Here is a 44,626-nt window from a genome sequence, read left to right as displayed (position 1 = left end):
GAATTAAGGTTTTGGGAGTTTTGTCAGTCAACCAGACTTTACACACTGCTACGCAGAAGCTAACGCAACAGCACTGTCTTCCCACTCGGAACTCGGAACGTTGCACTCTTTTCCCCCCACCTCCCCATCTCCCCCTCCCCTCATCCTCTTATCTACTCAGCACTCACTGTAGCCACCGCTTCTTGCTTCGGTTGCTGTAGCAGTGCGGTTAAGCGGCGAACGCGTTCTTCGGTGGGGGGATGCGTCCGAAATAGAGATTGCAAACCGCCAGCCGTGATGGGGTTAACAATCAGTAGGGGTGACATGGCGGGGTTGCCATTCATGGGGATTTGGCGACCGATTTCTTCAAGCTTTTGCAAGGCGTTGACTAAGCCTAGGGGGTTTCCGGTGATTTCTGCGGCCCCGGCGTCGGCGGCATATTCGCGAGTGCGAGAAATGGCCATTTGAATCAGCATGGCGGAAATCGGGGCCAGAATGATTAGGGCTAAGACGCCTAGAGGGTTGCCACCTTGACGGTTATCGCGGGTGACGGGGCCGTACATTGCACCAAAGGTTAGCATCCGTCCGACGAAGGTGATGGCACCTGCTAGGGTGGCGGCGACGGCTTGGGTGAGGGTGTCGCGGTTGCGAATGTGGGTGAGTTCGTGGGCGAGAACGCCTTCAAGTTCTTCTGGGGTTAAGGCTTCTAGAATCCCCTGGGTGACGGCGACGGCGGAGTTTTCGGGGTTGCGTCCGGTGGCGAAGGCGTTGGGGGTTCGCGTGGGAACGATAAACAGTTTGGGCATGGGTAAGCCCGCTTTGTTACTTAAACGCGCGACGCTATCGTAAAGTTGGGGGGCTTCTTCTCGCTGGAGGGGTTGGGCGCGATAGGCGGCTAAGGCGGCTTGGTCTGAAAAGTACCAGGAACCAAAGCTACTAATAGCCGCAAAGATTAAGCCGAGATATAAACCTTGTTCGTTCCCTACGAGATAGTAGCCCGCGAGTACGAGTAATCCGCTTAAAAGTCCTAATAGACCGACTGTTTTTAATTGATTGCCAAGCATTTTTACGTTATAACCATTTATTTTGAAGGTATTTTTAACGTCTCATACTTTATTGACTCAGCAATCTACCCAGTGAGATAAAGGGTTATCTGTCAATCGATAGGGGATGTCAGGGGGTATCGGGGTTGTTTTTGTTGGCACCAAATAGCAAGATTTGGACTAGGGAAAGGATGCCCCACCCTAGTCCAAAAATCAGGAGCAATATCATTAAAGGGGCAAGTCCGGCAAAGGGGGCAAGGATAGCTAGCAGCAATAAGCTGATGAACAAAATTCGGGTAATAGCGCGATTCATGGCGGTTATCTGAAAGTCATTGCTTACACGATAGCGATCGCGCTTCCGAAGTGCCTATTACCCTAGAGCTAAATTTAACTTAAAGGATTGGCGATCGCGTTGCCAAGTCAAACTTATACCCATCGGGCAAAACATGCAGTTTCACGTCGCACAGGGCTAAGTTCTCATCTCTGAGTAAGGTATCGATGTTACTGTGGGAACTTCCCTTTAAATCGACAATCGTACAAGAGGCTTCGCCAATCACTTCTAACTGGTGGTTAGAAACGACTACGGCGGTATTTTCATCAATGCCTAATCCTAACAGGTGCGGTTTGCGAGCGACGGCTGCTAGAAGGCGTCCAATTCTTCCCCGCTGAGAAAAGTGTTGGTCAATTACCACTTCCGGTAAGAAACTCATCCCTTCATCGGTTTCGACAATTTCTAAACGGGGATGGGTTTCTGAATCTCCCTCTACAATCATGGTTGCAGACATCATACTCGCCCCGGCGCTGGTTCCGCCCACCGTAATGCCATCGCGATAGCGTTTTAATAGGGCTTTATGAATTTCTGTGCCTTTTAGGGTATCTGTGATTCTAGCTTGGTCGCCTCCGGTAAAAAAGACGCCTGTTGCTTTATCAATAGATTCTAAAATGGTTGAAGAACGCGCGTCTTCTCGGTCTGTGGTATCGGCAATTCGGACATCTTTCACGCCCAAACGTTCAAATACGCGAATATAATTATCGCCGACTTCTCTAGGGAGTTCTGTGGCTACCGTCATTACAACAATTTTGGCATCTAATCCGCCCGAAAGCCGGACAAATTCGCGCAAGATTTTGCAGTCGCCGTCTTTATCTTCTGCCCCGCCAATAATAACGAGTTGTCCTTGGGCTTGTTTTGCTGGATTTGCGGTAGCATCTCCATTAACAGAGTCGGCTTGCGTTTCTTGAACCTGATTTACCATAAAGCCTCCAAGAGTGAATTGGGTTCAAATCACCTTCTCCTGTTTCTGCTGGCTTGCGTTAGGGGCTATCAGTCAACAGTTTTTCCCTCCAACTACGATCGCGCTGGGGGGAAGCTTTGCAACTATTTGACAAGCGTAAATTAACTAAGATAGCTTTACCAACAAGGTGTAGAATTTTCTCGGCTGCTAAAAAGATTCATCTTTTACGGGGCAAGTCAAAAATTCTACTGAGCGATCGCGAACGAGGAGATTGGGACGGGGATTTGTTATCTGAAAAGGTTGATACTTTTAGTAAACTCTAATCTTTGGGGTTTGTGGATTTGCCATTTGGTAGATTCTATAACAGATTTTCTTTCACTCTTGAGGTATAGGGAAAGGACAAAGTGAAGACACTGCAAGCTTCTGGCGATTTTGAGCCGTTGCTCGCTTTCTATTCAAACTCTAAGCGCAAACGAGAAACTGAGGTGCGCGGATAATAATTTTGGAGAATTTGCTCGTAGGTATACCCTTGTTCGGCTAAACTGAGCGCGCCGAGTTGGCTCATTCCTTTACCCTGAAAAGCTTCCGCGACAATTTCATCAGATGCAGCATACAGCGACTCAACGATTCCACCTTTATAGCTGACAAACTCGCCTGCGGTTTCGTCTACGGCTTGGGAGGTGCGTTCGGCTTCTCGGTCAATGCCGCTATAGACTTGATAATACTCGTCTGAACCGAGATGATAAAACGAACTGACAGGTTTAAAGTAATAGGTTAAGGCATAGGAACGCGCCGCGATCGCCTGAGCTTTCAGCGCCTCCGTTTTCCAGCTTGGCGAGACTTCGCTAGCAACGACGCTATACAGATATTGGCGCAAATTAATATAGTTAACGGCCCATAATACACCCCCATCAGCCACAAACAAAAATCGCCCGCGATAGGTTCGATTTCCAATGGTGGTTAAGCCTTGGTGAGATGCATCTAAGAACACCACCGCCGGGAGGCTTTGGGTATTTAAACTCATTCCCGATGCTGATGCAGATAAGGTATAGGTTTCGTGGGGGGCAAGTTGGGCGAGCAGTTGGCCGCTTTGGTCGTAAACTTGAGCTTGGATAGAGGAACTCAGCGTTAAAGTAGGCACTTTCGTTGCGATCGCCACATGCATTTCAATGGTTGAATCTACAGAAGGTAAAGAGGCCACATATCGGGCTTTAGCCGCTTCATTCAAAGCCTTTTCAGCTTCTGTGAGTTCGGGTGATGTCGGGTTTTGCGGGGGTTGGGGAGAAGGAGAAGCCTCCGGGGTTGGTGCTGGCGGTACAGAGGGTTCAACGCTAGGTGTAGGAAGCGGTGTGGGGGTAGGTTCTACAACCGGAGAAGGTTTGATGCTTTGAATCACTGAAGGAGCAGTTGAAGCTGAGTTAAAATCGCTCTTAGCAATTGCTAGCATCGCGGGTAATGGCAAAAAGCCCAGGAATAGCAGCCACCAAGGCTGTTCTTGAAAGAATTTGCGAATTTGCTCTTGGGTCATTACTGGGGAATTAAAAAATCTAGAGATTGCTTAAAGGGCGATCGCTGAGGAGTTCCGGAACAAAAAAATTGGGAATTCGGGTTTGAGAATAGGTAGTTGGGAAATTGTATAGCCGTTTCTAGTTTTACACCTTAACAATGAACGCAATACTACAGTTTGGCGAATGGAACCCACAAGCGGTTCGCGAATTTAAAGGACGCTTAAAAGGTCGTAACATCACGATCGCGATCGCAGCTTCTATCGTAACTCAGGCATTGCTGATGCTTGTCTGCATCAGCGAGCTTCCCACCCTGGGGAGCAACAGCTATAGTACCTATTGCATCCAGAATCCAGAAGGATATTGTAGCGCCATTGACTGGGCAAAATGGTGGTTGAGTTTATTTCAATTCCTCTGTTGGCTTTTACCCCTAGGATTAGTAATTGGTAGCGTTTACCTGCTCATTGAGGACTTATCCAAAGAAGAACGGCGGGGAACCCTCAACTTTATTCGTCTAACACCGCAGTCGAGTCAAAGTATTTTGCTCGGTAAAATTCTAGGGGTACCGATTCTCGTTTATCTAGCGGCTGCTTTATATTTACCCTTGTTTGCGATCGCAGGCATTAGCGCCGGGATGAACTTGCTGTGGATCGTCGGCTATATTCTATTTCTAGGTGTTGTTAGCTTCTTCTTTTCAAGCGCTGCGCTACTGATGGCATTTCTCAAAGCCGAACAACCGTGGTTAGGGAGTTTTTGCGCTGCGTATTTCGTATCGGGCTTGCTGAGTAGTTATTTCTTGTTTTTTGAGGCCAACCAAACCAGTAGAAATGCGACTGAGTTCAAATGGTTTATCTTACCTTTAGGTCAGAGTTACTGGGTGTATCAAAGCTTTGTCTTAACCACGCTTGGGGTCGGATGTTACTGGATTTGGCAAGCGTTAAACCGTCGCTTTCGCAACCCCAATGCCACGATTTTAAGTAAAGCACAGAGTTATGGGTTAGTGACGAGCGTGCAACTGTGGATACTGGGGTTTATTGTTCCGCTTTCCGAGCATGAAGTCGCGCTAGCAGTCGTCACCAGCTTAAACCTATTCGGCTTCTTGGCGATTGTCTCTGCGATTACGCCCCATTGTCAAACCTGTCTAGACTGGGCGCGCTATCGGCATACCATGCCCCATCGCCGCTCCTTGTGGCAAGATTTAGTTTGGGGTGAAAAAAGTCCGGCAATTGTGGCGATCGCAATTAACCTGGGCATTATGCTAGCAATCTGGGGAACTTGGGTGCTAACCTGGCCGAGTCACGCCCCCAAATGGCAAAGCCTAGCCATTTTGATCGTCAGTGCTAATCTGATTTTGGTCTATAGCGCGATCGCTCAAGCCATGCTGATGAACAAATCCCCCAAACGCGTCCTCTGGACGGGGTTAACCCTTTCAACCGCCGTAGCACTTCCCCCTACTTTACTCTATCTCTTGGCCGGCCCCCTCGGCACAGGAACCCTCACCTCTCCAATTCTGACAACCCTGTGGTTCGCTTCCACCTTTAGCGCCCCTTGGTTTGTGGTGGAAAGCGTTAGCGGACTTAGCGTTGGTTTAGCGATATTGGCTCAGTGGAGTCTTTTTGGACTCTTCGCGCTTCAACTTTCTCGCAAGTTCCAACAAGTCGGCGCTTCTGCGGCTAAAACCTTAACGGGAACCTCACCCATTACCGCCCAACCTAAAGCATAGAATATTGAATTCAAGAATTCGATTGGGACAGGGGAAGTTCTCCTGTCCTAATTTTTTGCACATCAACCTTAAATTTCCCGCAAACAATCAATACAACTTGCGGCGTCTGCTCAATAACTTGCCTAAAATCGGTTTGGACTCAGATCTTGCACCAGTGCCAGAAACCGGGTTTCTTGCCAATTGTTCAAGCTGAAACCCTTTATTCTTCAAGGATGGTGCAAGATGTCAGTTTGGATGGATTTGCAACTTTTTTCTGTAGATTTTTACGCTCATGAAGAAAATTCTGTCACGCCTGAAACCGTATCTGCGCTGGGTGATTCTGGGCGGAACGCTATTTTTTCTAGCAAAAGCTTTAAAAGATAATTGGCGAGAAGTTGCAGCCATTCGCATCGAACCCGCCGGATGGGCCGCTTTAACCTTAGCCTTGGGCGTCACCCTCCTGGCTCATATTTGGTCGGGATGGGTATGGGGTTGGATTTTGCAAACCTTTAAACAACCCGTTTCTAATGTTTGGGCGGTTATGGTTTACCTGAAAACCAATATCGCCAAATATTTACCCGGTAATGTTTGGCACTTCTACGGGCGAATTAAAGCCGTTACGGGTCTGGGGGCTTCTTTAGGAGTCGCAACCCTCAGCGTACTATTAGAGCCGTTATTAATGGCCGCTGCGGCTTTGTTGATTGCCCTAATGGGTAGCCAGCAACTCAACTGGGGGTTGCAACTGTTGGCGCTAGTGGCGGTACTCGGCGGCATTCATCCCCGCGTTTTGAACCCAATTTTAGATTATCTCAAGCGCGTCAAAGGCAAGGTTAGTCAATCGACCCGCTCAGAAACGGCTGACCCTTCCGTCACTGAAGCCCCCCCTGAGAACGCTCAGGAAGCTAGCTATCAACTCAAACGCTATCCTCTGGTTCCCTTATTGGGAGAAGTGGGGTTTGTTGGGTTACGCGGGGTTGGCTTTGTGCTGACGTTTCTCCCCTTTGTAAACCTAAGCGCCGACCAAGTTCCCTCAATTATGAGCGCGTTTAGTCTTGCTTGGCTGTTGGGTTTAGTGATTCCGGGGGCCCCTGGTGGTATTGGCGTGTTTGAAGCGACGGCTTTGGCGCTGTTAGATGGTCAATTTTCGTCAGCGATTTTGTTGAGTGCTGTGGCGCTATACCGTTTGATTAGCGTGATTGCAGAGGCGGCGGGCGCGGGTTTGGTTTGGCTAGACGAACGGCGTTGATTAACCGCAAAACTTGGAATTGTCCAGGGTAGAGTCACGGGTTTCACGAACTCTTTTTGGAATCATCTGGCGGATAAAGATTCTGTAAATTCTCAAAGGCGATCGCGCACCTTGGCAAGGCAAGATCGATCGGTCAGAAACTTCGGAAGCGAAGTATTAATCGATCGTAAGGAATGGACTTTATGGTTGTTCCTGTGCAAAGTCATGCTCGGCTTATTGTTGCGTCTGTCACTGTTTTAGCGGCGACACTGGGTACAAATGCGATCGCTCAGGCGGGAACTATCCGCCACGATCGCGCGGATGCTGAATATCTCGATTTAGCCACGCTGTTTCCGAGTGTCGGATATTTGCGGGCGAGAAATGACGGGGGCGGTTGGACCTGTTCGGGTACGCTGATTGATGCCTCCTATGTCCTCACGGCTGCCCATTGCGTTGAATCTCCAGAGGGCTATCTGACGCAAGGCAGCTTTTCTGTAGGCGGCAGCCGCTATGGTATTGCGGGCGTGACGGCCCATGAAGGTTGGTTTTCGAGCAACCGCCAGTTACTATCCGGTACGGATATCGCAATTTTACTCCTCGATCGAGCAGTCGCGAATGTGAATCCGGCGGAACTCTTTAGGGGAACCAACGAACACCTACAACTGGGAACCTATGTAGGGTATGGTTTAACGGGTAACGGTTTGACGGGTTCAATTCCCGGTTCGGGGGGAACGAAACGCGCCGGACAGAATATGATTGCGGTGGGCGGTCAGTTATCCCGCTATGGCTATAACGACAAACTGCTGGTTTCCAACTTTAGCGATCCGAGGCGTGCCGGACAAAATCCCTTCAATACCGCCCAGCCTTTAGAATATCAACTCTCATCGGGGGATAGTGGCGGGGGATTATTTATCAATAATCAGGTGGCGGGGGTGCATTCGTTTATTAGCGATCGCTCTGGTGGGAAAATTGACTCCAACTATGGAGAATTCTCGGCTTCAGTTCGCGTCTCTGACCATCTCAACTGGATTCGCAACCAAATTACCAATCTAGCAATTCGCTTCAATCGACCGGCTTCTGAGCGGATTACAAGTCTAGGTCAAAGCACGGCTGTTTCCGATCCCTCAAGCACTGACGATCGCTTTGCCCGTTCCTCAGTGCAAGATTGGGATAACTTACCAGAACAACCGGAATCGGTACCCGAACCTAACCTTGTTTGGGGACTCTGCGGTTTAGGGCTTTTCGGCTGGTTAGGGCGGCGCAAGTTGAAAAACGCTCCAACCGCACCCAAGCGTTAAACCCCTTTAACCGCCGAAACCGCAAACGTGAGAACGGTTTCATCCACCCCTTTGAGCTTTAGGGGACTGCATTTAGTAATTTCGTCTTCTGCCAAATAATCGGCGACAGCCGCAGAGACAAGGATCGTACTGGGTTCGGCGGCTTGCTGCAAGCGGGAAGCAATGTTAACCGCCGGCCCAATTGCCGTATAATCGGCACGTTCGGCACTGCCAAACATGCCAACGACGGCCGTTCCTTGGTGAATGCCGCAGCGAAAACGGACTTGGGGAATACCGGCCGTTTCCCAGCGATCGTTGAGGACTTCTAAACGGGCTTGCATTTGCCTTGCAGTCGCGATCGCTCTTTTGACCTGTTCGTTCGGGCTTAAATCTTCCGGCGCGCCAAAAATCGCTAATACCGCATCGCCCATAAACTTATCCACCGTACCGCCATTTTCAAAGACTGCGTGGCTCATTTCCTCCAGGTATTCATTGAGGACTTCCGCCACTCGGCGCGATCGCAATGTATTAGAAATCTGGGTAAACCCGACAATATCGCTAAATAAAATCGTAATCAGGCGCGGTTCTGGACGCAAAGACAGCGAGAGCGTCCCCTCTGCGGCTTTTTGCACCATCACGGGCGGTAAAAAGCGGCGCAGCACCGACTCAGTTAAATAGGTATTCAACTCAGAAACCCGGCGTTCGTTAGCTTTGAGGGCTAATAAGTTGCGAACCTCAGCCAATAACTCTCGATCGTTAAACGGCTTTGATAAATAGGCATCAGCACCGCGTTCCGCCCCTTCAATGCGCGTATCTTCATCCACCTTTGCCGTCAGCAGAACAATGGGCGTCCCTTTAATCTCGTCGCAGTTGCGAATAGAGACAATCATCTCCAAACCCGACACCACAGGCATCATCAAATCCGTCACAATTAAATCGGGGCGTTGGGCTTGAGCAACTTCAAACCCTTGCGCGCCATTGCGGGCGAGCAGAACGCGATAGCCGCTATTGGCGAGAATGCTAGAGACATAGGTTCGCAGATCGGCATTATCGTCTACCACCAGGATCGTTGCACCCCCTGCCTCTGCGGAATTGTTGTTCGGCAGACTTTCCTCTGAACCTGCTGCCCCAGTCGTCATTAACTCTTCGACTTCAATATCGGCAAACTCTACAGAAGCGCGTCGGCTTTGTAACTCTGTGGGGACTTCAATCACCTGTTCTGCGGGCAAGTGAGCGCTGCCGATTTGCAACCACACCGAGAAGGTTGAGCCTTCCCCATAGATCGATTCTACAGAAATTTGCCCGCCGTGCAGTTCCACCAATTCGCGAACGAGGGCCAATCCTAACCCCGTTCCTTCGTAGGAACGATTGACGGAGCCTTCCGCTTGTCGAAAACGCTCAAACAGATGGGGAATCTGATCGGCGCGAATGCCAATCCCGCTATCTTGCACTTGCAGGAGGCAATGATCCCCCGCTTTCTGCAAAATCACCGTAATCTGTCCGTTCACGTTGGTGAACTTCATAGCATTAGACAGCAGGTTATACAGCACCTTATCAAACCGCTCGACATCTAGGTAAATCGGCGGGACGGGCGCTAACTGAGTTACCAGCTCAATCCCTTTCTTCTCGCAATAAGACCCAAAAGCATCTACAATTTGGTTGACTAACTCGCCGAGGTTGCAGGGTCGGAAACTGGGCTGCATTCGTCCGGCGTCTAGGCGCTGCAAGTCTAGCAATTGGTTGACGAGGCGTAACAGGCGACGCTGGTTGCGAAGGGCGATCGCGCTTTGTTCGTAAGATAAGCCCTGTCCCGATGCGACGGCCGACTCTAGCGGACCGATGGTGAGGGTGAGGGGGGTGCGGAATTCGTGGGAGATATTTTGGAAGAATTCCGTTTTTTGGCGGTCTAACTCCAGCAGTTGCTCGGCTTGCTGGCGGTTTTTGGTAGAGGCGAGACTGCTGAACGGCGATCGCAGCCTGAGCGGCGACGGCTTGAGCCAGTTCAATCTCTGCGTTGGTCCATTTACGGGGAGATTGGGTTTGGCGCAAAGAAATGCTGCCAATAATTTGCCCATCCGAGAGCAAGGGAACGACTAAAAGCGCCCTAGCACGTTCTCGCAGGGGTAAATCGAGCAAGCGTTCTTGTTCGTGGGTTCGCAAGTCGTGGATTGCAACGTGCTGTTTGGTTTCTAAAAGTTTTACTAAAACCGGGTTCCCCGTAATCGGCACCACAGACTGGGGGAGGGAAACCGAACGGGGACGAAGGTTCTGAGCATCATTGGCGATCGCAGGCGGCGAGAACGACAGATCGGAGGAGAGGGGATCTTGGGGATCGGTGGAGCGTACCCCCAAGGCCCGATCGTATAATCCCACGCATTGAACGTACTCGTCTTCTCCCGTCCACAACGATAAAGCACACCCATCGACTTGCAACGCTTGTCCGAGTTGTTGGGTAATAGCAGCAAAAATATCTTGGGGATCGAGACTCGAACGGATAGCGGCGGTAATGGTATTGACTAAGCTTTCGCGCTTGGCAAGTTCGCGCACCTGTTCGTAGGCGCGGGCTTGGGAAACGGCTAACCCAGCTTGATCGGCCACCATCACCACCAGTTGCACCTCATCATCTTGCCAGTTACGCGGTTCTTGGCACTGATGCAGCGCCAGCACGGCCATCAGTTCTTGCTGGCAGATGAGGGGAACCACCAAGCTAGAGCAAATATTCGCTTGTTCAAAGGCGAGATAGCGCTGTTGGAGGGCCAGTTGTTCGACGGGGTTTTCGAGTTGTTCGAGGTTCTGGAAGCGTTCGTCGGTGGCGACTTCGTAAATGACTTGAATGTCTTGGGTTTCCCAGACGGTTTGCGCTAAAAGGGCGTGCAGGGGGTTGGTGGGGGGTTCGCCGTTGCTGTTTTGGCGATAGGTTCCCTCGCTAGAACGCGCTTTGAGTTGGGCTTCGGTTGCATCGTAGACGAACCACTCGTTTTGCATTTCTCCCTCTTGGAAGGGGCGCAAAATGCACAAATCCACCTCAAACATATGGCCGACGGTATCGACGATAGTTTGCAGGATTTGGCGGTAGTCTAAGGCACTGCGGATGGTGTTGGTGACGGCATTGAGCAGCGATTCTTGGCGCAGGGTGCGGCACAGTTCGCGGGTGCGTGCTTTGAGGACGTTATGGGTATCGACGCCTTGCTGGACGACGGCTCGCAGTTCGGTTTCTTCCCAGGGTTTGGTGACATATTTAAAGACTTTACCGGCGTTAATGGCTTCTACGAGGTCTTCAACATCGGTATAGCCGGTGAGGATAATCCGGATGATTTCCGGATATTGGGTGGCGGTTAAGCTGAGAAACTCAGTCCCGCTCATCAACGGCATTCGTTGATCGGAGATGATCACCGCAACATCGCCTTCGGTGGCCAAAATATCCAACGCCACTGGCCCGGATTCGGCTCTGAGTACCTGGTAATCGCGGCGGAACGTGCGATACAGCAAATCGAGGTTATCGGGTTCGTCATCGACAACCAATATTTTCGGCTTACTTTTGTGGGGGGATTTCATGCACCGCTCTCCTGTTGCAAGGGCCGTTGACTGAAATATCGCCGACTCCCTGCGCGCTGATTCAGGCGATCGCCTGTTTTGCACCGTGATTGTCCTCTGAGTGTCCCTGGCTGTTGCATTGCTGTAAATCGACCAATTAATTGCAAGGAATGACTGGCGTAAACGTTTTAATTGGTTTGACGTGCTATGGTAGCATCAAGCCCAAATGTCAACCCAGTATGCACCCCTGCTGTTGGGTTCTTGGACCTAAAACACATGAAAGCGCGAGCCTTGGTTGATGTTCGCGTAGCGTGCTTTCGGAAATTGCTCTTGAGTCGAGCCAGGGATGAGATCCGCTCTCGCAATCCGCCTTGGCGGAATCGCGCCCCATTGCCACAAAGCCAATAACCTGAGAAGCATTACCTCGGTTAACCTTTTCTATCCGGATCGATCGCAGTTGAACGCGGGTAGAGCGAGTTGGGTTGGCACTTTCATGGGTTGATGCTGTCCTTGTACAATCCTAATATAGTCTTTAATGCTGGTTGTTTAGAGTGTTCCCCGCTCTACGGCATTGCTAACAGCCTAGCAGGACTAGCGCAGGAGTTTGTCGCATCTGTTGGCTCGTTAATGCTGGGTAGTGGTGAGCGTTGTGAATTCCGATTACAGTCATTCAACCTATTGCGAGCCAGATTCTGAGGGCGATTGTACCACTCATTTTCCCTATACGGTTCGAGTCTCTCGTTTAGAAGATGTCGAACAAAGTGCAGAAATTTTAGCGGAAAGCTTTCATTCGCGCTCTGGGCCGATGGGTTATATCTATCCTTTATTGCGCCTGGGAATTTCTGAAGATTTACGCAACCGCGTGCGATCGCCCTCGCCTCATTATGTCTGTCTGGTGGCCGTTGAAACCAGCAATTCCAGCAATCCCCTGAAGGTGGCGGGAACGGTGGAGATGGGCGTTCGCTTCCGTCCGGGTGGGGTCGGCTCGTCCGATCGTTCGATCTCCACGAGTCCTAGAAGCCACCAACAGCTTTATATCTCGAATTTGGCGGTCAAAGCCATTTATCGCCGCCAAGGGATTGCTAGCGCTCTGTTGCAGTCGTGCGAGCAGATGGCGCTGCGCTGGGGATGCCCGCATTTGTACTTGCATGTTTTAGAAAATAACCATCAGGCTCGCCGCCTCTACTACCGTTTGGGGTATCGCTTGCACCGCATTGATTGGAGTTGGGAGTGCTGGCTGTTTTCTAAGCCTCGCAAACTTTTGCTCTACAAGCACTTGTCGGCTCAACCTCGCGCTGAAGTGTCGGCTCAAGAACGCGATCGCTCTTGAGGCGTTCCCCAAAGACTCGCACTTGCTCAATTGAGTAGTGTAGGCTGGTACACAAGCTACCATTATTGAGACGTAAGGGTTGGTGCTAGTGGAGGTCGAAACTAAGGTTAGTCGTTTAGAGTCAATTGTGGAAAAAATGGGCGAAGCCGTCATCGCGACGACTGAAACGGTGGAGCGTCTCTCCGATCGCGTTGATGCTCTCGCGATCAGCGTGCAGCAGCAAGGCTATCAAATTTTTGCCTTAAGCGATGCCATTCAAACGTTAGCGGAAAATCAGGATGCTTCTTTGAAAGAACTCAAGCAGCTTTCACAAACGCTTCAACGTCTTGTGGTTTTACTTGAGGAAGTTGAGGATTCTCAATAAGGACTGGGGTGTTTTGTGCAAGTCTGTAGCGCCAAACGCGCTAAACTATCATGATGCAGTGGGTTGAACATCTGGCTGGGGTGGAAATTGACTCAGGGGCGTTTTGAGAAATGCCGCCTTGGGATTCCATTTTCACGCAGCCTGCTAACTCCAAAGCGGGAATGTCTGGTAAAGTGTCGGGATGTGAGGCTCACAACCCATGAGTGAGGTAGATCAATTCGCGTCGTTCTGGCGATCGCAACTGGAAAAAGAATGTGGCGATCGCGATTCGGAAACTCGTCAAAGTATTATTGAGTGGCTTTTGGGGGAAGATCGAGACCGCCTAGAAACCCTAGACTCGCAACAGTTGGCGATCGCTCACCAGGCGATGGATTACCGCTATCGCATTTTACGCCAGCGTTACCTAGGGGTATCGCCCGAAAAAGCCTATAGCCGCTTGATGCAGCGCTTGGCCAGTCTATTTCTGATTCGCAATAAGATTCGGACTTGGGTGGCCCTCAGTCGCGATCGCCAGCGTTCGGTGGTGGATGTCCTGCAAGAGGTGGTTCAGGAGTTATTGCAAAGCGATCGCTATCTTCAGCAGCAAATGAGCTGGATTGCTCAATGTACCGCTAATCCTCGCTTGCGAAACCAACTGATGCTGGCAAGTACCGAAGAATATTGTCTGCGACCGATTCGCAACCAACCCCTATTACTCTATCGGTTTGTCAATTATCTGCGCCGCACCCAACGCGGCGGGATGACTCAGGTTCCAACGGGAGACTTGGTGCGTCTGGTGTCCGAAGAACTGGTTCCCGATGATGCCGATAGTCCGGTGAGTTTGCTCGATACCCAAGCAATCGTTGAATATCAAGAAAATCAGGCTTGGGAAGAACAGCAACGCCAGCGCCAAGCCGTCCAACAGCAGTTTGAAGATTACCTCAAAGAACAGCTTGACGACCAGGCTGCCCAATGGTTGCAATTATACTTGCAAGGTCGCACCCAAGAGGCGATCGCCCAAGAACTGAACGTACCGATTAAACAGGTCTATCGCCTGCGCGAGAAAATTAGCTATCATGCGACGCGGATTTTTGCCCTCAAACACCAACCCGAACTGGTGGCGAGTTGGTTAGAAACCTCCTTACAGGAGCATAACCTGGGTTTAACGCCTAGCCAGTGGAATCAGTATTGGCAAAGCTTAACCCCCGATCGGCAGCAACTGTTAGAAGCCTTGAAATCCGGTCAAAGCATTGAAGCGATCGCCTCTGAGTTGAACTGGAAGACCAATCAAGTCATGGGAGAATGGAGTAAGCTTTATTTAGCAGCTCAGGCGCTGCGAAGTGCCTCCTAAGCCGATAGCGTCAAGTTCAGTTGACAAATTTTTCGGGGTGCAACTGGTCGTGCGAGATAGGAAGAGATCGTTGCTTTACCCATGATTAGTGGCTAGTTTTTTTCTCGTTGGGCGAGCAATGGTGATGCCTATCATCCCTTAAAATCGGCGGATATTGGGGGAAATCCTCTGAAAAAGAAAACTAACCCACCCTTAAATCCATGCCGGCTTCATCAGATGACCCCACCATGCATAAGATAACTGGCTCTCGTCAACCCTCCCCGTTGACTCCCGATGGTCGTTCGGATGCAGTGCATCTGGATCGGGAGCAAATGTTTCATCTCATTGATGGCGTCTTACCTTTTGAAGCCTGTCTCTATCATCAAGTGCTACCGCTTTCTTTGGAAGGAAGCGTCTTGAATTTGGGGATGGTGGATCGCGAAGATCATGGGGCCCTCGATTATGTGCGGCGCATATTGGCTTATCTCAATTATTCCCTGGTTCCGCGTCCCATTACCTCTGAGTTGCATCAATCGATGCTGACGGCTTATTTAAATCAAGCTGGATCGCAACAATCTCGCAACTCCAATCATTTACCTCCGGCTTGGAAGCCGCAAAAACCTAAACTCGAAGAACGGCAAAATCAACCCACTTTAATTGTTGATAGTCCAGATGAGATTGATACGGTTTCTGCGGAGAGCGATCGCCCCGAACCCGCGATTGAGTCAGATCTCGTGCCGGAACCCCCACCGCCACCTGTGGCTGATCTCCCGCCTGTAGCGCCGGTTAAAAATGCTTTACCCGCATTAGATGCCAAAGCCCAATACCTGTCGAGTCCGGTTGAGTTTTTAGCCACCCTACCGCCTCAAGAACTGCTGCGAGAACTCCTCGGACGGGTGATGGTTGGGGGAATTGGACGGTTGTATTTTGAACGCCATCAAGATTGGGGACGCATTTTATGGAGTTTGAACGGGGTGTTGCAGTCGGTGTTGGATGGACTGCCGCCGACTTTGTTTCAAGGGGTGATTAATGAGTTAAAATTGCTGACTCATTTACCGTTAATTACGGTTCAGCAACCCAAACAGGTGGAGATCGAACGCCGACACGACCAAACGCGCCTGTTGTTGCGCCTGCGGGTGATGCCGGGGAAGTATGGCGAGGAGGCGACGCTGCAAGTGTTGCGAGGGGCGGCGTTGAAGTTCTACCAGCAGCAGCAGTTGGCAAACTTGGGACGCGATGCGCTGACGATCGCGCAGCAGTTGCAACAAAAACTCAATGAGATTCGCGATCGCACTCGCGCCAATCCGAGTTTATCGGGAAATCAGTTGGAAGCGTTACCGGGTTTGAATCAAATGCTGAAAAACCTCGAACGGCAAATTCGCGATTTAGAAGAAATTCAAGGGAGATCCGAAGAACAAGACTAATGCGGCCTCCCAGCATTCAGCCCGGTTGAAGGTCTATCCTGGATAAAGAGGCATAGAAAGAAGGCGCTGAATGAGTAAAAAAGCGATCGCAATTGCTGTGGTGGGCGATATCCACGATCGATGGGATGCCACGGATGGAGAGATTCTCAAGGCGTTGGGGATTGATTTAGTCTTGTTTGTTGGGGATTTTGGTAATGAGTCGATCCCGGTTGTCAGCGCGATCGCCGATCTCAAGCTTCCCAAAGCGGCTATTACTGGCAATCATGATTGTTGGTATACCGCCTCGCCTTGGGGTCAGCGTCAATGTCCCTACGACCGGAATGTAGAGGATCGAGTGCAGCAACAACTCGATTTACTGGGCGAAACCCATGTGGGTTATAACAAGCTGGATTTTCCTGAGTTTAATTTAACAGTGGTGGGCAGTCGCCCGTTTAGTTGGGGCGGCCCGGACTGGAAGAATGCGGCATTTTATCGCGATCGCTTTGGGGTGGAGGATTTTCAACAGTCCACAGAGCGGATTGTAGCGGCCGTTAAACAGGCGAAGTACGACACGGTTCTGTTTTTAGGTCATTGCGGCCCAACCGGGCTAGGAGACAAAGCTGAAGACCCCTGCGGCAAGGATTGGAATCCCTTGGGGGGCGATTTTGGCGACCCGGATTTTGCCGAGGCGATCGCCCAAACCCGCCGTTTAGGTAAAACGATCCCCCTCGTCGCCTTTGGCCACATGCACCACAACCTGCGCCACACCCAAACCCAACTGAGGAAATCTCTAGCCGTCAGTCCTGAAGGCACAGTTTACCTCAACGCCGCCCGCGTTCCCCGGATCGTTACAACCCAAAGCCAAGAACAACGTAACTTTTCCCTCGTCACCCTCGAAAAAGGTCAAGTTACCCAAGCCTCTCTGATCTGGGCTAATCTAAACGGCGAAATCGTTTCCCAAGAAAATCTCTATCAACTTTCCCCTCAAGTCGTACAACCCGCCTAAAGAATGCGATATGATAGAAATCGCTATCCTTTTGGAGAGGTGGCAGAGTGGTCGATCGCGCTCGACTTGAAATCGAGTGTACCGAAAGGTACCGTGGGTTCAAATCCCACCCTCTCCGTTTTTAATAGTGCTGAGTGCTGAGTGCTGAGTGCTAAAGAACTATAGTAGGTTGGGTTGACGTAGGAAACCCAACATCTAGCCAGGGAGTTAAGTCCCCGGCGGGTAACACAACCGATGCAAGAGGTGAATCTACTTCAGATCTTGCACCATCCTGAGTAAGGTCTGAGAAACCGGGTTTCTTGCCAATTACTCAAGCTGAAACCCTTATTTTTCGTCGAGAAACCCGGTTTCTGGCACCAATAAAGATGTCAGTCTACCTAACTTCTGCGTAACTTTTGAGAATAGAAGGAAGCAGACTCTTCACCTCTGGCGCATTCTTGGGTAAATTTAATTAAATGATGGGCGACTAAACCGACGTGAATCACCTGTTCAATTTTGCCTTTCTTTAAAGCCGGTTTTGCCATTTGCCAGAAAGTTTGGCGATAGTTGCTAAAAACGCCGACCCTGAGTAAGATTTTACCTAACATGGTTAAGCCTTTTTGGATATTCTTCTTCGAGACGCGCGCCGGACTATTGGGAACCTTAATTCGGTTAGGATAGGTATGCTCGCACTGATAGGCAAAACGCTGATATAAAAAGTCTGGATCGTAGGCTTCCGTAATGCAGCGCTGCCACATTTTCACAACTTCTTCGTAAGGCATTAAAAAGTCTACATTGGATTCCCGGCTTTCATCTAAAATTAGCCTTCCTTCTGTTTCCAAACGCCGCCATAGGGGAGTTCTTGGCAATGCATAAAGTAGGTTAATTGTCAACATTGGAATATTGGACAAGCGAATAAATTCTAAGATATTATCGGCAGTTTCTGGCGTGTCGGTATCGAGTCCGATAATAATTCCAGAAACGACCTCCATTCCGTATTTATTGAGAGTTTTAACCGCATCTAAAATTGGTAAACTGAGGTTTTGGTCTTTAGAAATTGCTTTCAGCGCTTGCGGTTCCGGCGTTTCAATCCCACAGAAGACTGTACAGAAATAAGCTTCTCGCATCATTTCTAATAGCTTGGGACTTTGCGCCAAATTCAATGTCGCTTCGCAAGCAAATTGCAGCGGATAGCCATTACTTTTTTGCCAATCGATTAAATGAGGTAAGAGTTCGGCGACGGCGCGGCGATTTCCAACAAAATTGTCATCAACAAAATAGACTGCACCTGGATTTCCCGCTTCTAGCATTGCATCGAGTTCTTGAAGCACTTGTTGCGGCGTTTTCATCCGGGGATTTTGCCCGTAAAGTTCGGGAATATCGCAGAATTCGCAACGATAGGGACAGCCACTAGAAAATTGAATATTAGCCAGAAAATAGCGGTCTAACGCCAGTTTATGATAGGCAGGCGTGGGAAATTCAGTTAAGGGTAAGCGTTCTTGAGTTTCAAAGCGAACTTGTTGAGAGGGGCGTTCGGTATGACAATCGATATATTCAATCATTGCATCCGTCGCATCGCCCAATTCACCGATGTGAACAATGTCAAAATCGGGGTAATATTCTGGACAACCGGAAACCGAAGGACCGCCAACGATAGTTATTTTTCCGGCTTGGTGTGCGAGTTCGTTAATCTCATTAATTTGCGGGCGTTGGATGTGCATTCCGCTGACAATCACAATATCCGCCCATTGGTAATCGGCTTTTGTTGCCGAACGCACATTTTCATCAATAAACCGGATATCCCATTGTTGGGGTAAGTAGGCGGCGACTATCAGCAACCCTTGGGGAGGCATAAAGGCGCGAACATTCCGCATCAGGGGATAGGCGTGATGAAACGTGCCAAAAGAACGGCTGTATTTGGGGAAGACACAGAGAATGCGGCGCAGGTTGCGGGGAGTATAGCGGGTTTGGGGTGTGGTGACTGGGTTAGGGGGGGGTTAAGGTACCTGTCATTAGGACAATTCCTCACGCAGTTAAAGGCCCTACAGAGTTTGGGGTAAGATGCAATCTACCCTCTTAACCGCACATGATAGCGGGTAACGTCTAAATGCAGTTGATTGTTTTTCTGTTGCGGTCGTCTTGGGGTATGCTGGCGATCGCAATTGGTACCGGGTTCGTGAGTGGCATCAGCAGTGCCAGTCTCATTGCCATTATCAGTTTAGCGGTGAGTCAGGGTTCGGCGGAATCTTTGCGGCTGGCGGCTTGGGGGTTTGCTGGCATTGCGTTTATTGCTTTAATCACCAGTATCATCTCGCAAATGACGCTAATTCGGTTAGCGCAGCAGGCCATTTTTCAATTGCGCCTCACCCTATCTCAGCAAATACTGGGTTCTGAGTTGACTCACTTGGAAGGGTTAGGAATACCCCGACTGATGGCGACGCTAACCGATGACGTACAGGCGGTAACGGATGCGGTTCGGTTGGTTCCCTTTCTCTGCATTGACTTAGCCACGGTTGCGGGTTGTTTGGCTTATATTAACTGGCTATCGTTTCGGGTGTTTGTGCTGGTTTGTCTGCTGACGGTGGTGGCTTTAGGTAGCTGTCGCTGGTTGTTGCGGCGGGGAAAGCGACTGTTAGCCAAGGCGAGGGAACAGCAGGATATCCTATTCGCGAATTTTCGCACCGTCACCGAAGGAACCAAGGAACTGAAGCTGCATTATTGGCGCAGACAAGCCTTTTTACAAGAAGACTTACAACCCACCGCCGGGAGGTTTCGCCGTTATAGCGTTGATGGCTTAACCCTATTCGCCGTGACTTCGAGTTGGGGAAAACTCATCTTTTTCTTTGCGGTGGGGTTTGTATTGTTTGCTTTACCCCAGTTTATGCAACTGCCAGCGGAAACACTATCGGGATATGTTCTCACGTTTACCTATTTGATGTTACCGATGGAACGGCTGGTGAATCAACTGCCGATTCTTAGCCGCGCTAGTATTGCGTTAGAGAAAATTCAGTCTTTGGGGTTATCGCTAGCCAACTCCGCCGAACAGGTTTCGGTTCCCACTGATATTCATTACACTTGGCAAGCGTTATCCTTACAAGGGGTGACGCATCGCTATCGGGGGGAAAGCGAGGACAGCCATTTTACCCTCGGCCCGGTAGATTTAAAGTTACAACCGGGAGAACTGGTGTTTATTGTCGGGGGAAATGGTAGCGGTAAGTCTACCCTAGCAAAGTTGATTGCTGGGTTATACATTCCCGAAGCCGGAGAGATTTATTTAGACGGAAAACGCATTACTTCAGAAAACCGGGAATGGTATCGCCAGCATTTCTCGGCTATTTTCGCAGATTTCTATTTATTCGATCGGTTTTTGGGAATAGATACGCCAAATTTGGAGGCGCAGGCGCAGGCTTATCTCCAGCAACTGCGTTTAGACCATAAGGTGAGGTTAGAAGCGGGGAAGCTTTCAACAACGGCGCTATCCCAAGGTCAACGCAAGCGGTTAGCTCTACTGACAGCATACCTGGAAGATCGCCCAATTTATCTATTTGACGAATGGGCTGCCGATCAAGACCCAGTATTTAAGGAGTTATTCTACACCGAGTTATTGGGCAAATTGCGCGATCGCGGTAAGGCTATCCTAGTCATTAGTCACGATGACCATTACTTTCACCTCGCCGACCGCATCATTAAGCTAGACTACGGTCAGGTGGAATATGACAAACCCCAAGGTTGATTGTTCTAGCGCGTCAGAACTTCCCGCCACAAGTGTAAATGTTTGCAACTTATCTTTTTGTCCGGAATAGATCCGGCACAATAGGGGGAATTTTTAAATAAAGCTAAAAATTAACCCAAAGGAGACAACTTATGCATTCCGTAACGATCCTAGGGGCGGGTAAGATTGGGGCAACGATCGCCAAACTCTTGCATTACAGTGGAGACTATAGCGTTTGCGTGGGAGATACGAATGCTGAGGCGTTGGATCGGTTAGCCGCAACGTTACCCATCAAAACGGTATTGCTGGATGTCAGCGATGAGGCGATGCTGGTTAAATATCTCCAAGGACAACAGAGTGTTGTATCTGCTTGTCCCTATTGGGTTAATCCTGGCATTGCGCGCGCTGCTTTGCAAGCAGGAATTAGCTATTTTGATGTTACCGAAGATTTGGCGACGACGAGTGCTGTTAGAGCGATCGCCCAAAACGCGACAGCCAAGCAAGTGTTTGTACCTCAATGCGGTTTAGCGCCAGGTTTCATCAGCATTCTGGCGTATCACCTCTGTCACGGCTTTGAAAAGCTAGAGGAGGTGAAAATGCGGGTGGGGGCTTTACCCCTGTATCCGTCTAATATGTTGATGTATAACCTCACTTGGTCTACAGAAGGGTTGATTAACCAATACTGTAACCCCTGCGATGCCATTCGCAACGGACGACGGGTGGAGGTGATGCCGTTAGAAGAGATAGAATATTTTTCCCTGGATGGGGTAGAGTATGAGGCGTTTAATACCTCTGGTGGGTTGGGAACCCTCGCAGACACGCTAGAAGGGAAGGTGAGGAACCTGGGTTATAAGACAATTCGCCATAAAGGACATCGCTATCTGATGTCGTTTTTGATTCAGGAATTGGGTTTAGGCGATCGCCGGGAGATCCTCAAGGATATTTTAGAGCAAGCGATTCCCACTACGCAACAGGATGTCGTCCTCATTGGCGCGACGGTTAGCGGCTGGAAAAATGGTCAATATGTTCAAGTCAGCGACGCCAGAAAGATATATCACGGCGAATTCTATGGCGAACATTGGGGTTCCATTCAAATTACCACCGCCGCCTCTTTGTGTGCGGTTCTCGATTTGCACGTTCGCGGAGATTTACCCGAAAAGGGGATAATTAAACAGGAACAAATTCCCTTTGAGGCGTTTATCAATAACCGCTTTGGGCAATATTTCTATTCTACCCGATAAACTGGGTTGAAAAACGGGCAATTCGCTATTGTCAGATGACACAAAAGGGGGTTAAGCGTAATGACTAAAACTGGGAGCGATCGCCCTCAAAAGGATACCCTACAAACGGGGTGCATTACTTTACATGAAATTTCCTGGGAGAAGTTCAGCGTCATTGACTCTACTCTGGCAGATATCTCAGCAATTCGCTCAATTTACTTGGATGGGGTTCTAGAGATTATGACGCCGCTTTCTGAAGAACACGAATACCTCAAAAGTACAATTGGCTTACTGCTAGAAGCGTATTTGCGAGAGAAAAATATCCGTTTCTATGTTCGTGGAAGTGCAACGTTAGGAAGCCAAGCGTTAGGTGGCAGAAAAGAACCCGATGAGTCTTACAATTTAGAAACGAGAAAGACGATTCCTGACCTGGTTATCGAAGTTATCATTACGAGTGGTAGTATTGACATTCTGGAAATTTACAGGCGTTTAAGGGTTCCGGAAGTTTGGATTTGGCGAGGCGGAAATTTAGAGGTTTATAGCCTTGGAGAAAGTCAATACCAACCCGGCGAAAATAGCCGCCTTCTCCCCGATCTAGACTTGAAATTATTCACAGAATGTGTTAGGCGCAACGATCAATATGATGCGGTGAATGCTTTTATTCAGGCGATTCGACAACAAAATTGATAAAATTCTGAAACAATGATGTTAGACCTACAAGCATTAGGCTTTAATTCTCTTCAGCAACCCCAACCGGGAGTTTGGATTGGCAAGTCTGCGGAGATGGGTTTAGGTGAGAAAATAGAGGTAGTTTCGCCGATTGATGGGAGTGCGATCGCTTCTATCCAGCTTGCCACACCTGCCCAAGTCAATCAAGCCGTGGAAGCGGCTAGCCAAGCGTTTCGCCACTGGCGTACTGTACCCGCACCGCAACGGGGAGAACTCGTTCGCCGCATCGCCGAACAGGTGAGGCAGCATAAAATTATTTTAGCCGAATTGATTACCCTAGAAGCGGGCAAGATTCCCCAGGAAGCCTTGGGGGAGGTGCAAGAATGGATTGATATCTGCGATTTTGCAGTAGGTTTATCGCGTCAGTTATATGGGTTGACAATTGCCAGCGAACGCCCGGATCATCGTTTAATGGAACAATGGCTACCTTTAGGCCCTGTGGGAGTCATTACCGCCTTTAATTTCCCGGTGGCAGTGTGGGCATGGAATGCGATGATTGGATTAGTCTGCGGCGATCCAATAGTTTGGAAGCCTTCGGAGAAAACGCCATTATGTGCCTTAGCTTGTCAGCATTTAGTACAGCGCGCTATAGCAACCTTACCCGATGTTCCCCCGGAAGTCTGTAGCGTCGTTATCGGGAAAGCGGATGTGGGACAAACACTAGCCTCCCACCCTAGTTTACCGTTAATTTCGGCAACGGGTTCTATCCCGATGGGTCGGGCGGTGGCGACTACCGTCGCTCAACGGTTGGGGAGAAGTCTGCTAGAGTTAGGCGGGAATAATGGGATGATTGTCGCACCTTCGGCTAATTTAGAATTAGCGATAAGAGCGATCGCCTTTGCAGCCGTCGGAACCTGCGGACAGCGTTGCACTACTTTACGCCGTTTAATCGTTCACAACCGTATTGCAGATAACCTAGTGGAACGCTTACAGAAAGTTTATCGTTCCCTACCCATTGGCGATCCCAATCAAGAGGGCGTCTTAGTCGGCCCCTTAATTGATAGCGCCTCTGGGGAGAAGATGCAAGCGGCCCTAGAGACAGCCCGCCAGCAAGGGGGTAAAATCTTTGGAGGCGATCGCATTACTGAAGGCGTACCTAAAGGTGGGGTATACGTGCAACCGGCGATTGTGGAAATTAGTCCCGATGCGGCTATTGTACAAGAGGAGACATTCGCGCCGATCCTCTACGTCATGCGTTATGAGACCTTAGAAGAGGCGATCGCAATTCATAATAACGTCCCCCAAGGTCTATCTTCTGCGATCTTTACCGAAAATTTCCGCGAAGCCGAATATTTCCTTTCACCCGCAGGTTCAGATTGTGGCATCGTCAATGTTAACATCGGGACTTCTGGTGCAGAAATTGGCGGCGCATTCGGCGGCGAGAAAGAAACGGGTGGCGGAAGAGAGTCAGGAAGCGACTCGTGGAAAGCCTATATGCGGCGCGTTACCAACACCGTTAATTATGGTACCGCGTTACCCCTCGCTCAGGGAATTCGATTTTTGGATAATTGATCTGCAATTGGCTTTCTTTTATTCTGCTAAAACAGTTCTATGTTGTTGTAGGAACAGCAGTATGGGTTGTGTTGGGTTTCGTACCTCAACCCAACCTACGCGACTACGGTACCTTTTAGGGTAACTGAACGTATCAAAGTTTAGCACTCAGCACTCAGCACTCAGCACTCAGCACTCCAGCTATGCTAACTCGCCTCTACCCGCGACTTCGGTTGCAAATTGGCTTTGCGGATCTGATTTTTAGTCTATTTTCCGGTATCCTCAAACAGAATTCTCAACCACCCCCTATCCTGAAGCAGTTTCAACAGGGAGATAAGCAAGTTTTAGTGAAACTTTCTGTGAGAACTGCGTTTGATTTGCTGTTACAAGCGCTAAATTTACCGCCAGGAAGCGAAGTGTTAATGAGTGCGGTGAATATTCGAGATATGGGGGAGATTGTTCGGCGACATGGGTTAGTCTTAGTCCCCGTTGAGATTGATTTTGATACCCTTAAACCCGATATTCAGCAATTAGAAGCTTTGATTTCGCCCCAAAGTAAAATCTTATTAGTTGCTCATTTATTTGGGGCAGTTATTGATATCCAACCGCTGATTGAAGTTTGTCAAAAACATCAAATTTTGGTAGTTGAAGATTGCGCGCAGGCTTTTTGCGGGGAGTCCTATTGCGGCGATCCGCAAGCTGATGTCAGCTTGTTCAGTTTTGGTTCAATCAAGTCCTGTAGTGCATTAGGGGGTGCGATCGCATCTATCAAAGATTCTACTCTAGCCGAGCAGATAAGGCAAATTGAGGCTAGCTATCCCCAGCGTAGCGAACTTTGGTTTTATCGACGAGTCTTGAAATATTGTGGGTTAAAATTTCTGTCGCTACCCGTTATTTATCAACAGCTTATTGCAATTTTATTAAAATTAAAACTCGATCCAGATTCCACAATCAATGCTCTAACCAGAGGCTTCAGTGGAGGAGACTTAATGACTAAAATCAGATATCGTCCTCCCCAAGGGATGCGCCAACTCTTGTGGCATAGATTGCGAAGTTTTGATAATCTTTGGTTCAAAATTCGGGAAGCTAAAGCACGCCTCTTAATTGCCAATCTTTCTCCAGAGATTGTTTACCCTGGAAATCAAACCGATTTTCATTCCTTTTGGGTATTTCCAATTCTGGCAGATAACCCAGACTGGCTGATTCAAAACCTCCGAGAAAATGGCTTTGATGCCACGCGGGGGAATACTAGCTTAACCCACTTCCATCCTCACTTCGAGAATTCAGGCAATTATTTAACGCCAGAACATTTAAGCGAAAAAATAGTTTATCTACCGCTATCGGAAGCGTTACCTGATGAAGAGATTGTTCGTCTTGCTCAAATAGTGAATAGCTTTTTATGCAAGCCTATCCCAGCCTGAGCATGAATGTAGCGCGGATCGGGGTGGATCGCAAGCGCCCGTTGATAGGATTCTACCGCATTGCCATAGGCCTGCATATCGTTAAATAACAAGCCTCGGTTAAACCAAGCTTGATGGTATTGGGGGTTTAAGGCGACAGCTTTGTCATAGGAAGCCAAGGCTTGAGGATACCGCTTTAAAGCACTCAAGGCATTACCCCGATGGTTCCAAGCTGGGGGATAATTGGGGTTAAGCGCGATCGCTCTATCGAAAGCTGCGATCGCGTCTTCATAGGCTTCAGTCTGGCATAACCGACAACCCCGGTTTTCCCAAAATTCAGGCGTTTGTTCAGAGTCATTCATGTTATTGTCCGATCGCAATAGTTCTATTATCGCGATCGCACTCCCATTTATGCCTCTACCCAAACGGAAACTGAACCCCCTTTACACCGAAACTCCGCCCAACCATATTCGTTGGTAACGATCGCTTCTGGGATATGCTCGGTAATATCGATAAATCGCGTATTGGGTTTACCCACTTCCATCCACTTCAACCCATCGGAACCATTAGTCAGGATAACTGCGATCGCATGAGGATGCTGTTCGTTCCCTAAGCGAGTCCAGCCGATCGTATTGGGATGGTCAAAATAATCGTACTGCGGGCCGTAGGCAAAGTTGCGCCGAACGTAGAGAAACTTATCAATCAGCCAGCGATGGGAGGGTAGAATAATTCGGTAGCGGTTGCGATCGCGTCCCCAATCCTCGTAATCTGCCCCATAATAGTCTGCATGGAAAACGCAAGGATAGCCTTCCCGTCGCAACAGAATTAAGGCATAGGCTAGGGGTTTAAACCACGCTTCTACGACCGATTCTAGCGCCTGCAAGGGCTGAGAATCGTGATTTTCGACAAAAGTGACCGCATGAGTCGGCCGCTGCTGCATCAGCGTATTATCCAAGATCCGCCGCAGATCGTAATGATTTCCCGACTTACTGGCGACGTGGAAATTGTAATGCAGGGGAACGTCAAACACCGACATGCAGCCGCGTACTGCGTCGATATACCAGTTTAAGGTCTGAATATCGGGATACCAGTATTCCCCCAGCAGAAACAAGTCTTTACCCGCATGACGTTCTAAGGCTTCCAACCATTGGGGAAAGAACCAGGCGGAAATATGCTTAATAGCATCTAAGCGAAACCCATCGACTTGGGTGGTATCGAGATACCATTTCCCCCAGTACGTTATCTCGCCGCGTACCGACTCATGCTGAAAGTCTAAGTCGCATCCCATCAAATAGGCAAAGTTACCGTTTTCTAGGGCAACATAGTCATCAAACTGCTTGCCTTCAATTAGGTAAACCGTATCGCGATCGCCAGAATTATACGCGTTATAATCCACCGCATCAAAATGCCACCAATGCCACTCAAAGCTAGAGTATTTTCCTTGGCGTCCGGGAAAGTTAAACCCAGTATAGCTTTGAATTTCGTGCAATTCCCCTTTGGGCCACAAGCGATTATTCTGGGGAAAGGGAAGCGCCCGAAACGTTTCCGGAGCGTCGCCTCCCATCATATGATTGAGGACAGCATCGCCATAAACTTGGATGCCGACAGAATGGAGAGTTGCGATCGCGCTAAGATATTGTTCGCGAGTGCCATACTTAGTACGAATAGACCCTTTTTGATCGAATTCCCCTAAGTCAAAGAGATCGTAAACCCCATACCCTACATCGCTTTTACCTGCCATTCCCTTGTAAGCAGGGGGAAGCCACAATGCGGTAAAGCCTGCCTTTGCCAGTTCTGGGGCTAAATGCTGAGTCTTATCCCATAAGGTACCATCATCCGGGATGTACCAGTGGAAATATTGCATCATCGTTCCATTGAGTTCAGCCATGCTGTCTCCTATGCTTAGAGCGATCGCAGTTTCTGTCTGTTGCAACGTTAACCGTTGAAAATCCGGTTCAATTATGGACTTTAGTCGTAACATTTAGACAGAAGGCTGGGAACCTGCATGGGTGAGATACAACACCTGATTGACTGACACTCACTGCTAAAAGTCTTATGAGTCGCGTAGGTTAGTAACCCAACAGCAGCTAGGGTTGTGTTGGGTTTCGTACCTCAACCCAACCTACGCTACGCGACTATCGACGCGCTTACTCTTGCGGGGTGCTATCCGGATCGGTAATATCGGTAAGATCGCGATCTTGCGCGTCTTCGAGATCGGTAACAACCTCCCCTTGTATTTGTTCGGGAACCGTCGGTTCGTAAAACGTGGCAATATCCCAATCATTGGTCAGCCAAGCGGCACCAAAGGGGAGAAGATAGAATAAGGCTGCAATGTAGGCGATCGCAGTAATGCGATTAGCCGTTATCCAGCTTACCGATTTTTGGGCTAACCAGACCGGAATTTCCCGCACTTTCTTGAGGGGAAACAGAAGTGCGATCGCTAGAATATCAAAAACCATGTGAACTAGCGCCACCAGCAACGATGCAATTCCTTCCGCATCACCATTTCCCGCCAGCGAAAGCGCTGCAATTAAAGCCGTGGTGGAGGTGCCAATATTTGCCCCTAAAAAGTAAGGAAGTGCCTGTAATGCGGCAACCACCGCTAAGGCAATTAACGGGATAATGACAGAAGTGGTAATGCTAGAACTTTGGACAGCAATAGTAATCAAAAGTCCAAATAACATCGCTTGCCACCAAGAACCAAATAGGTATTTTTTAATTTTCCCTTCCAAGTCTTCATTGAGCAAGGCTTTCAACAGTTTAACCAAACTTCTGAGCGCAAAATACAATAAAGCAAAGGCAATGATTAATACTAACCAACCTGTCTCCTGAGTCAAACCCACAATTAACCCGGCTAGCGGTTCAACCACAACATCAATCGGACTAAAAAGTTCAATCGCACCAATGCCAACAATTAAATTTGTAACCTGAGTAGCGGGCCAAGAAAGAACATTAAAAAACAACTCTAAAGGCAAGAAAATCGCGACGGCGATAATATTGAAAAAGTCGAGAACCAATGCCCCCGTAAAGGCTTTTCTAAACTCATCTCGGTTGTGAAAGTGACCTAACGCAACAATCGTATTGGTAACGCTAGTCCCAATATTAGCCCCCAACATAATTGGAATTGCGCCCGCCACTCCAAGCGTACCTGATGCAACCAAGGCAACAGTTAAAGAAGTTGAAGTGGAAGAACTTTGTACCAGAGTTGTAGCTAAAATACCGACAAATACGCCAGCAATCGGATTAGCTGTTGTTGCCAATAAAAACTCTGCTGCATCTTCTCCCATTAACTCAAAGGCATCTCCTAATAATTCGAGACTCGTAAAGAAAATGAGTAAAGCCAGCAGCAATCCCATGAATTTCCAAATTTGCCCTTGAGGAAGGACTTGACTGATTCGTTTCATCAATTTTCCTCTTAAAATTCCAAAAAACTGCGTTTGCAGAAATCTCTTCTGCAAAAAGAATTTTCACCTTAAGGGCTTGCTGGATGTTGACTTTAGTAAGCTTTATGCTTTCACTTTATGGATGAGGTTAAAGAGAAAGGATAAGTTAGGGTTAAAATTGAATTAAAATCCGTAAATTCTCCTAAAAGCCTCCCCCAAGACTGAAATTACCTCACTCTTGAGAAAGAATTTGAGGCGATTCTTAAGATGACGCCAACAAACCGATTTTTAGGGTAAAGTTGCGTCAGTCTTGAGAGTCACTTAAGCTAGCAACAAGCTATTCAAAAACCAATGAGCAATTGCTTCGATCGACTCACCGGAATTGGCAACCGAATCGCCCTACAGCAATGCATGACAGATTTGATCGAGGAGGCGGAAGCTTTTGCGATCGTTTTCATTGATATCGATAGTTTCGCTTACTTCAACGATCGCTACGGACATGACCAAGGGGATACTCTGCTTGGGCAACTTGCCGTTTTAATTCTCCAACAGCTTCCGGCTGAAGCGCAACTCTTTCGCACTGGAGGCGATGAATTTCTCGTATTACTCCCGAATACACCGCTAGCGGATGCGATAACTTTTGGCGATCGCATCCGGATGGCGATCGCGCAGCATTGCTGTCATTTTCCCATGCAGCGCTTAGAATTTGCACCCGATGGCCGCTCCAAAGAGATAGAATTTTTACCCACAGTATCCTGTAGTGTTGGTCTCTACCCAGAACACGGTCAAGATTGGATGAGCTTAATGCAAGCTGTAGACGAAGCCATGTACAAGCACAGAACTCAGTTTGGCAGAAATCAAGTTGCAGTGGTAGAGGGTTGAAGAGGTAGGGGTATAGGTAAGCGTCGGCGAATTTTGGCTTCTCCCATTGGCGGACGGGCGATGATGTTGGATATGTTAGCGATCGCCGAGGTCATCGAACGGGTAAGATCCAACCCAGTTCGCGATCGCGCCGTCCTTGAGATGAGAAATTAGGCGTAAAATGATGGTTGGGGGAATTCTCCATGTAAGACCCAATTGCCTAAGTCGCGAATTTTATAGTCAATTAGGCTGGATTGCGCGGATATACGGAACTTTGCTAATGCTGATTCCCAACGCAGAAAACGCCGTTGTTGATATTCGCAAATTGCGTGATTACTGCCTCAACCCGGAACATGATGATGGTAAGCATAAAGCTCGGCTTTTTTCATCAATTCTTGGTATGACGGCTGACAATGCCGAAGAACTGCGTCAAATCCTGCTTGAAGTTGTCAAAACTCACAAAGCTCGATTAGGAAGACAGGATGAGTTCGGGCAGCGTTATACTTTAGACTTCACAATTGAATGGTAGAATAGAAGTGCCGCCCTTCGGAGTGGCTGGATCATTGAGCATGGTTCGGAGATTCCAAAATTAACGACTTGTTACCCTCTGTAATCAGTGGAGGTACAAAGCATGACAACCAACACAATCAAGTTGCTAGATGTTGTCGCCCTGACTGTTGACCTTCCTCAGTACAATCTGTGGCGTGGGCAGGTTGGAACGATCGTTGAGACACTAGCCGAGGGTGCTGCATTTGAAGTTGAATTTAGCGATCGCAATGGGCGTACATACGAATCTTTAGGGTTACGTCCAGAGCAAATTATGGTTCTGCATTTTGAGCCAATACTGCCTGATGCAAGCACTGAAATGGTTACAGCATAAGCAGTACAACAACTCCAATGCATGCGGACGGTTGAAAGTTGCCGGTCTAAGCTAGAAGCCATAATTCTAAGAGCTACTGAGCCTCCTTATAATGCCCAGATCCCAAGCGAAAGGTGATGCTATGCAAGCCAAACTTCAAGAGCAACTTTCCCATGCTGATGCTGAAGTAATTCTAGAGCGGTTGCCCGATCGGATTCGTGCAGCCTTACTCGCTCGTGCTGCTGAGATAGAGTACCCAGTTGAGGCAGTAGTTGAAATGGCGATCGCAAGTTTCCTCGATAGTGAGGCGCTGGGCTTTGCAGATTGTAAGCCAGGGCGTGGGCAATAAGAAACTGCCTAACAACCCCAATGCACCCGACCGTCGAGAAGTTATCGGTGGGATCTTAAAGCTGTATGCGCGGGTAAGGTAGCCAGAAAAAAGACGCAACGGATCGGTTGTAGGGAACTGAGTCGGTAAACTCTTGATTTGGGCGTTGGAAAGGTCTGTACGCTCAAGTTGTCTAGTTGCAATCGCTTCTGTTAATTGAGACTCTTTACGGGGCGCAAGCGGTCGAGGCGGAGTTGGTGATTGGGGCTAAATAGGGAGAAAAAGGCGAGTAGAATAATGGAGATGGTGGTCAGGGCGGTTCCGGCCGCGATCGCAAACAAAATCACAATCTGGTATCGTACCGCATCGGTAGGGGTCGCTCCAGCTAAAATTTGTCCCGTCATCATCCCCGGTAAACTGACAATTCCCATCACCATCATTGAGTTAATCGTGGGAATCATGCCCGTTCTCAGGGCTTCTGTGACAATACTATGGGCTGCTTCCCAGCGGGTAGCCCCTAGTGCTAGTAAAGATTCAATCTGTTCGCGGCGGCTGACCAAATCTTCCATAAAGCGGTCTAAAGCCAGGGAAGTTCCGGTTAAGGCATTTCCTAAAATCATTCCCAATAGGGGAATGAGATATTGGGGATCGTACCAAGGATCGACACCGATAACGCCTCGGACGGTTAACCCAGTAATGACAGTGGCAGCACCGAGAATAGAAAGTAAACTATTCCAATAAATATTATCGTAGCGGCGACGGGTTCGCCCCACCGCAGCGCGTCCCGCCATGAAGGTCATTGCAAAAGCAACCAGCAAAACCCAGAGCGGATCGCGCAGGGTAAATACCCACTCTAGAATATAGCCGACGAGTAGGAGTTGCACCACCATGCGAATTGAAGCGATCGCAAGGCGTTGTTCTAAGCCGAGGCGCAACGCGAAGGAAATGGCGAGATTAATCAGGATTAGGCTAGCTGCGATCGCTAGTTGCCAAATTTGAATCTCAATATAGTCAGCTTGCATATCACTCTATCCTGAGATCGTAATAGCGCGATCGGTAATGCGTTTGAGTTGCGACGGATCGTGACTTGTCCACAAATAAGCGCGGTTCGTATCTTCAGCTTGCCAGGTTTGCACCAATAACTCAAATTGACGCACCGTTTCCGCATCTAAAGACGCCGTAGGTTCATCCAGTAAAAAGATTTGGGGACTCAGTTGCAGCGCCCGTAAAAACGCCACAATTTGCGACTCTCCGCCCGATAGGGAACTGCTAGGCTGTTGCAAAAATTGGGAACTGCGACCGAGTTTATCTAGATAATGCAGAATCATCTCGCGGCTGTAAGTCTTGTGGCGATGACTTTTGAGAGTAAAAACCCGTTGTAAATTGAATTCTACCGTCCCTTCCCATAAAGCCGGACGTTGATGCAGATAAATGACTTGCGTGCGATACTCTGGAACAGACCACTGGCTGAGGGGTTTAGAGCAAAAGGCAATCTCGCCCGTTTGAATGGGGTCTAAGGTGGCGATCGCTCTCAGGAGTAAACTCTTACCAGAACCCGATGGCCCAGTGACGGCTAAACGTTCTCCCGGTTGTACTGCAAACGTGAAGTTTCGCCAAATCCAGCGGCTTTCTATTTGGCGACCGAGGTTTTGCACCTCAAGCAAGGGATAAGTCGTAGAGGTAGAGACCCTGACTGACTGGCTCGCCATCGTGCCTTGCCGACCCTAAAAACTCCTTTTCTATCTTATCGGGGTTTGGGTAATGCACCCGCATCAAATAACGCCACAAACTCTTCAACCTGTTGGCGCACTTCCACCGGGGCTTGTTTGGGATGATGAATTCCTAGCGCCACATGCATCGGACAATTACTCCACTCATGACAGTCCCAAGCCGCCGCAACTTCTGCTAGGGTTTTACCGCGATACGTACACAGATAGGGGATGACTGTTTTCAGATAAACCTCATAAACCTCTCCACGCGGTAACGTCGCCCCCTGCAAGTTCGCCCCGCGTAGGTTGGTATCGCGCAGCTTAACGCCCCAAAGATTCGCCCCCATCAAATTGGCATCCTTGAGATTTGCATCCACCAGATTCGCTTGGCTGAGATTGGCTTGGGTTAAATTCGCCCCCCGCAAGTGAACGTACTCCAGGTTGGCTTCGCTGAGATTCGCCCCCATCAAATTGGCTTCGCTTAAATTGGCATCAATTAAATTAGCTCCGCTTAAATCCGCACCACTTAAATTAGCCTTGCTAAGATTAACACCTCGTAAGTGAATCCCCTTAAGATTCGCTTGACTTAAATCGGCTTCGCGGAGATTTTTATTGTCAAAAGAAGTACAGGGGTCTGAACCCGCTATGCAAGACGACTTGAGGTCATTTATAGTCTTAATATCCATCTGCGTAAATCCTGTTCTTTAGTAACATTATACACCGATGCTTTCAGGGTTCCGGGGCAAAAGTTTGGTGTCTTGGTTCAGTTTGCCTCCCTCAGCGAGAATCCTCAACCTGAAAAAGCCTTTAAAATCTATCTTTCGTTAGATTTTTGTTTTTTGAGCAGTGCTTATTTACACGCTTTGTCCCAAAAGCCTCTCAGTATTCTTCGCTCGAAAAAAATGACGAGAACCTTATGTTCGAGGTTTCCTCATCGAACCGGACAAAAAAGCCAACAGCGTTGGCGACAGATAAGCGTATTTTTAACAACCCAATACGGAAACCACAAAAAAGCTAAAAATAGGTTAGCGACTTTTTTCTGACAAAATGATTTTTGACAAGCCTTTTTAGAGCTGCTAAGAAAGTCTATAGCGAATTCGGAAAAGGGGCGATTTGATTTGTAGTAGTTAATAGCAGTATCTGTGTTCCCGTCTCAAAATCTCCTGTTAATTGACTCTACTACTTCTAAATCCCTTATCCTCCTTAAGGAGTAGAACATGAGTTTCACCAAAAATACCACTTGGATTGCAGTAACTGCCGTCTCTCTTCTGGGAACAGGATTGGCTACCCCAGCAGAAACCTATGCTCTGACCCTAACAGCAACTTCTCAATGTAGCGCCACTCCCCCGGCTGCCCTCTATCCCACCCGTGTCATCAACGGGGATTGTCAAATTAAACAAGTCATTCCGACGCAAAATCCGATCGTCGGAAACGGGATTGATGAAGCCACATTCTGGGATTTTGATTTTACCCAAGATCCAAATTATTCCTTGTTTTCTGCATTTGCCCAAGCCGGAAACGTCCTAACATCGGCGGTTTTGAGCTTAGAAATTATTCCGAAAACCTCTTTAGTTGCAACCGATTTGCTGGGGATCGTTGACGTTCAAAGCAATTTGCTGTCAGAATATACAAGTTTGCCAGGAACGCTCAATCAACCTTTTACATTTACCCAAGATTTACTGAGCCTTCCCCTTAACCCTTATCAGCCTCAAAGCATTTTGGCGTCTCTTTTTTCTGGGCAAAATGGGAAAATTCCCTTTCGCTATGATGATGACGCTATTGTGGTCTCCAGTACCTTATCGCTGACCATTGATGAAAGCATTGCTCCAGTTCCCGAACCCACCTCAACGCTCGGCTATCTCCTTTTAGGATTGGGTGGAATTGGAACGCTGTGGAATCGCCAAAAAATGACAAGAAATGCCTAATTAAACCGCAATTTTGAGACTTTTTGACTTTGCTGGCGAGTTGTTAAGCCTGGAAATCCAACCTTCAAGATTGATTGCCAAAAGCCCCTTTTCTTTTCGCCAACCCCCGTGAAACGAGGATTTGATTTCCAGTACAGGCATCGCTTAACCTATCGGGTCTTGCTTGAGAGAGGAATCCCAATCTGTTACTTTGCTTTAAGGTTTGAAACGTATGAAACTTACACGCTCTTCACCCTTGTCGCCCACTCAAACACGCTCTGTCACTCTCGTGATTCCGTCGTGTAATGAAGAAGGCAACCTCGAAAGACTTTTCCGCTTTATCGAACAAACCTTTGACGATTTAGGTTACGCCCTACCCGTCTTGCTGATTGATGACGGAAGTACCGACAACAGCCCGCAAATTTTAGCACGCTTGAGCCATCAATATTCCTTCTTGAAAGTGATTCGCCATCCGCAACGTCGCGGCGTCACTCAAGTTTGGAAAACCGCCCTGTCGCACGTTACCACCGATTGGATTTTGTGGGGACAAGCCGACTTAGAATCCGATCCGCGCACCGATATTCCCCTCCTCCTAGAAGCCTGCATCCCTGGCGTTGATGCGGTTGCAGGCTGGCGACAAAACCGCCGCGATAAAAAGCTGTTCGCCTCTAGTTTTGCTAATAACGCCTGTCGCTTCGTCTTCAACAGCCGCATCCATGACATGAACTGGATCAAGATCGTGCGGCGAGATATCTTAACCCAGTTGCCAATCGAACGCATCACCCATCGCTATTTACTCGCTGTTCTATCCGGTCAAGGCTATCGCGTCACCGAAGTTCCGACGCCTTGGCATACGCGCTTCTCCGGTGAAAGTAAATTTGGGTTTGGTCGCCTGTTTTCCTCCGGTCGCGATTTTCTGTTATTGCTGGCGTGGTGGTATTCTTCCCAGTCGTCTCCAGCCTACTCGCCCGTCCGCAAGAACCGGAAAAAAGTGATGTCGGAAATTTAAGACCTCCTCGCAGAAGCTTATGAACTTACAAGATAAACGGATCTTGGTGATGACTTCGGTCTACCCCACGACTCCCGATGGCAATCATGGCAGTTTTGTCCGAGAGGCAATCTTGAGATTGCAACCCACAGGCGCACAGTTTAGCGTCTTTGCCCCCGCCTATGAAGGCAGCCCTAGTTATTGCTTAGATGGAGTAGAGGTTTATCGCTTTCGCTACTGTCCCAAACCGTTTGAAAATCTGGTACGCGATGGTGCGCCGACCAAAATTCAGCGCCAGCCCCTCTATTTAATCGCCGCCGGACTCTATATCGCGTTGGGAAGCTGGCAACTCTTCTGGATTTGTTGGCGTCAGCGACCGAATTTATTGCACGTTAACTGGCCGTTTCCCCATGCATTGATGGCCCTCCCGGCGAGTCAGTTGCTGAATATCCCAATGGTGTTTAGCTTTCACGGGGCGGAGTTACTGCTAGCGCGCAAATTCGGCTTTGTGGCCCAGATGTTGCGCTGGCTGATGCCGATGGCGCGGGGTTTGACAGCCAATTCATCGTTTACGCGCGGTTTGATTGGCAAACTTACGGATCGCGAGGTGCAGGTGATTCCCTATGGGTTAACTATTGAGGCGAAACCTGCCAAGCCGCGACAGGCGGGGGAGGTACCGACGCTGTTATTTGTGGGACGCCTCGACGAACGCAAGGGTCTTTGCTATCTCCTAGAGGCGTTACCGCTGTTGTTGCGAGAAGGTCCGGTTCGCCTGCGGGTTGTGGGGAAGGGCATTCTGGAAGCTGAGTTAATCTCGCACTGTCAGGCGCTGGGGTTAGAGGGAGTGGTGGATTTCTTGGGGTTTGTCAGTAAGGAAGAACTGGCGGACGAGTATGCCCGTTGCGATGTGTTTGTGCTGCCAGCAATTGTCGATAGTAAGGGCGATACGGAAGGCTTGGGGATTGTGATGATTGAGGCTTTGGCTCACCAGAAGCCGGTGGTGGCGACGGAGGTGGGCGGAATTCCGGATGTGATTGTTTCTGGCAAAACGGGGGTTTTGGTACGCCAGAAAGACCCTCAAGCCCTTGCTGAGGCGATCGCGGATCTGTTGGCTAACCCGGAAAAAGCCGCAACCCTGGGAGAAAGCGGCTTCCAGGACATTCAACAGCGCTTTAGTTGGCAGCGGATCGTGCCGTTGTGGGAACGGGTATTTGAACGGGCGATCGCAGATCGGTCTGTTTCTAGACGGGGTTGGCGTTCGGTTTCGGTGGATCGATCCTGATTAAAGTAGGGGGATGAAAAAGAGATGATGCGCCCTCCAATGTGGTTTTCGCGTGCGGCTTTGATAACGGGTGCGATCGCGCCTTTGGGGATTATGGGTTTGCTGACGGTGAGGGTATTGTTGCCAAATCTGCAAAATCCGGAGTCCCGTTTCTACAGTTCGTTTGTCAATTATCAGCGGTTAGCCGGCCGCCCGATTGCAGTGGAAGCCATTCCGGTGGTGCAAGCCTCTATGGAAGCGGGTTTAGCTGCCCCTGGCGAGTCGGTAGCTTTGCAACAGGTGGCGGTGCGATCGCTGATTTCGGGCCCGGTGGAAAAGGTGTATGTGACGGAGGGGGCGTTTGTGCGCCGGGGGGAACCCCTGGTTGCGTTACAGCGCGCCCCGTTTGAGGATAAGGTGAATGAAGCCCGCAACCATTTGGCGATCGCCACTGCTAAGTTGGAATCCCTGGAAATCTCCACCCAGAGTCGCCTGCAAGAGTTGGAGGCGAATGCTATAGCAGCGCGATCGCGTTTAACCAATGCGGATACGCGCTTGCAAGAAATTAATACCCTGGCGGAAGCCGAAATTCAAACCAATGTGGCAGCCGCCCAGCAACGCCTAGAAACTGCCCGCAAACGTCTCTCGCAGATTCAGGGACTTGTGGATCAGGGGGCTTTGCCGCAATTTCAGCTTTATGACGCCCAAGATGCCTACGCCTTGCGTCAAAAGGAATTGCTAGCAGCCCAACAAGGGGCGATCGATACGCAAGATCAACGGTTTGGCAATCGCGATTTTTATCTCCTGCGTCAAGAGGAGTTACAAGCTTCTCAGCAAGCCCTCTTCCTGTTTCGAGAAACCGCAGATAAGGAGTTAGAAAATGCTCGATTGGCGGTGGAAAATCGGCAGTTAGAATTGCAAAATGCTACCCGCGATCTAAACCGAACAACGATTCACGCCCAGACGGATGGGTTAGTGAGTCGCGTCAATATTCACAGTGGCGAGTTGGTGAATGCAGGAGATAGTCAGCCGTTGTTATTGCTGACTCAGGATATGGTGTTTAGGGCATTTATCGATCAGGCGCGATTAAATGCGGTTAATGTTGGCGATCTGGCAAATGTGCGATTAGTAGCTTATCCCGGAAGGGTCTTTACAGGTCGCGTTTTGCGCGTCAATCCTACGGTAGAAACGGATGAAACTCAACCCAATAAGGTGGGTATCGATCGGCAATATACTTATTCGGCTTGGGTTGCGGTAGAGGATTTACAAATGCCCCCCGGATTGCAAGGTTTTGTGGAATTTAGTCAGGGGAAAACAGAGTTAGTTGTTCCGGAAAATTCTGTAACGCATTTGTCTGGAGGTGAAGGATTAGTTCTGGTAGAAGAACAGGGAAAGGCGGTAACTCGCAAGGTGGTATTAGGGCGTTCTGCTCAAGGGAAACGAGAAATTTTGGAAGGGCTAATTTTAGGAGAAAAAGTGATTGCAAATCCTAAATCAATTAATCCCGGTGAGGCGGTTGTTGTCAGGGAACCGAGGACGGGACGAGAGTTGGCAGAACGCAATCAATAAAGGTTTGAAAGTAGTTCTTGCTAGAGAGCAATCTTCAATTTAATCTAACCTCGTCTATCAGTAATTGTAGGTTGGGTTAAGCCTTGCGAAACCCAACACAATTCTGTAAGTTTCGTACTTCAATCTAACCTACTATTGTCTAACAAATCCCTGGAAGATGTTGGTTTTCGTGCCTCTCACCTCGTCTATTAGTAATTGTAGTAATTGTAGGTTGGGTTAAGCCTTGCGAAACCCAACACAACTCTGTAAGTTTCGTACTTCAACCTAACCTACTATTGTCTAACAAACGCTTGGAAGATGTTGGGTTTCGTGCCTCAACCCAACCTACGTGCCTATCCTTTTTTCAGCTAATCATAGGGGGAAAGTTCGCTCAACCTAACCTACTTTTGTCAGTTAATCAGAGGGGAAAGTTCACTACTCATTTAGGCTTACTCTATGCAAAATATTAGGGAAATGAATCGACAGTTTTGGCGTAGAGATCGATTAGTTATTGCGCTAGCTTGTCTGTTTTTGCTGCGGGGAAGTATCAGTTCTTGGTATCGCTTGCCCCAAATTCCCTTAGCTGCTTTTTCAATTCAGTCGATGAGTTTGGAAGTTGGGAGAATTCTGGCTTTAGGAAGTGCGATCGCTTGTTTTTTTCTCATCTTCAAATCCCTGAATTTACATCGATTTCGCCTAGGATTCTATGCCGGATTAGTCATTGTCCTACTCTTCCCCTTTTGGATTAATCTGACTTTACCGAATGTTAGCTTGCTTGCGGCTACCTATGCCGACCAAGATTATCGAGTTTCGCGATATGTGGAAGAAAAAATTCCTGAAATTCAATCGCAGTGGAAACAGAATATTTTATTAGCCCGTTCTGTCCCCATCCGTTCCGTCTTTGGCTTAAAGATTGAAGATAGCCGATTTTTCCAAATGTCTTCTTGGGATAAGGTTTGGCTAGAAGGATTTGGCTATCATAATGCCTTTTTTACCTTTATTGGTAAAGGATGGAGTGTCACCAGTGGCGGGTTAGTTTTAGCGATTATTGGACTCTATTTAGCAGAAGAACCGAACCAACGAACGCCCGCCTTTTTACAAGATTGGTGGCGAATTTTACCGGGAGTTAGCCTAATTCTAGCCACTCTGCTTTTCTACTTATTGAGTATTAACCTACTCAACCATCGCCTCGATACCTTATTTGCCCAAGGCGCATATCGTCCCGTCATCGAACTGAGTCGCAACTTAACCCAATGGTATCCACCCGTCCAAGGGGATGAAGCCTTTTTGAAACGATGGGGAGAAGCCAGTTATTATAGCGGCGAACCCGATACTAGTTTAGTGGCATTTGTCAAAGGACTCGAACGCGATCGCCTCGGCGACTTTGCCCAGTCTGCGGCATACTACCAACAAGCCCTAAACCTGAACCCCCAACAATTTCTAATTCGCGAATATCTCGCCACCGCCCTCATTAACCAAGGCGTAGACTACTTCAAAGATAGCGATCGCCCGCAGTTGCCCAAACGCCCCACAACCTCCAGCTTTCCCTATAAATCGGACTTCTTAGACAGTCCCCAAGCCGTTGAACAACCCAATATTACCCGTCCGGCTGGGGCAATTCAGCACTTTGAGGAAGCCTTAAGCGTCTTCCCCGGACATTTAGAGGCATTATACGACCTCATGCTCGCCCGCGCCGTCAATGGAGAGTTTAGCGCCTCCGCCGACGCCGCCCAACAGATTATTCAACTGCAAAAATCCTTCCAACAGCCCAACGCCGCCTTACTCGGACAAGCTTACCTGCATTTAACCTGGGCGGACTATCACCAGGGCGACTTCAACCGCGCATGGCAGCGCTATCGCCAGTCTACCGATCCGAAAACTTGGAAACAACCGATTGAGGAGTCCCCTTGAAATTACTCAACCGTTGGATTGCGATCGCCCTCACCCTGCTTTTAGGATGTTTGCTAGGCCTCCTTGGCTTCTTCATCTGGGACAAACTCCCCTCCCCCGTTCAAGCCGTCAATTGGTCGCCCCAAGCCCAATGGATAACCTCACCCACCCCCAATTATCGCGTCTATGCGCGGCGTACCGTCGATTTACCGGGAACCGTTGAAGCCGGATGGTTGCGCCTGAGTGCCGACAATGACTTCATTCTCTACGTTAACGGCGAAGTCGTTGCCCAAGAAAGCAGCGTTCCCCGCAACACCACAGGGCTAGCTAGCCGCCTTAGCGAACCCTTTCAACGGATCGATGACAGCCTCTCCTATGGGGGCTTAGTTCCCGACTGGATTTATATCGCCAGTCCCCGCGACTGGAAACTCACCTCCTATATAGATTTGACCGCCTATTTGCGACCGGGGCGAAACGCGATCGCGATCGCCCTGCAAAAAAGTACCCCAAACCCGCGCCTCGTCGTGGAAGGGGCCATTTATCCCGTCCAAAATGCCCCCATAGACCTCACCACAGGGGCCACCCCTTGGCGAACCGCCACCCTTTCAGAAACCCGCCAATCTCTGCGCTGGTTTGACCCCAACTTTACTGATATAGAGTGGCCCCTCGCCCTTACTTTAGGCCCCGTTCGAGAAGCCACCTACAGCCGTCTCAGCCCCCATTTATTCGATCGTCCCCTACAGGGAAATTGGATTAAAGGTCAACCCAGTCCCCTCGGCGAAGTCTGGTTGCGGAAAAACTGGGAACTTCCCGACACCCGTCGGCGAGGGTTTATTCGGTTTGCAGGCGATGGCGAATTTGCCCTCACGATCAACGGCTTGCTGGTTCAACGCTACGAAGCGGATCGCGCCCATGAGTTACACCTCTATGAAATCACAAACTTCCTGCATCCCGGACGCAATACCCTCGCCGTTCGTTTAGCGCCGCGTTTAGATCGACAATGGGCTTCAGCAGGCGGTGATTTTATGTCCCCCACGGGTTCAGTCCGCTTTTTCCTGGATGGTTGGGTAGAAACGCCCAAGGGAGAGATTATCGGAACCCTCTCCACTAACGAAGGTTGGGAAAGCCTGACAGAACCCGTAACGGGGTGGACTCAAGGGGTAGGAACGGGCAAACCTGCCAGCTTAGGGAGACTCGTCAACCCCCAAGAATTCCAGCGTCGCTTTGAAGGAAACGCTTATTTACTCAATTACCCAAACTACCTGTGGCATCTGAGTTTATGGATGCTAGGTGGAATGCTAGTTTGCGGTATCTACGCTTGGGGTTTGGGGTGGCTGTGGCTAACTCAGCAACCCTCCCTTTCCGCCTCTCCCCTGCAAATGGGAAGCGTCCTTCTCTTACCAGGAACCCTATTTTTAGTAGGCGTTGGCTTACTTAAACATCGCTATGCAGAAGCCGAACCGGGGTTGCTGTTTGCCCAACCGCAAAGCCATGCAGCAATCTTACTCGGCTTTGTTGTTACCGTTCTCCTCACCCTCGTCTCTAGCGCCATTGTCTACGGGTTTGGGCGGGGGTTGCGCTGGAGTTTGTGGTTTCTCTTGGGGTTGATGGGATGCGCCGCTTTAGGGGTGGCGTTTGGCGCTAATTTGCTATTCCTTCTCCCGGTTGTCGCCGTCGGGGTTATCCTGGCGTTCTGCTGGCGTCGGGTAAACGGGCATTCTTGGCCAAGTTGGGGTCATTGGGCAATCTTGGGGGTTATTATTGCCGTGGGGTTTGGGCTGCGAGTCTACTATATTGGCTTTGTAGACTTAGAACCCGATGAAACCACGTCCTACGATGCGGTACGGGGAATTTTACAAACGGGGGCCCCCATTTCTACCTCTGGCATTTGGTACACGCGCGGCCCAGTTTATCATTACCTGTTAGCCTTGTGGCTAATCTTGGTGGGCGACTCGGCAGAAAATGCCCGGTTGCTATCGGCAATTTGGGGAACGGCTACCCTCGGTTTAATCTTTGTATTTACAAAGAAAATGACGGGTAAGATTTGGATTGCCTTGGTGGTTACAGCCTTAATGGCGATCGATCCGTGGGAAATTTGGTACTCGCGCAATATTCGCTTCTATCAACTGGCGCAATTTCTCAATATTTTGGCATTCTGGGCATTTTATAAGGGATTTATCGACGAAGCCAATCGCCGCTATCAGCATTTATTCTTCTTTGCCTTAACCCTCACTTTGTTAACGCAGGAAGTCACCATTACCCTACCGCCTTTATTCTTTCTGGGGTTTCTCTATTTCTATCGCCCGTTTCAACTCAAAAGAGAATGGACGGTTTTACTCGGACTCTTTTTGATGATGGCAATTTTTGCCTACAATATCGCCTTCGTCTCGCTGAAGTCCTTAACGCCGTTAGTGGGATTATCGAGTATGACCACTTCATTTCTCAAAATTCACTTTAGCAACCTATCGGTCTTTGCGGCGAACTTTTTTGTCGGCTTTAACCGGATGTACGTCCTTTACAGCGTCTTCTTCTTTGTGGGATTTGGCTATGCCTTGAAAAAGCGCGATCGCAATCTGTTGTTCCTCTACAGCAGCACGCTAATTAATATCGTGTTAGTCTCTATCCTCGTCTTTTTAATCTTCACTCGCTACACCTATCCGATTTATCCCATTTTTGTCATGCTGGCTATTTATGGGGCGGTCAATTTTGCTCAAAGTTTAGGAAATGGGTTATCTTCAATTTGGCAAAACCCTACAACCAGTCAATGGGTAGCGGGAATAGCGGTTTCTGCAATCTTACTCCTTAGCTTTCAACCCCAGGAAGTGTTGGCTAGCTATCAAGAAGCCATCACCCCCCGCCATACCCAAGTTATCGAATATATTCGCGAACATCGCCAACCGGGAGATGTCGTCATTTCTAATATTCCCGCCGTTCATTCTGTGATTTTAGGAGGCGTTGATTATTACATTCCTCACCGAATGTCTTTCTTTGATGCCGTGTATTTAAATGAAGGACAATTAATCGATCGCTGGCAAGGTGGAAAGGTGATTACCAACCTCGATAGCCTCAATCAAGTCTTAACAGATTCGCCGCGCGTTTGGTTGCATATCTTCGATCGACAATTGCCTAAAAATGCCGAACTTGCCAAATTCTTTAATACCTTACAAACATTAGGCAATCCCGTTCTAGATACCTACGGCACAACTTTAAGACTCTGGCAAGCCTCCGATGGAATTTTCCCCAGAGAACCCAACCAAGGTAGAGATTTAGGGTATTACTAATTTGCAATGATTCACCCCCCTCAATCCAGAAATAGGGAAGAACAGAACTCTTATCAAACAGGACATTTTATGAAACAGAAGCTAATTTTAATCCTAAAAACAGTTGTCAGTATTAGCTTATTAATCTGGGTTTTTTCTCGTGTAGATTTTGCCCAAGCTTGGCAGCAATTTCAAAATCTGTCTTTACCCTTTATTATCTTCGCCTTACTCTATTACACCTTTCTGCAATGGTTAAGTTGCATTCGCTGGCAAATTGTGTTAAAAGCAACGAATTATAGCGTACCGATGACAGGACTTCTGAGTAGCTATTTTGCTGGAATGTTTCTCAATATTTTCCTTCCCGGTGCATTAGGAGGAGATGTCTATCGCGTCTATCGCGTTGCTAAGATTACTAGCGATTCAGAAGGCGCTTTAGTTTCTGTCTTTTTAGAACGATTTACCGGATTAGCCGCCCTTTCTGCCTTAGCTGTGGTTGGTTTACCCCCCGCCTTTCAACTGATTGGCAGATGGGATATTATTTTAATCTTCTTTAGTTGTGTCGGCGCATTAGTCAGCGGCGTTCTCTTAATCGTCAGTCCCCAGTTATTGCGAATTGCAGAACCGATTTTACATAAACTTCGCCTAGAGGGAATTGCGGCAAGATTTGCTAAAATCCAACTCCTTTTAAGGCAATTTGCCCAGCACCGTAAGGCGTTAATGTCTTCAATGGTGCTATCTTTGATTCTTCAGTTTGGGATTGTCTACTATCACTATTTTATTGCCCAGCAGTTAGGCATTTCCGTTTCTTTCCTCGCCCTGCTAGTTTTTATCCCCATCGTGGTTGTGGTAACGCTATTACCGATTTCTTTAGGGGGATTAGGATTAAAGGAAGGACTCTGGGTTTATCTATTTAGCCGAATTGGTTTAAGTGTAGAAGATGCAATTCTCCTATCTTTAACCATTACATTCCTCAGTTGGCTATTAAGCTTCCCAGGGGCAGCAATTTTATTACTAGATTCTACAGGAATTCAAGTTTTGAGTAAAAACAAATCCCCAGGCGCAAAGTTCCGTAGCTAGCCCCATACATCGCAGAATTCTGAGGTTTCAAGAAAAGCTGACAGAGAACAAAATCTACACTTCCCCATCCCCCCATCCTCTTCTTCCTCAACTCCCTTATTTCCCCCCACCCTCTTCT

The 44,626-nt window shown here is 48.7% G+C and carries 33 protein-coding genes, 1 tRNA gene and 3 pseudogenes; 25 read left to right on the top strand and 12 right to left on the bottom strand.

Features of this window, described 5'->3' with window-relative positions; translation table 11 throughout:
- Positions 1-152: 152 nt before the first annotated feature.
- The 4 genes from QQ055_RS08650 to QQ055_RS08635 all read right to left on the bottom strand — a co-directional run bounded on the left by QQ055_RS08650 (position 153) and on the right by QQ055_RS08635 (position 3,782).
- Entirely contained in the window at positions 153-1,043 is an 891-nt protein-coding gene (locus QQ055_RS08650; RefSeq protein WP_284477137.1) for a M48 family metalloprotease, read from the bottom strand.
- A 109-nt stretch (positions 1,044-1,152) separates the two neighbouring features.
- The gene (locus QQ055_RS08645; RefSeq protein ID WP_283363044.1) at positions 1,153-1,335 is read right to left on the bottom strand and encodes a hypothetical protein; all 183 of its coding nucleotides are present in this window, start codon (positions 1,333-1,335) and stop codon (positions 1,153-1,155) included.
- A 79-nt stretch (positions 1,336-1,414) separates the two neighbouring features.
- A complete protein-coding gene (locus QQ055_RS08640; RefSeq protein ID WP_284477138.1) occupies positions 1,415-2,275 on the bottom strand; it encodes a cyanophycinase in 861 nt (286 codons plus the stop codon).
- A 430-nt stretch (positions 2,276-2,705) separates the two neighbouring features.
- Entirely contained in the window at positions 2,706-3,782 is a 1,077-nt protein-coding gene (locus QQ055_RS08635; protein ID WP_284477139.1) for a SpoIID/LytB domain-containing protein, read from the bottom strand.
- A gap of 137 nt (positions 3,783-3,919) precedes the next feature.
- Between QQ055_RS08635 and QQ055_RS08630 the strand changes: the two genes are divergently transcribed.
- The 3 genes from QQ055_RS08630 to QQ055_RS08620 all read left to right on the top strand — a co-directional run bounded on the left by QQ055_RS08630 (position 3,920) and on the right by QQ055_RS08620 (position 7,984).
- The gene (locus QQ055_RS08630; protein WP_284477140.1) at positions 3,920-5,482 is read left to right on the top strand and encodes a hypothetical protein; all 1,563 of its coding nucleotides are present in this window, start codon (positions 3,920-3,922) and stop codon (positions 5,480-5,482) included.
- Between the two features lie 271 nt (positions 5,483-5,753).
- A complete protein-coding gene (locus QQ055_RS08625) occupies positions 5,754-6,707 on the top strand; it encodes a UPF0104 family protein (protein WP_284477141.1) in 954 nt (317 codons plus the stop codon).
- 182 nt (positions 6,708-6,889) lie between these two features.
- Positions 6,890-7,984 (top strand): trypsin-like serine protease, encoded by a 1,095-nt coding sequence (locus QQ055_RS08620; RefSeq protein WP_284477142.1) that lies wholly within the window; start codon positions 6,890-6,892, stop codon positions 7,982-7,984.
- Here the strand turns inward: QQ055_RS08620 and QQ055_RS08615 are convergent.
- A pseudogene (locus tag QQ055_RS08615) lies at positions 7,981-11,518 on the bottom strand (response regulator). The gene QQ055_RS08620 and the pseudogene QQ055_RS08615 overlap by 4 nt on opposite strands.
- Positions 11,519-12,146: 628 nt before the next feature.
- Between QQ055_RS08615 and QQ055_RS08610 the strand changes: the two are divergent.
- The 6 genes from QQ055_RS08610 (at position 12,147) to QQ055_RS08585 (ending at position 17,027) form a co-directional block, all read left to right on the top strand.
- A complete protein-coding gene (locus QQ055_RS08610) occupies positions 12,147-12,827 on the top strand; it encodes a GNAT family N-acetyltransferase (RefSeq protein ID WP_284477145.1) in 681 nt (226 codons plus the stop codon).
- A 79-nt stretch (positions 12,828-12,906) separates the two neighbouring features.
- The gene (locus tag QQ055_RS08605) at positions 12,907-13,191 is read left to right on the top strand and encodes a hypothetical protein (RefSeq protein WP_069966563.1); all 285 of its coding nucleotides are present in this window, start codon (positions 12,907-12,909) and stop codon (positions 13,189-13,191) included.
- 199 nt (positions 13,192-13,390) lie between these two features.
- On the top strand, positions 13,391-14,521 hold the full coding sequence (locus tag QQ055_RS08600; protein ID WP_069966562.1) for a HetZ-related protein 2: 1,131 nt from the start codon (positions 13,391-13,393) through the stop codon (positions 14,519-14,521).
- 200 nt (positions 14,522-14,721) lie between these two features.
- Positions 14,722-15,924: an ATPase, T2SS/T4P/T4SS family gene (locus tag QQ055_RS08595; RefSeq protein ID WP_284477146.1), complete on the top strand. Its 1,203-nt coding sequence runs from the start codon at positions 14,722-14,724 to the stop codon at positions 15,922-15,924.
- A gap of 70 nt (positions 15,925-15,994) precedes the next feature.
- Complete coding sequence (locus tag QQ055_RS08590; RefSeq protein ID WP_284477147.1) at positions 15,995-16,909, top strand: TIGR04168 family protein; 915 nt, start codon at positions 15,995-15,997, stop codon at positions 16,907-16,909.
- Between the two features lie 33 nt (positions 16,910-16,942).
- A tRNA-Ser gene (locus tag QQ055_RS08585) sits at positions 16,943-17,027 on the top strand.
- 259 nt (positions 17,028-17,286) lie between these two features.
- On the opposite strand, the pseudogene QQ055_RS08580 reads toward QQ055_RS08585, so the two are convergent.
- A pseudogene (locus tag QQ055_RS08580) lies at positions 17,287-18,864 on the bottom strand (B12-binding domain-containing radical SAM protein); the annotation flags it as partial.
- A 131-nt stretch (positions 18,865-18,995) separates the two neighbouring features.
- Between QQ055_RS08580 and QQ055_RS08575 the strand changes: the two are divergent.
- The 5 genes from QQ055_RS08575 to QQ055_RS08555 all read left to right on the top strand — a co-directional run bounded on the left by QQ055_RS08575 (position 18,996) and on the right by QQ055_RS08555 (position 25,461).
- A complete protein-coding gene (locus QQ055_RS08575) occupies positions 18,996-20,621 on the top strand; it encodes a cyclic peptide export ABC transporter (RefSeq protein ID WP_284477149.1) in 1,626 nt (541 codons plus the stop codon).
- Between the two features lie 131 nt (positions 20,622-20,752).
- On the top strand, positions 20,753-21,841 hold the full coding sequence (locus QQ055_RS08570) for a saccharopine dehydrogenase family protein (protein ID WP_284477150.1): 1,089 nt from the start codon (positions 20,753-20,755) through the stop codon (positions 21,839-21,841).
- A gap of 60 nt (positions 21,842-21,901) precedes the next feature.
- Entirely contained in the window at positions 21,902-22,507 is a 606-nt protein-coding gene (locus QQ055_RS08565; protein WP_284477151.1) for a Uma2 family endonuclease, read from the top strand.
- An 18-nt stretch (positions 22,508-22,525) separates the two neighbouring features.
- Entirely contained in the window at positions 22,526-24,061 is a 1,536-nt protein-coding gene (gene amaB, locus QQ055_RS08560; RefSeq protein WP_432806009.1) for an L-piperidine-6-carboxylate dehydrogenase, read from the top strand.
- Between the two features lie 182 nt (positions 24,062-24,243).
- Entirely contained in the window at positions 24,244-25,461 is a 1,218-nt protein-coding gene (locus QQ055_RS08555; RefSeq protein WP_284477153.1) for an aminotransferase class V-fold PLP-dependent enzyme, read from the top strand.
- Here the strand turns inward: QQ055_RS08555 and QQ055_RS08550 are convergent.
- From QQ055_RS08550 to QQ055_RS08540, 3 genes are all read right to left on the bottom strand, one after another.
- Positions 25,419-25,802 carry a tetratricopeptide repeat protein gene (locus QQ055_RS08550; protein WP_284477154.1) on the bottom strand — a complete coding sequence of 128 codons (384 nt, stop codon included), beginning with the start codon at positions 25,800-25,802 and terminating at the stop codon, positions 25,419-25,421. The genes QQ055_RS08555 and QQ055_RS08550 overlap by 43 nt on opposite strands.
- 47 nt (positions 25,803-25,849) lie before the next feature.
- Positions 25,850-27,328: an alpha-amylase gene (locus QQ055_RS08545; RefSeq protein WP_284477155.1), complete on the bottom strand. Its 1,479-nt coding sequence runs from the start codon at positions 27,326-27,328 to the stop codon at positions 25,850-25,852.
- Between the two features lie 259 nt (positions 27,329-27,587).
- Positions 27,588-28,844 carry a Na/Pi symporter gene (locus QQ055_RS08540; RefSeq protein ID WP_284477156.1) on the bottom strand — a complete coding sequence of 419 codons (1,257 nt, stop codon included), beginning with the start codon at positions 28,842-28,844 and terminating at the stop codon, positions 27,588-27,590.
- A 330-nt stretch (positions 28,845-29,174) separates the two neighbouring features.
- Here QQ055_RS08540 and QQ055_RS08535 point away from each other — a divergent pair, with 330 nt between their 5' ends.
- From QQ055_RS08535 to QQ055_RS08520, 4 genes and pseudogenes are all read left to right on the top strand, one after another.
- Positions 29,175-29,705 (top strand): GGDEF domain-containing protein, encoded by a 531-nt coding sequence (locus QQ055_RS08535; RefSeq protein WP_284477157.1) that lies wholly within the window; start codon positions 29,175-29,177, stop codon positions 29,703-29,705.
- A gap of 259 nt (positions 29,706-29,964) precedes the next feature.
- Positions 29,965-30,297 (top strand): annotated as a pseudogene (locus tag QQ055_RS08530) (DUF6883 domain-containing protein).
- 18 nt (positions 30,298-30,315) lie between these two features.
- Positions 30,316-30,564, top strand: coding sequence for a DUF4926 domain-containing protein (locus QQ055_RS08525; RefSeq protein ID WP_284477159.1), 249 nt, complete (start codon positions 30,316-30,318; stop codon positions 30,562-30,564).
- A 121-nt stretch (positions 30,565-30,685) separates the two neighbouring features.
- Complete coding sequence (locus QQ055_RS08520; protein ID WP_284477160.1) at positions 30,686-30,892, top strand: hypothetical protein; 207 nt, start codon at positions 30,686-30,688, stop codon at positions 30,890-30,892.
- 191 nt (positions 30,893-31,083) lie between these two features.
- Here QQ055_RS08520 and QQ055_RS08515 read toward each other — a convergent pair whose 3' ends face one another.
- The 3 genes from QQ055_RS08515 to QQ055_RS08505 are packed head-to-tail and all read right to left on the bottom strand — an operon-like array spanning position 31,084 to position 33,266.
- Positions 31,084-31,893 (bottom strand): ABC transporter permease, encoded by an 810-nt coding sequence (locus QQ055_RS08515; RefSeq protein ID WP_284477161.1) that lies wholly within the window; start codon positions 31,891-31,893, stop codon positions 31,084-31,086.
- Between the two features lie 6 nt (positions 31,894-31,899).
- Entirely contained in the window at positions 31,900-32,580 is a 681-nt protein-coding gene (locus tag QQ055_RS08510) for an ABC transporter ATP-binding protein (RefSeq protein ID WP_284477162.1), read from the bottom strand.
- A 35-nt stretch (positions 32,581-32,615) separates the two neighbouring features.
- On the bottom strand, positions 32,616-33,266 hold the full coding sequence (locus QQ055_RS08505; RefSeq protein ID WP_284477163.1) for a pentapeptide repeat-containing protein: 651 nt from the start codon (positions 33,264-33,266) through the stop codon (positions 32,616-32,618).
- A 531-nt stretch (positions 33,267-33,797) separates the two neighbouring features.
- Here QQ055_RS08505 and QQ055_RS08500 point away from each other — a divergent pair.
- The 7 genes from QQ055_RS08500 to QQ055_RS08470 all read left to right on the top strand — a co-directional run bounded on the left by QQ055_RS08500 (position 33,798) and on the right by QQ055_RS08470 (position 44,508).
- Positions 33,798-34,505: a PEP-CTERM sorting domain-containing protein gene (locus QQ055_RS08500; RefSeq protein ID WP_284477164.1), complete on the top strand. Its 708-nt coding sequence runs from the start codon at positions 33,798-33,800 to the stop codon at positions 34,503-34,505.
- 211 nt (positions 34,506-34,716) lie between these two features.
- The gene (locus tag QQ055_RS08495) at positions 34,717-35,493 is read left to right on the top strand and encodes a glycosyltransferase family 2 protein (protein ID WP_284477165.1); all 777 of its coding nucleotides are present in this window, start codon (positions 34,717-34,719) and stop codon (positions 35,491-35,493) included.
- Between the two features lie 19 nt (positions 35,494-35,512).
- The gene (locus QQ055_RS08490; protein WP_069969377.1) at positions 35,513-36,754 is read left to right on the top strand and encodes a glycosyltransferase family 4 protein; all 1,242 of its coding nucleotides are present in this window, start codon (positions 35,513-35,515) and stop codon (positions 36,752-36,754) included.
- 24 nt (positions 36,755-36,778) lie between these two features.
- On the top strand, positions 36,779-38,302 hold the full coding sequence (locus QQ055_RS08485; protein WP_284477166.1) for an HlyD family secretion protein: 1,524 nt from the start codon (positions 36,779-36,781) through the stop codon (positions 38,300-38,302).
- Between the two features lie 453 nt (positions 38,303-38,755).
- Positions 38,756-40,192: a tetratricopeptide repeat protein gene (locus QQ055_RS08480; protein ID WP_286004555.1), complete on the top strand. Its 1,437-nt coding sequence runs from the start codon at positions 38,756-38,758 to the stop codon at positions 40,190-40,192.
- The gene (locus QQ055_RS08475; protein WP_286004554.1) at positions 40,189-43,452 is read left to right on the top strand and encodes a glycosyltransferase family 39 protein; all 3,264 of its coding nucleotides are present in this window, start codon (positions 40,189-40,191) and stop codon (positions 43,450-43,452) included. Before QQ055_RS08480 ends, QQ055_RS08475 begins: the two co-directional genes overlap by 4 nt.
- A 69-nt stretch (positions 43,453-43,521) precedes the next feature.
- On the top strand, positions 43,522-44,508 hold the full coding sequence (locus tag QQ055_RS08470; protein WP_286004553.1) for a lysylphosphatidylglycerol synthase transmembrane domain-containing protein: 987 nt from the start codon (positions 43,522-43,524) through the stop codon (positions 44,506-44,508).
- Positions 44,509-44,626 lie beyond the last annotated feature (118 nt).

Source organism: Geitlerinema calcuttense NRMC-F 0142, from assembly GCF_030285425.1.
The sequence above is the reverse complement of the archived record's forward strand: the minus strand, read 5'-3'. Positions and strand labels throughout refer to the sequence as shown.

Coding starts and splice junctions, on each gene's coding strand:
- QQ055_RS08565 (WP_284477151.1), top strand. CDS start 21,902: ATGACTAAAACTGGGAGCGATCGCCCTCAAAAGGATACCCTACAAACG.
- QQ055_RS08600 (WP_069966562.1), top strand. CDS start 13,391: ATGAGTGAGGTAGATCAATTCGCGTCGTTCTGGCGATCGCAACTGGAA.
- QQ055_RS08495 (WP_284477165.1), top strand. CDS start 34,717: ATGAAACTTACACGCTCTTCACCCTTGTCGCCCACTCAAACACGCTCT.
- QQ055_RS08505 (WP_284477163.1), bottom strand. CDS start 33,266: ATGGATATTAAGACTATAAATGACCTCAAGTCGTCTTGCATAGCGGGT.
- QQ055_RS08650 (WP_284477137.1), bottom strand. CDS start 1,043: ATGCTTGGCAATCAATTAAAAACAGTCGGTCTATTAGGACTTTTAAGC.
- QQ055_RS08625 (WP_284477141.1), top strand. CDS start 5,754: ATGAAGAAAATTCTGTCACGCCTGAAACCGTATCTGCGCTGGGTGATT.
- QQ055_RS08510 (WP_284477162.1), bottom strand. CDS start 32,580: ATGGCGAGCCAGTCAGTCAGGGTCTCTACCTCTACGACTTATCCCTTG.
- QQ055_RS08525 (WP_284477159.1), top strand. CDS start 30,316: ATGACAACCAACACAATCAAGTTGCTAGATGTTGTCGCCCTGACTGTT.
- QQ055_RS08535 (WP_284477157.1), top strand. CDS start 29,175: ATGAGCAATTGCTTCGATCGACTCACCGGAATTGGCAACCGAATCGCC.
- QQ055_RS08635 (WP_284477139.1), bottom strand. CDS start 3,782: ATGACCCAAGAGCAAATTCGCAAATTCTTTCAAGAACAGCCTTGGTGG.
- QQ055_RS08595 (WP_284477146.1), top strand. CDS start 14,722: ATGCCGGCTTCATCAGATGACCCCACCATGCATAAGATAACTGGCTCT.
- QQ055_RS08470 (WP_286004553.1), top strand. CDS start 43,522: ATGAAACAGAAGCTAATTTTAATCCTAAAAACAGTTGTCAGTATTAGC.
- QQ055_RS08480 (WP_286004555.1), top strand. CDS start 38,756: ATGAATCGACAGTTTTGGCGTAGAGATCGATTAGTTATTGCGCTAGCT.
- QQ055_RS08630 (WP_284477140.1), top strand. CDS start 3,920: ATGAACGCAATACTACAGTTTGGCGAATGGAACCCACAAGCGGTTCGC.
- QQ055_RS08490 (WP_069969377.1), top strand. CDS start 35,513: ATGAACTTACAAGATAAACGGATCTTGGTGATGACTTCGGTCTACCCC.
- QQ055_RS08500 (WP_284477164.1), top strand. CDS start 33,798: ATGAGTTTCACCAAAAATACCACTTGGATTGCAGTAACTGCCGTCTCT.
- QQ055_RS08515 (WP_284477161.1), bottom strand. CDS start 31,893: ATGCAAGCTGACTATATTGAGATTCAAATTTGGCAACTAGCGATCGCA.
- QQ055_RS08540 (WP_284477156.1), bottom strand. CDS start 28,844: ATGAAACGAATCAGTCAAGTCCTTCCTCAAGGGCAAATTTGGAAATTC.
- QQ055_RS08620 (WP_284477142.1), top strand. CDS start 6,890: ATGGTTGTTCCTGTGCAAAGTCATGCTCGGCTTATTGTTGCGTCTGTC.
- amaB (WP_432806009.1), top strand. CDS start 22,526: ATGTTAGACCTACAAGCATTAGGCTTTAATTCTCTTCAGCAACCCCAA.
- QQ055_RS08485 (WP_284477166.1), top strand. CDS start 36,779: ATGATGCGCCCTCCAATGTGGTTTTCGCGTGCGGCTTTGATAACGGGT.
- QQ055_RS08555 (WP_284477153.1), top strand. CDS start 24,244: ATGCTAACTCGCCTCTACCCGCGACTTCGGTTGCAAATTGGCTTTGCG.
- QQ055_RS08640 (WP_284477138.1), bottom strand. CDS start 2,275: ATGGTAAATCAGGTTCAAGAAACGCAAGCCGACTCTGTTAATGGAGAT.
- QQ055_RS08550 (WP_284477154.1), bottom strand. CDS start 25,802: ATGAATGACTCTGAACAAACGCCTGAATTTTGGGAAAACCGGGGTTGT.
- QQ055_RS08575 (WP_284477149.1), top strand. CDS start 18,996: ATGCAGTTGATTGTTTTTCTGTTGCGGTCGTCTTGGGGTATGCTGGCG.
- QQ055_RS08645 (WP_283363044.1), bottom strand. CDS start 1,335: ATGAATCGCGCTATTACCCGAATTTTGTTCATCAGCTTATTGCTGCTA.
- QQ055_RS08545 (WP_284477155.1), bottom strand. CDS start 27,328: ATGGCTGAACTCAATGGAACGATGATGCAATATTTCCACTGGTACATC.
- QQ055_RS08570 (WP_284477150.1), top strand. CDS start 20,753: ATGCATTCCGTAACGATCCTAGGGGCGGGTAAGATTGGGGCAACGATC.
- QQ055_RS08590 (WP_284477147.1), top strand. CDS start 15,995: ATGAGTAAAAAAGCGATCGCAATTGCTGTGGTGGGCGATATCCACGAT.
- QQ055_RS08520 (WP_284477160.1), top strand. CDS start 30,686: ATGCAAGCCAAACTTCAAGAGCAACTTTCCCATGCTGATGCTGAAGTA.